This is a genomic window from Gottfriedia solisilvae (assembly GCF_002128405.1).
Lineage (GTDB): Bacteria > Bacillota > Bacilli > Bacillales > Bacillaceae_G > Gottfriedia > Gottfriedia solisilvae.
Map to the genome: position 1 here is coordinate 1 of NZ_NETJ01000008.1, position 57,671 is coordinate 57,671.

Genomic DNA, 57,671 nt, shown 5'->3' on the forward strand with positions numbered 1-57,671 from the left:
ACAGGAGCAACAGGAGCAACAGGAGCAACAGGAGCAACAGGGGCAACAGGAGCAACAGGTGACACAGGAGCAACAGGAGCAACAGGAGCAACAGGGGCAACAGGAGCAACAGGTGACACAGGAGCAACAGGAGCAACAGGAGCAACAGGGGCAACAGGAGCAACAGGAGCAACAGGAGCAACAGGAGCAACAGGGGCAACAGGAGCAACAGGAGCGACAGGAGCAACAGGAGCGACAGGGGCAACAGGTGACACAGGAGCAACAGGAGCAACAGGGGCAACAGGAGCAACAGGGGCAACAGGAGCAACAGGTACAATTGCAGCTAGTGCACATGTATTTAACGTTGCACTCCAAACAGTTACTACAGGTACTGCAGCAACATTTGATACTAATGGTGTAATTACAGGAACTGATATCACACATGTTGCAGGTTCAGCAGATATCAACCTTGCACAAAATCATATTTATCATGTTGTTTATAGCTTCGATGGTGAGGCAACTGATCCGAATGCAGTATCTATTCACTTTAATTTAGCAGGAACACCAATTCCGGGAAGTGGATTTACTGATCCAAGTTCTGCTGCATTAGTAGCAACGGCTTCTCCAGGATCTGGCGATTTTATCGTTAGTACAGTAGGACAAGTTGCACCTACGGCATTGAATTTGATTGTTGACAGTACTGGTTCAATTACTTTCCCAGCTCAAGATGCAAATCATCCTAATATTACCATTGTAATATTTGAATTAAGTTAGTTTAATTTGTAATAGTTTGACGGTTCTAATGATAGGTAGGTTTTAACTGGGTGGTGGTAACCCTTCATCATTATTAATTGTGATTTTGGGATATATCTATTATTAGATTGTTTTCACCTCATTTATCGATCAGTAATTAATTTACTGAAAAATAAATGAGGTTCTCTTTTTTTACTGACCACTTAAAGATGACATTTTTGTTTATTTAATTTGACATGAAAAAAAAGTAATCTAATCTTTTTGTACTGGCAAAATGATTTAGTCGTGAATATGTTAATTAATGTTATTTATCCAAACTTTATAAGAAGTACATTAGGGATGTGTTGTTTATTGAAAGGAATCATACTTGCCGGTGGAAATGGAACAAGATTATATCCGTTAACAAGAGTAATATCAAAACAGCTGTTACCTATTTATGATAAGCCTTTGATCTATTATCCACTTTCGATATTAATGCTTGCTGGTATTAAGGAAATTCTAATTATTTCTACACCACAAGATGTTCCTCGGTTTGAGGAATTATTAGGGGACGGCTCTAAACTTGGAATTACTTTATCATATATTGCACAAGAAAAACCTGAAGGTATTGCACAGGCATTTATTATAGGTGAAGAATTTATTGGGAATGAATCGGTTGCTTTAATTTTAGGTGACAATATATTTTATGGACATGATTTTACGAATATATTAGAGCGAGTAGCCACTTTAAAAGAAGGGGCGACAGTATTCGGATATAACGTTAAAGATCCACAAAGATTTGGCGTCATCGAGTTTGATGTTGATGGAAATGTCATTTCAATAGAAGAAAAACCTATTAATCCAAAGTCGACCTATGCAGTTACTGGATTATATTTTTATGATAATAGAGTAATTGATTTCGCTAAGCAAATTAAACCTTCTGATAGAGGTGAGTATGAGATTACTGACCTGAATGAAATGTATTTAAAAATCGGTCAATTAAAGGTAGAGATACTAGGTAGGGGGTTTGCTTGGTTAGATACAGGTACACATGAATCACTAATTCAAGCGTCTACTTTTATAGAGATGATTCAAAAAAGGCAAAGCTTAAGAATATCATGTATTGAAGAAATCGCATTTAGAAAAGGATATATATCAATTGAACAATTAGAAAAACTTGCGAAGCCTTTAGCTAATAGTGATTACGGAAAGTATTTATTAAGTGTAATATCAAATGTTAAAAAAAGTAAATAACGTTTATCTTTATTTTTGTTAGACAGTTATTTTGTGAAAAACCTGTTCTAAGTCTTTGTAAAGGTGGGGATCGATTGAACATTTTAATTACTGGTGGTGCGGGGTTCATCGGTTTAAATTTTGTAAACTTTATATTAAAAAATACTGATTACGAGATTACTATTATCGACGCATTAACTTACGCAAGTCACCCTGAAGAAATAAATAAATTAGGTAAAAACCCTAGAGTAAGGTTTATTCAGGCAAATATTATTAATATGGAAGAAATAAAGTTGGCTTTAGATCGAGTGTATGAGGTACTTGTGCACTTTGCTGCAGAATCTCATGTGGATCGTAGTATTAAGGACGGAGAAATATTTATTCAAACAAATATAATTGGTACGTTTAATATGATTCAAGTTGTCATGAATGGATTCGCAAAGAAAATGATTCATGTTTCTACGGATGAAGTTTATGGAACACTAGAAAAAAATGATACACCTTTTACAGAACACTCTCCTATTTCTCCAAATAATCCATATTCCGCATCAAAAGCAAGCTCCGATTTAATTGTGCGTTCATATTTTCAGACGTTTGGTTTACCACTCATAACAACTAGATGTAGTAACAATTTTGGACCATTTCAAAATAAGGAGAAATACATTCCAACCATCATTTATCATGCGCTACAAGAAAAGAAAATTCCCGTTTATGGGGATGGCTTGCAAATTAGAGATTGGTTATTTGTAGAAGACCACTGCAGAGCAATTGCAAATATTATTAAAAATGGAAAAAGTGGTGAAGTATATAATATTGGCGGTGGCAATGAGAAAACAAATATTGAGGTAGTTAAGCAAGTATTAGCAATTATGGGTAAACCAGAGAGTTTAATAGACTATGTAACAGACAGGGTTGGTCATGATCGTAGATATGCAATTGATTCTAGTAAACTTCAATCAGAATTAGGATGGATACAGCAGCATACTTTTCAAGAATCTTTAGAAGAAACGGTGAAATGGTATATTGAAAAGTTCGGTGACAAGAAAATATGAAAATATTAATCACTGGTGCTGACGGTCAGCTTGGTAAGGAAATTCAGAATCTTTTTGTTAAAGATGGAATTGAAATTATTCCATATGGAAAAAAGCAATTAGATATTACGAATAGGAAAGAAGTTAACGCAGTACTAAATCAACATCAACCGAATGTAATCATAAATGCTGCAGCTTTTACAAAAGTTGATTTATGTGAAGTAGAAATTGAAAAAGCATATCTTGTTAACGCAATTGGACCATTTAATCTAGCAGTTGAAGCTAAAAAAATGGATTGTCGTTTTTTCCATATAAGTACAGACTATGTTTTTAATGGTGAAAAAAATACTCCATATGAAGTGGATGATTTCACGTCTCCAAATACAATTTATGGTAAAAGTAAAAAACTTGGAGAAGAGCTAGTATTAGCGATCAATGAAGACAGTACCATAATACGGACATCTTGGTTATATGGACATAAAGCGAATAATTTTGTGAATACAATGGTAAATTTATCAAATAAATTAGATGAAATCAAAGTCGTTGATGATCAAATAGGGTGTCCAACATATACGAAAGATTTAGTCCTAATCCTTCAGTCTCTATTAAATGAGAAACCAGGTATATACCATGTGACGAATTTAGGGAAATGTAGTTGGTATGAATTTGCTTGTGAAATACTACAATTTTTAAATCGTAAATCAAAAATCATTCCAGTGACAACGAAAGAATATGGTGCTAAAACTCCAAGACCAATGTATTCAGTATTAAGTAATAAGAAACTTGTTGATTTACAAATTCATCAAAGGGATTGGAAAGAAGCATTACATGAGTTTTTAAGAAAGGAGTATGGAAATTAATGCAAATTGAAGGTGTTATAACGAAAAAACTTACTAAACATTGTGATGATAGAGGTTTTTTTGCAGAAGTTTTAAGAGATGATGATAAGTTACTGACAAATTTTGGCCAATTATCATGGTCAACTACTTATCCAGGTGTGATTAAAGCTTTTCATTACCATGAAGAACAAGATGATATTTGGTTTTTTCCATCTGGAAATGCACAAGTTGTTTTATATGACTTAAGAGAGAATTCATCTACAAAAGGCAAAACAAATGTTTTTTATATGGGAGAAAATAATCCGATGATTTTATTAATTCCTAAAGGGGTAGCACATGGATACCGGGTAATCGGTGATCAGTCTGCAACAATCATTTATTGTACAACAAAATCATATAATCCAAAAAAGCCCGATGAAAAAAGAATTCCTTGGAATGATGAAACAATCGGATTTAATTGGGAAACTCAAAATAGATAAGCGTATACTCCGAATCTATAATAAGTTTTTATTGTGGGGTCTTAAGCAAAGGATGAGTAGGTGTAATGAATGAAAACTAGCATTATTCTATTAACATATAATCAGCTAGATGTTTCAAAAAAATGCTTTGAAAGTCTTGAAAAATATACAAAAAAGGACCAAGTCGAGATTATTGTAGTAGACAATGGTTCTACCGATGGAACACGTGAATATTTAAAAAGTAATCCTTCGTTTATAACAATTTTAAATGAAAAAAATATGGGGTTTGCTGGCGGTTGTAATCAAGGAATTGAGGTTGCTACTGGAGATAACTTGTTGTTCTTAAATAATGATACAATTGTTACTGAAAATTGGTTGGATGCAATGTTAGATCTTTTATATAGCAATGATCGTATTGGTATGGTTGGTCCAGTTAGTAATTATGTAAGTGGATTACAAAGAATTGACGTGAATTATCAATCTGATGATGAAATAAATGAGTTTGCTTTACAATATTGTGAAACAGTCAAAGGGAAATCTAAGCAGGTTTTGCGACTAGTGGGTTTTTGTTTATTAGTCAAACGTGAGGTAATTGAAAAACTAAAAGGTTTTGATGAAAGATTTAAATTCGGTTCATTTGAAGATGATGATATCTGTTTAAGAACGGTTCTAGAAGGCTATGAATTGCATATTGCATTAGATTCATATGTACATCATTATGGACATGTAACATTTAAAGGGAATAGTGATATTAATATTACTCAGCTTTATATTGAAAATCGATATCGTTATATAGAAAAATGGGGCAACCATTTAATAGATACTGCCTATCCTAAATTAGAAATAATTGAAATGGTACCAAGTAATGTGAAGAAGTTATTGGAAATTGGATGCTCGGCAGGCGCAACAGGTTTAGAGATAAAAAATAGGTATTCATGTGAATTATATGGTACAGAAAAGACCCCTGCATTGGCGTCAATTGCTTCACAATTTTATGAAAAAGTTGATATTGTGAGTTGTGATGAGACGAATTTATCATATCCAAATGATTTTTTTGATTTAATTATTTTAGATCAAACGATTGAACATATTTACGACCCTTGGAATTATATAATTGAAATTAGTAAACTATTAAAACCATCAGGAAATATTATTTGTAGAGTTCCAAATGTCTCACATGGAGAAGTACTTTACCAGTTATTAAATGGTAGTTGGAATTACTTGAATGCAGGAATATTAAATAAAGAGCATGTAAGATTTTTTACGCCTAAAACAATGAATTTACTATTTCCTACTCATATGTTTGACATCATTTATAACAAGAATGAAAAAATAGATGTGAATATTAATATAAAATTATTTTTTGAAGAAGTGGTTCACTTGGCACATAAATTTGGTATAACACTAGACGAATTAATAACAAATTTGGAAATCTATCAAATGCTTGTACTTGTAAAGAAAAAATAATAAAAACGGCGGTTGAGAAATTCAACCGCCGTTTATTTATTTAATAAATTTGAGAAATACTGTCTATTCGATAATATGCTAGCATGTGTTGGATGGTAACTATAGGCCATTTCATTATGTTCATTCGCTAATTGATGTTTACCAATTCGATCATAGCATACTGCTAATTGTAAATGTGGCATCCAAGTTGAATATGAATATTGAACGTTTGAGAGTTGCTCTGCATTTTTATTTGAGGCTGCTTCTTCATACCAAAAAATTGCGGAATCATAGTTTGTATTTTCTAGAAAAAAATAACCAATCCTACAGCATGTTTCTGGTTGTGGTTTTTCATATTGAAGTGAGTGTAGTAACCAACTTTTTTCTAATTCAAATAAATTGAGGTGATGATAATTATCTGCTAAATAATAGCAAGCTAGTATATTATGTTCATTATACGGTTGTTTTTTTCTTAAAAACTTTAGAAAATATTGAATCGATTGATCATATTGATGATTATCACTTAATTCCTTTGCATAATAAAATAAATCTCTAGGTGAAAAGACAACATTCTCTTCAATCATTTTTTCAAATATTTTTATATGGTTATTAGGATTATTTGTGTATGGAAGATGGTTGATCGCTAGGTCAGAATCAACCACTTTACCTGTAACATTAATATGATGCTCACCGGATTCAACACTAAAAGAATAAGAACTATTTCTATTTACTATTCTAGTTAGTCTCTTTGGCGTACTTTCATTCAAATGAGTTTTCAGTTCCATTGAAATTCCATCTATATTTGAATTGATCGACTGCTTTAATTGTGCAAATTTTTCCCTGTCATTTTCGAACAAAATATCATTAGGATTTACGAAAAAAATATATTGTTTTGTAGCGAGTTCAAATAAATAGCTTAATGTATCTTTTTCATGCTGAGTTGCTTCAAAGGAATAAATATTTTTTGTATACATACTTGCTAGCTCTCTAGTTCTATCTGTGGATTTTAAATCAACAATTATCACTTCATCCACCAAGTCGGATACTGATTGTAGACATCTTTCAATAACTGCTTCATCATTTTTAACGATCATACATAAACTAACGGTAGTCAAAATATCACTCTTTTCTTAAGATATCGCTTCTAACTAAAAAATGTATTTATGATATTACAAGTTACATTGAGGGACACCGAAGTTGTATTATTTCTCATTAAATAATGAGTTAAAATACGCTTGATTATACTTGACCGAAGGGTTATTAGGAGCAAAGCTAGCAGCAATATCATTATGTTTTTTAGCAGTCTCTTGATCACCTAAACGACTGTAGGAAAGACATAATTGTAAATGTGGTAGCCAAGTATAACATGCAGTATTAATAAATGGGCTTTTTTGTTCAGGAATATCAACAAATGTAGCAATTTTATACCATGAGATTGCACGATGATAATCGTTTTGTTGAAGATAGATATAGCCTAATCTGCAACAATTTTCTCCTCGGGGGCCATCGTAAGTGAATGATTTTAGACAACTACGGGTTGCTAAATCCATATCTCCTAAATTCAAATAACAATCAGCCATTTTTCCGCAAGCTTGTATATTATCTTCAGACCAGCCTTTGCCTTCATCTAAAAATTTGTTATACCATTCAATTGCGGTTTCATACTTCCCATGATCTAAACATTCATTTGCGTAATAATATTTATCCCTTGGATTTAATGATTTACCTGAAGCAATTGCTTCTTCATAAATTTTTAAGTTTCGGGTAGATGAGTCTTTATCTTTATGATGGATGACGGCAGCATCTGAATGAATGATATTTCCATATACTTCAAGGTATTCATGTACGAAACCAATCCATTTAAAATTTCTTTTACGTTTAACGATTCGATTTCGAACAGAGCTAAATGTTGGATTTCCATCTTCATCAAAAGAAAGATGATATTTCATTGCAACAGCATCTACTTCTTCTGTTAAAGTTTTCTTTAGCTCAAGTAATTTTTCTGCATTCACTTCTGTGATCACATCATCTGCATCTAACCACATAATATAGTCCTTAGTTGCTTTAGAAAAGGCAAAGTTCCGAGCCGCGGAAAAATCATTGATCCAGTTAAAATCATAAACGCAATTTGTAAATTTTTTTGCCATTTCTTTCGTTTGATCAGTTGAACCTGTATCAATTATGACGATTTCATCTACAATAGTAGAAACGGATGAAAGACATCTTTCAAGAACATTTTCTTCATTTTTTACAATCATACAAAGACTGATAGTAATTGAATCTTTTTTCATTAATTCCACCTCAAATTTATGTTATTAAGGTTGTCAATAAAACGTTCATCCAAATATTGAAATTTTTTTATAAGAAAGTTGTTATTCAGTTTTGTATATGTTTAAATATGTAAAAGGAATATTGGAAATTTTATGATAAAGAGAGTAATCTTATAAAGTTTTTAAGCGAGTTAGGGATGGTGGAAGCCTAATAAAACAAATAAGATGAAGCGCACTTTGGAGAAGTAAATCCGAAATGATAGTAGGATTTACCGGGGATGGAACCTCGTTAACAAACTTAAAGTTGGTTCAATAATATTTGAACAATTAGAGTGGTACCGCGGAACTTAAACCCCGTCTCTTTTTTAGAGGCGGGGTTTTATTTATTTTAGAAGGGAATGAAGGAAGATGAACTATGAATTATTGTATAGTGAGCATTTAGAAAAAGCATTAAATGGCGCATTAAATAAAATTGAAATTAATGCACTGATTGAAAAACCACATTATGCAGATCAAGGCGATTTAGCATTCCCTTGTTTTCAGCTTGCAAAGTCATTAAGAAAGTCCCCTGTTAACATTGCACAAGAGATTGCACCTCTCATACAACATGAATTATTTGCAAAAGTTGAGGCGAATGGACCATATGTAAACTGCTTTTTAAATAAGAAAATTGTTAGTAAACAAATTATTGAAACTGTATTAAATAAAGGAAAAGATTACGGAAATCAAGTTAGTGATGAAGAAAAAACAATTGTGATTGATTGTTCTTCACCAAATATTGCCAAACCTTTTTCAATGGGACATATTCGTTCAACAATGATTGGAAACGCGATTGGAAACATTGCTCAAAAAAATGGTTATAACGCAATCAAAATTAATCACCTAGGAGATTGGGGAACACAGTTCGGGAAATTGATTGTTGCGTATAAACGTTGGGGAGTAGAAGACAAAGTAAAATTAAACCCTATCAAAGAATTGCTAACACTGTATATTAAATTTCACGAAGAAGTTGAGAAAGAACCACAGCTTGAAGAAGAAGCAAGAAGCTGGTTTAAGAAGTTAGAAGAGAAAAATGAAGAAGCGCAAGAACTATGGGAGTGGTTCCGTGAAGAATCACTAAAAGAATTTAAGATGGTGTATGATTTATTAGGTGTTAGCTTTGATAGCTTTAATGGCGAAGCTTTTTATAATGATAAAATGGATCGAATCATTACATTATTAGAAGAGAAAAAATTATTAGTTGAATCAGAAGGTGCTGAAGTTGTAGACCTTTCAGAAATAGAATTACCTCCTTGTTTAATAAGAAAATCCGATGGAGCTACTTTATATGCTACTCGCGATTTGGCAGCTGCACTTTACCGTAAAGAAACATATGATTTTGATAAAGCAGTGTATGTCGTAGGAGGAGAACAGGCTTTACATTTCACGCAAGTATTTACTGTTTTAAATAAGATGGGATATGAATGGTCTAAGAATATGGAACATGTACCATTTGGTTTAATTCTTCAAAACGGTAAAAAAATGTCAACTCGAAAAGGGAAAATTGTCTTACTTGAAAAAGTTATTGAAGAAGCAATCACATTAGCCAATCAGAATATAACTGACAAAAATCCTAATTTAAAAAATAAAGATGAAGTTGCAAAAATGGTAGGGGTAGGAGCGATTATCTTCCAGGATTTAAAAAATGATCGAATGAATAATTTCGAGTTTTCTCTAGAGCAAATGTTGAAATTTGAAGGAGAAACGGGGCCATATGTACAGTATTCTATTGTGAGAACTAATTCAATCTTAGAAAAAGCGAATGTCACAGATTTCCAAAATCAAGAAGGCTTACATGATGAGTATAGTTGGGAAATCATAAAAAATATTCAAGCCTTTCCAGACAAAGTAAAACGTAGCTTCGAACAAAATGAACCGTCAGTTATTGCGAAATATACTATTGATTTGGCTCAAGCGTTCAATAAATATTATGGTAATACACATATCCTTACTGAAGACGATCAATTAGTAAGTAGATTAGCTCTAATCAAATCTGTTTCGATTGTATTAGTAGAGGGACTTAGATTATTGGGTATTCGTGCACCAAAAGAAATGTAATCAAGAAGTATGAAAAGAACATTTTCTTTTCATACTTTTTTTTGTTTTTTTCCAAAGTTACTTTTGAAAATTAATCTTAAAGTTTACTAATAAATACTTTGTTTTTATTGAAAATGATTATCAATTACATTTATAATAATAAATGAATTGATTCCAACTAAGGAGATTGACAAATAAATGACAATTTTAAATACAATCAAAAATAGAAGAACAGTTAGAGATACAAAAAAGGACCCAATTTCTGAAGAGATTTTGATGGAACTTTTGGAAGTAGCATCTTATGCTCCTTTTCATAGTAAAGAAGAGCCTTGGCAATTTATCATGATTTCAGAAGAAAATGAAAAAGAATTTTATGCTTCAAAAATCGTAGATAGTTATGAAAGAATGGAGTTAACAGAAACATATACTGTTGAAAAAATAAAAAAATCTGTTGAGTTTTTTAAATCATATATTATTGATACGCCTATGCATTTGATTATAACAACAGATCATACAGAAAATGAAAAAAAGAATTTGGAAGCTATTGGTGCAACTTGTTCATTTGTTCAAAATTTACAATTAGCTGCTTGGGAAAAAAATATTGGAATGGTTTGGCGTACAAACCCATATATTTTTGATCAACAATTTTATAAAGAAATGGGTATCCCAGTAAACAGAAAAATATTGGGCGCACTTCATATCGGTTATATTAATACAATGCCAAAAGTGTCTAAAAAACGAAAAAATCCTAGGGAATGGACGACAAAACTAGGCCAAAACATTACACTTTCATAATAAAAAAGAGAGACTGAATCTTTTAATACGTTTTCGTAATTCAATAATAAAAGGGAGCAAATTAACACGGTATGTTAATTTGCTCCCTTTTTATATGTTTATCTTAATAAAAGAAACTCTTATTAAAATACTTTCGTAGTCCAGTTTTCACCATTCCATACGTCTGTTACTAGACCTTGGTAAAATTCTGGTTCGTGACAGATAATTAAAATGCTACCTTTATATTCTTTCAGTGCTCGTTTTAATTCTTCTTTTGCATCTACGTCTAAGTGGTTAGTCGGCTCATCTAGTACAAGTAAGTTTGATTCATTATTCATTAATTTACATAAACGAACTTTGGCTTTTTCTCCACCACTTAATACAGATACTTTACTTTCGATATGTTTTGTTGTTAAACCACATCTCGCAAGAGCAGCACGAACTTCGTATTGTGTAAATGAAGGGAATTCATCCCAAACTTCATCAATACATGTTTTATTGTTATCACTTTTTACTTCTTGTTCAAAGTATCCAATATGAAGGAATTCTCCGCGTTCAACTTCACCTGAAATTGGTTTAATATCACCAAGTAAGCTACGCATTAAAGTTGTTTTACCGATACCATTCGCACCAACTAAAGCGACTTTTTGACCGCGCTCCATTCGAAGGTTTAATGGTTGTGAAAGTGGTTCGTCATAACCAATAACAAGGTTTTTAGCTTCAAATATTAGTTTTCCAGAAGTACGAGCTGGTTTGAAGTCAAACTCTGGTTTTGGCTTTTCCCTTGCAAGCTCGATAATGTCCATTTTATCAAGTTTCTTTTGGCGAGACATTGCCATGTTACGAGTAGAAACACGAGCTTTATTTCGAGCAACAAAGTCTTTCAGCTCCGATATTTCTTGCTGTTGACGTTTGAATGCTGATTCTAATTGAGATTTTTTCATTTCATAAATGCCCATGAAATTATCGTAATCGCCAACATAACGATTTAATTCTTGATTTTCCATATGATAAATTAAATTAATTACACTATTTAAGAATGGAATATCATGTGAAATTAGGATAAATGCATTTTCATACTCATTTAAATAACGTTTTAACCACCCTATATGTTGTTCATCTAGATAGTTCGTAGGCTCATCAAGTAATAAAATATCAGGTTTTTCTAATAGAAGTTTGGCAAGAAGAACTTTAGTTCTTTGACCACCAGATAATTCATTTACATCTCGTTCAAGACCAATATCCTCTAAACCAAGACCACGAGCAATTTCTTCTACTTTTGCATCGATAATATAGAAATCATTATTTGTTAATGTATCTTGTAGAATTCCAACGTCTTCAAGCATCTTCTCCATTTCGTCAGGAGTAGCATCAGCCATTTTTACATAAAGTTCATTGATTTCGTTTTCCATATCAAACATATATTGAAATGCACTATTTAATACATCGCGAATCGTCATACCTTGTTGTAAAACAGCATGTTGATCTAAATAACCAACACGAACTTTTTTAGACCATTCAACTTTACCTTCATCAGGTTGAAGTTTTCCTGTTACAATATTCATGAAAGTTGATTTACCTTCACCATTAGCACCGATTAGACCGATATGTTCTCCCTTTAATAATCGGAAAGAAACATCATTAAATATTGCACGATCACCAAAGCCGTGGCTTAAGTTTTTTACAGTTAATATACTCATTAATCTACACCTTTTCTATTTTTTTCGTTATATTAAAATGTTCTTTTTAGAACGTAATTTAAACAGTCACTTACTAATTATAGTCTGCAACTAGGTAAGTGTTCAATGGTAAATTAATGTGCTGACAGAAAAGAAGGGATTGTATGATGAAGTAAGGAAAATTCAGTCATGACTTATTACAAAAGCGACTTTATGAAAACATGTGAAAAAAAGGAATACTTAAATCTTAATTGAATAACCATATGTTAGTTATTGAAAGTTTAGAGGTGGGAAAAAGTGAGGAAAATCACTTATATATTATTAGTAGTCATTTTTTTAGTAAGTTGCAAAAAAGATGAAACTCTAATTCTTATAAAAGAAAAAAAGAGTATTTTGGAAAATTATAAAATGACCAAATCTGAAATGAATACACTTAATATGCTTGGGGAGAGTAGTGAAAAATTAGCGATTTATAAATTGAAACTAGATGATTATACAGATATACAGTCATTGGAAGCAAAAATTAAAGTGTATTCTAAAGGTAAATTAGTGCATACAATAGGTGGTATTGCAATCACTATTCTAAAAGATAATGATAAAACTTACTATCTTACATTTAAACGTCAACTTCAGCATGAAACGAAAAATACATATGAATGGGACATCATTTTTGCAAATAGAAATGGGCATAGTATGGGTCAAACATTATATAAACAACCAGACCAAACTAAAATGTCATTTTTTGAACAAATTGAAGGGAAACATGAAATAGTAAAAGGAGAAGAAATGGCACTTGGAGCATTTGTGGAAGGAAATGATTCGATGGAATCAGTTAGTATTCTTCCTGATTTAAAAGATAATGAAAGACTATTTAAAAATAAATATGTATACTTATTATGTCTGGAAGCTAAATAAAGTAATTAAGGTAAGGATAGCGGAGAAGAAAAAACTCATTCTCCCAAATCCACTAAAATTACCCTTTGAGGAGGAATTTACATGTTTGGTAAAGTTGCAGCAGATATGCTTGGATTAAGTGATGTAGGTAGTGTCATCGAGCCAAAAAACTATGACAAGGTCGATTCTGATGATTACGTAATGCATGAAGATGATGAGAGGATCTATTTTTTAATTAAATCAAAAACAGATGAGTACTGTTTCACAAATAAAGCATTAATTCATTTAGACGGAACTAGTGCCATCAGTAAAAAACGTACACTTCATCGATATAATTATCATACTTATAAAATTTCTCAAGTTGTTCTAGAAACTGCGGGTACAATCGATTTGGATGTTGAAATTAAATTCAATATCGGTGGTAAAGAATTCTCGATTGATGTACATAAAAAACATATTGAAGAGTTAAAAGATTTATATAAAGCATTATTAATGATCGCTGAGATTTGTCATGAAAACGAAATTAAACTAGGCTTTGCTAAGGAAAGTATTGAATTAGCATCTACAACTCTAAGTCGTGTTTCAAGTAATGAAAATAGTGTTGTAAATAATTTTAAAGAAATTAACGAAGCGGCATTTGAGTGGTTAATGAAATCAAGAGAACAATACAAAGTCAAAGATTTTGGTTATGTTTTTGAGAAGTATATTAATAACTAAAAAAAAGAATCTACAAATAATGTTCCGTGTTCCTTTTGCTGGAAGAAAACAATAAAATTACACGTATAAAGACAACTAATTAGAACGGATAATTAGTTGTCTTTATTTATTGATATATAAACTTTTTCTAACGTACTAAATTAATTTGTAACTAAATAAAAAGGCGGCTTCATGTCAAATTGACTTTTAAGACATGAAGCGGCCTTTTTTATTGAATTAGTTTTCATCTGCTTATTAGGAAAACAAATTGCCATAACGATCTTTAATTTCCGCTTGCGGACATCTTTTTTTGAGCTCTCTTAAAAATAGCTTTTCATCCTTCGGGAGTGATAATAATGCGAATTCAAATTTTTTATAATCGATTTTCACACGTTTAAATGTCCAAGCTGGAGATGACATAGGATTTAATGAAAATCCAACTTTTTTGATTTCTTGAAAAGGAATCTTTATTTTTATAAAGCCAAAAATTGAAATAAATTCAGTATCCGAAAATTCATGGTATGAATGAAATAACGCCCAAACTAGTACGATAATGATTGGTGAAATGAGAATAAAAATAACGATGCTCATTATTTGACCTTCACCTTCAATGAAGCTTCCTATTGGAACGAGGAAAATAATTGGGATTAAACAAAGGATGAGTGCGGCTAAAAAAGGGTTTTTCTTTATCTGAAATTTCATTTTTACACCTTATTTCTAATCAAATATTTGTTTTAAATGATGCTTTAAGTGCTCTACATAATCCGTAAATAACCATTCAAATGTGACTTTCTCATTTTCACTGACGGTAAATTGTAAAGCCAATTTTTCGGTGGCTACGTTTTTCATTGTTTTTACAATTCGTTGGTTTAAGGTAATCCAAAGAGTTAACACTTCATCTATCGTATAGCAATGTTGATAGTCGTTACACTCGACCCAATGATTTTGTTTGTATAGTTCAAGTTCTATATCTTCATTTGAATAAAGTCTGTCAATAAATCTTTTATGGTTTATTGTAGCAGAGTCGCATAAATGTCCGAGAATTTCTTTTTTAGACCATTTTGAAGGATTTGGTTTATAGTCTGGATTAGGGAGAGCTAAAATATCTTGTGGAACGGTTTGAATAAGTCGTTCTAATTCACTAGTAATCATTCCAAGAATCAACTCCTAAATCTAATGATTTATGTAATGCATATGTATGAACATTTTTCATTATGTGTCCTTAGACAAGCAGTATATGAATAGTTTAATAATAGGACAATCTTGGAGGTGGAAGATGTTTGTTTTTCTACTGTATGTGGGATTACTAATAGGGTTATTAATCGTTTACAAAGAGGCAATTAAAAGGGATGTAAATAATTTAGGGTTTCAAATGATCGGATATTATGTAGTATCTTCATTACCATTTCGATTGTTTTGGCTACCAATTCCATTTGGATTCTTAATTTGTCTATACTTTTTATCAAGACCGTCGCTTCGATATAAGAAGCAAAAACAGCTTGCTAGTTTATTAGGATTTATTTTCTTTATCGTAGATGCTGTATTCTAAGTGAAATCTTCATTTAGAATACAGCTTTTTTAGTTTAATTATTTGGCTATAAACATTGTTGCTCTTAACAGAACCTATTGTTTAGCAATCTTCAATGCTTTCTCAGTGTTAGCGAAATGCAGTTTTGTAAAGCTTCTTAATGCTTCAAAGCCTTTTGCACGAATGAATTTTGCAGCTGCTTGGTCAACCTTTGCTCCTGCGCCTTTAGGTAATGTCATGCCAGCTTTTTCACTTAAGAGATCCATTTGTTGTAAAAAAGAATAACGTGCAAGAATAGAGGAAACAGCAACAGATAAATGAATACCTTCTGCTTTTGTTGCAAATTGAACCTTGTCTCGAATCACTTCTTTTGTCCCTTTTAAATATCCAAAATATAAGTTAGGTGGCGTAAATTGGTCTATCAATATAGCATCAAAATGCTTGCCTTCTAATTTACTAATCATATTTCTAATTGCTTGATTATGTAAAATAGCTTTTAGTTTATTCATATTGTAGCCTTTTTCTTGCATCTCATTGTATTTTTCATTGTGCAAAACTAAAAGACTATAAGTGACAACAGAAGTTATTTTTTTTGCAATTTTGCAAATCTCTTCATCATTTAGTTCTTTGGAATCCTTTACCCCAAGCTCCTTTAGTAACTCGAATTGGCTAGGCTCTACGAAGGAAGCTACAACTGTCATTGGTCCAAAAAAATCTCCTGTGCCAACTTCATCACTACCGATTACAGCTAGGCTTGAAAAGTTACTCGGTAAATTATGTTGATTCGAAGGCATTTTTTTAGCCGCTTTTGGAACTGCTGATTTGCCTTCCCATTTAGTTATTTCCGTCTCGCAATTTGAACCTTGGAACATAACTTTTCCAGATTTATAGGCTGTAATTGTGCAACCATTAGATTTTGCTAAAAAAACACCACCCTGTGGTACTTTTGGTTGAATACCATCTTTGTAATGATCTTGCATCTTTAATAGAGTTTCTCCTGAAACTGTAAGGACAGTGTTTGTCATATATTTCTCCTTTTTCTTCTAATATTGTCAAAACTTTCACTTGCACATCAGTTCATGTTATAGTTTAAGTTAGAATGTTTAACTGAATGGAGGTAAGAAGTTGTCCAATTCTTCATCAAAACAAAAACTTAATGTAACTATTTATGGGCAACAATATTTAATTACTGGTGACGAATCAACAGAACATATCCGTCATGTTGCCTCAATTGTAGATGAAAAAATGAAAGAAATAAATCATAAAAATCCATTTTTGGATACAAATAAATTAGCTGTATTAACAGCAGTTAATATAGTAAGTGATTATGTTAAATTAAGAGAAAGAGTGGAACAGCTCGAAACATTACTTAAAGAAGCTAAAAGTGAGAAGGAAAACAATGATTGATATTATTTTGATTGTATTATTAATACTCGGCTTATTTACAGGCTGGAGAAGAGGATTTATTAGTAGTCTAATTAGACTATTAGGTTTTTTATTATCTTTATACATAGCATATCATTATTACGAGCAGACTGCTATCACACTGAAAAAATTATTTCCTATTAATATAACTAGTAACCAAATTGTTAATTTTGAACAGTTCATATATGAAATTGTTGCGTTTGCTTTACTGTTTATTGGCACTCGTTTAGTGATATCTTTCTTAGGTTCATTATTAAATGGGGTATTCCAATTACCATTGTTAAAACAAGTAAATTCTCTATTGGGCGGTATTTTAGGCTTAATCGAAGTCTATTTATTTTCAGTACTAGCACTTTTTATTGCGCTCATTGTGCCGATTGAAGCGCTACATACTTTATTACACAATTCAAAGATAGCTTATTTTATCGTTCAAAATACACCATTTGTTTCTACACAACTAATGGAACTTTGGAATGGGATGTCAAATACGATGATCTATTAAATGAATGAAGATAGTAGTTTAGATTGGATTAAAAAATTAAGTAGGTGAATGTGATGCACAAAAAACAACTAATAAAGTTATTAGAACAAATTGCAACTTATTTAGAATTAAAAGGTGAAAATGCCTTTAAAATATCAGCTTTCCGTAAAGCGGCAAATGCTTTAGAAACAGATGAAAGAAGCTTAGAACAAATAGATGATTTTACAGCGATAAAAGGAATTGGAAAAGGAACATCAGCAGTTATTGAAGAGTACATAAAAACTGGAAAAAGCACAGTACTAGATGAGCTACAAGAATCACTTCCAAAAACATTATTACCATTATTAAAACTGCCAGGATTAGGTGGGAAAAAAGTAGCCAAGCTTTATCAAGAGTTGAAGATTGAAAGCATGGATCAATTAAAGGAAGCTTGTATCAATGGAAAGCTTCAAGGTCTTGCTGGCTTCGGGAAAAAAACAGAAAAAAATATTTTAGACTCAATTGAAGAGTTTGGAAAACAACCTGAAAGATTGCCACTAGCAGATGTACTACCAATCGCAGATAAAATTGAAGCATACTTATCAAAGATGAACGATGTAGACAAATTCTCTCGTGCTGGTAGCTTACGAAGAGTTCGTGAGACTGTGAAGGACTTGGATTTCATTATTGCTTCAAATCATCCAGAAAGCGTAAGAGAACAATTATTAACGATGCCGGAAATTGTTCGCGTTATAGCAGGGGGAGATACAAAAGTATCTCTTGTCTTAAAAGGAATTGAATATGAAATTTCAGTTGATTTTCGAATCATTCAACCAAAAGAGTTTGCTACAACATTACATCATTTTACTGGATCAAAGGATCATAATGTTGCAATGCGTCAATTAGCAAAAGAGCGCGATGAAAAAATAAGTGAGTATGGTGTTGAAGACGTAAACACTGGAGAAGTTCTGACATTCGAGAATGAAGAAGACTTCTACGCTCACTTTAATTTACCGTGTTTTCCACCAGAAATTAGAGAAGATGGTAAAGAGGTTGCAAATTTCACAACAGACTATCCTTTAATTAAATTAGAAGATATCAAATCAGATATTCATATGCACTCTACTTGGAGTGACGGTGGTTTTTCAATTGAGGAAATGGCTGAAGCTTGTAGAGCAAAAGGCTATAAATATATCGCAATTACGGACCATTCTCAATATTTAAAAGTTGCGAATGGATTAACACCGGAGCGCCTTTGGAAACAAAAGGAAGAGATTCAGCGTTTAAATGAAAAATACACTGATTTTACAATTCTTCATGGTGTTGAAATGGACATTTTACCTGACGGATCTTTAGATTACGAGGATGATGTATTGCGCTCAATGGATTTCGTCATCGCTTCTATTCACTCAAGTTTTAGTCAAGATGAAGAAACGATCATGATGCGATTAAAAAATGCGATGAGAAATCCGTATGTTAGTATGATTGGACATCCAACTGGTAGAAAAATTGGCAGAAGAGCTGGTTATAAGGTGAATGCTGAAGAATTAATTTCGGTAGCAAAAGAAACAGGCACTATTTTGGAATTAAATGCGAATCCAAATCGCTTAGATTTAAATAAAGACATGTTAATGATGGCCAAGGAAGCTGGCGTTAAAATCTCTATTAATACAGATGCACATAACATCGATATGCTAGATCATATGACAATTGGGGTAAGCGCGGCCAAAAAAGCTTGGTTGAAAAAAGATAATATAGTAAATACATTTGAATTACATGAACTATTGCGTTTAATCGAAGGAAAACGTAATCGTATGTAAGGAGGTTACCTTATGCAACGAACATTACGAGTATTAGAGTACGATAAAATAAAAGAACAATTATTAAAACACGCATCTTCATCACTTGGTAAGGAACGAATTCGTAATTTAATGCCTAGTACTGATTACGAGGAAGTTGTGGAATTACATGAATCTACGGATGAGGCAGTAAAAGTTATTAGATTACGTGGGAATGTACCACTTGGTGGATTATCTGATATAAGAATGCAAGTTAAAAGAGCGGAAATTGGTGGCACTTTATCACCTTCTGAATTAATTGCAATATCAGGTGTTACGTATGCTGGAAGACAAATGATTCGTTTTATAGAGGGTCTATTAGAAAATGAAGTAGAAATCCCTTATTTAGAATCGTTAAGTAATCAAATCATTCCACTTTTAGAACTTGATAAAAACATTAAAGCTGCGATTGGCGATAATGGAGAAGTGTTAGACGATGCAAGTGTCACACTACGTTTAATACGCCAACAAGTTCGAACTGCTGAAAGTCGTATTCGAGAAAAATTAGAAAGTTTAACTAGAGGGAATAACGCTCAAAAAATGTTATCAGATTCGATTGTGACAATTCGTAATGATCGTTTTGTTATTCCGGTTAAACAAGAATATAGACATGTTTATGGTGGAATCGTTCACGACCAGTCATCTTCTGGACAAACATTGTTTATTGAGCCACAAGCTGTTGTTACATTAAATAATAATCTTCAAGAAGCGAAAGTAAAAGAAGAGCAAGAGATTGAAAAAATCTTGATGCAGCTTACAGGTGAAGTTGCGGAAGCTTCAACAGACCTTTTACAAAATGTTGAAATTTTAGCAGAAATGGACTTTTTATTTGCAAAAGCGAATTACTCTCACCATATAAAGGCTAGTAAACCAATTTTAAATAATGACAGATATTTTAAATTGAAAAAAGCGCGTCATCCGCTAATCCCAAGAGATATTGTTGTAGCCAATGATATTGAACTAGGTAAGGATTTTACTACTATTGTTATAACAGGACCAAATACAGGTGGTAAGACGGTTACCTTAAAGACAATCGGTATTTGCGTATTAATGACACAGTCAGGTTTACAAATTCCAACTCTTGATGGTTCAGAGATTTGCGTATTTGAGCAGGTATTTGCTGATATTGGTGATGAACAGTCAATTGAGCAAAGCTTAAGTACATTCTCATCTCATATGGTAAATATTGTTGATATTTTAAAGCATGTTAATCATAATAGCTTAGTTTTATTTGATGAGCTTGGAGCCGGAACTGACCCTCAAGAAGGGGCTGCTTTAGCTATTTCAATTCTTGATGAAGTAAGTGATTATGAGGCAAGGGTTGTTGCAACTACACACTATCCTGAACTAAAAGCCTATAGTTATAATCGAGAACATGTAATGAATGCAAGTGTAGAATTTGATGTTGAAACTTTAAGTCCAACTTATCGATTATTAATTGGTGTTCCAGGTAGAAGTAATGCATTTGAAATTTCGAGAAGATTAGGGTTATCTAATCATGTAATTGATAAAGCTAGAAACCATGTAAGTGAAGAAAGTAATGAAGTTGAAAATATGATTGCATCATTAGAAACGAGTCGAAAAGGTGCAGAATCCGAGTGGAAAGAAGCCGAAGACTACCGTAAAGAATCGGAACGTATTTTCAAAGATTTACAAAAGCAAATGATGGATTTCTATGAGCATCGTGATGATTTATATCGTGAAGCACAGGAAGAAGCGAAAAAGAGAATAAGAACTGCTCAACAAGAAGCTGAAGATATTATTAAAGAGCTTAGAGAGCTTAAAAACCTTGAATTATCTTCAATTAAGGATCATGAGTTAATTCAAGCTAGAACTCGATTAGAAGGTGCAATTCCATATGCTCCTAAGAAATCTGTGCCACAAGTTACACCGAAAAAACAAAGAAAACTTCGTGAAGGTGACGAAGTAAAAGTAATCAGCTTTAATCAAAAAGGTACACTGCTAGATCAAATAAGTGAAGGTGAGTGGCAAGTTCAACTTGGAATCATTAAAATGAAAGTAAAAGAAAATGATATTGAGTTCGTCAGCTCGCCAAAGGTTGTTAAAGAACGTACAGTTACAGCTGTTAAAGGAAAAGATTTTCATGTGAATCTTGAACTGGATTTAAGAGGCGAACGCTATGAAGACGCACTAATCCGTGTAGAAAAGTATATTGATGATGCAATACTAGCTGGTTATCCACGAATTAATATTATTCATGGAAAAGGTACAGGTGCATTAAGACAAGGTGTACAAGACTATTTAAAAAATCATCGATCCGTAAAATCCTATCGTTATGGTGCTGCATCTGAAGGCGGTATTGGAGTAACTGTAGTAGACTTAAAATAAACACAAGATTTATTCAGATTTAAAAGGGGATCAAAGATGGAAAAGTTGGCGAGAATATTATTTGTTGTATGTGGGATATTTCTACTAGTTGGAATTTTATATCTAACGGTAATTAAATAAATAAACAATGAGGTTTCCTTAATGATGTTTTCTCAATGTATTATGTAGATGATTAATCAAATGGACTACATAATATAGTGAGTAAAGGCATTGTTGAGTTAGCCTCTTTTTATTAGGCTCTTTTTATTTTTGTGGATTTTTCTCAAAGCAGAGCCTTTAAGAAAAAGGAGAAGGGTGAAGGAAAGTTTGAAAAAAGCTACAATTTTTGTCATCATCTTTGCGATCACTTTCTTATTTATCAGAATGTTTCAAGATGAATCAAAGAAATATCCAAAAAATCAAATAGAATATACAGTGCAAAAAGATATATTATATACAGAACCTGCCCGACTTCCTCAAACCTTTGATTTATACAAGTCAATCAATCAGCGTGGTCCATCACCTGCATTGATTTTTGTTCATGGCGGTTCATGGAAGCATGGTAGTAAGGAATTAAATAAAAGATGGAAAACTGTTTTTGAAGAAATTGTAAAAGAAGGCTATAGTGCAATTAGTATTGATTATACACTCTATTCAACGAAGGATTATTCTTATAATGATCCTGTCCGTGACGTAGAAACAGCTATTAACTTTGTTTATAAAAATGCAAAAAAACTTGGGATTGATCGGTCACAAATTGGTTTAGCGGGAGCTTCAGCCGGTGGTCATTTGGCGTTATTAACAGGGCTCAAAGCTGATATACAACCAAAGCTTAACTATATAATTGCATGGTATCCTATATCTGATTTAACAACGATGAATCAATCACCTTCTTCAAGAAGTACAGAGATTGTTGAAAGATTTATGAATAGTACAGCGGGGCAAATGGCAGATGAGTATAATAGGATGAGTCCTATTCAATATGTGAAACATGCAAAAATACCAATCTTTATCGTTCACGGCACAGGTGATACACTTGTACCATTTAGTCAATCTGAGGAATTCGCGCGTAAAAATCCAAAGATGGTCACTTTAATCGCTTTAGAACATGGTAATCATGGATTCACAAATCTGTCTATTCAAGCATCTACAAATGATACTATTAACTATTTAAAAGCAAGATTGAAAGAAAAAAAATAAAGTAGGTACGTTTGATGATCAATTTTTCTGAAATAAAACATATAACTGATGAACATTGGAAACTGTTATTATTGGCCGATCCATCAAGAGATATGGTGGAAAGTTATATAAAAGAAGGTAAAGTTTATATAATAATGGAGAATCGAAAAATTTTAGGCATCATTGTATTAGTTGAAAACAGTCCGAATGAAATAGAAATTAAGAACATAGCAGTTGACCCAAAATATCAGGGAAAAGGGTATGGAAGGAAGTTCCTTCAGTTTGCTATTTCAAAATCAAAGATGCTTGGTTATGAGAGGCTTGTGATTTGTACAGGTAATTCCAGTATTCATCAATTATCGTTATATCAAAATTGTGGTTTCCAAATAGTTGATACGATTTTTGACTTTTTTGTGCAAAACTATGAAGAAGAAATATGGGAAAATGGCATACAATGTAGGGACTTAATCAAGCTTGAGCAGTACTTATATTAAGAAAAGGAGCTACCAAAATAAAATGGTTGCTCCTTTTTTCTGTGCTCTTACTTCGTTATTCTACTTCTTCAATAAATGGTTTCACATACATTACATAAGTATCTCGGTCTTGGTCAACTTCGTTTGAAGTTTGCTCATAAACTTTACCATTGATTGTAATATAAGTTGATTGTAGCCAAGAGAATAAATCTAGCTCATCTCCACTTTCATAAAAGTGAATTTCATCAAATGAATGAACATCTCTAATTTCAATACCTAAAGGTCTTTTTAAATGATAATATGGAGTATTTTCTAATTCAGATTCAATGACTTCGATTACATATCGATCGTCTTCATGGTAGGAACCCTTATTTTCATACACAAAACCATTTAGAATAAAGTAATCGCAATGTCTTCTTGTAAAGATTTGGACTTTTGATAAAAAAGGAAAGTGATAAATCGGTCGTGTAAAATCACCATCAAGTAAGCGATATTCGAGAACAAATAGATTGTTTGTTTTAAACATTGTTCAAACTCCTTCATACTTTGTATATACATAAGATATAACACAGTTTAGGATATAAGAGTATGAATTTATTTCTTGAACAGGAGAACAACATGTCAAAAACAAAAGAATTAATGAAAAAAGTAGGTATTGCGCTTACAGGTGGAATCGCCATTAGTACGTTAACAAGCTGCGGATCTCAACCATCATTTGAACCAACTGAAGAAGTTTATTATGAGTCTAGTGATTCGATTGGTGAAACTGAACAATCGACTGACTCTTATGAAGAGGAAGTTTATGATGATGAGGTCTATGAAGAGGATGTTTACGAAGAAGAAGTATATGATGAAGAGGTCTATGAAGAAGGCGTTTACGAAGATGAAATCTATGAAGATTATACTTATTCTACTGAAGAAGTACCTTATGACGAAAATTGCGTTGATTGGACATTAGACGAAGAAGAGAATGTATGGATGTGTAATGATCAGTCAAGTTCTTATTATGGTAATTTTTTCTTTATGGGTACGTACTTTGCGACTAAAAATATGTTATATAGTAATAATCAATTTAAGGAATACAAATCAACTGGCATTGTAAGTGGAACAGGAACTTCATCATCAACCAAAAAAAGTGGATTTGGAAGTGGCGTATCAGGTGGATTTGGAGGGTAATTTTTACTTTTGTTAAAAATTAAGATTTCGTTAAAATTAATCATATATTTTATATACTTTGAGCGTATAGATAGTTTAGTATAAGAGAGAATGATTTTATTTCACGAAGAGGAGATCCGTATGTCAAAAACATCATTATTAATGAAAAAAGTTAGTATTGCACTAACTGGAGGACTTGCAGCAAGTACGTTAGCCGGCTGTGGTTCTACACAAACTATGAATATACCTGATCGACCGCAAGATGAGAATTGCCGTGATTGGGAATTTGATGATGACGAAGGTGTTTGGGTTTGTGATGATAATGATAGTTCTTACTATCGCAGTTATTATCATGGTGGAACATTTTATAAGTCGAAAAAATTATTGCATGGTAGTAGTTCATATAAAAGCTATAAATCTTCTAGCAACTTTGCAGGTGGAGGATCTTCATCAAAAAGCGGTTTTGGTAAAGGCTCATCTGGAGGCTTTGGTGGTTAAGGATGGACAATGCAGATTTAACAAAGCATCAGCGTCTTCGTAATGAATTGTTTCAAAGATTACCAGATTTTTGGGCAGATTTACAAAGCTCCTATTATGCACTTCTTGATATATACAAGTTTACAAAAGAAGAAGTAGATGAGATTCATATGATTACTGAGCAAATTGGGAGCATTTATGATAAAACAGCTCGTTTAATGAGGCAGCTTCCTGATGATGTTTTTTATATGCTCGGTTATTCAAAAGAGGTCATTCCTTACTTACGCCATAAGGCTATTGTAAGTGAAGGGATTATCAGAAGGATTGATCTTGTTCAAACAGAAAATGGTTGGAAGCATTATGAATGTAATAGTGATACACCTACATTTATTATGGAAACTCATCATGTTAACGGTTTTGTAGCGGATTATTTTAAAGTAAAGGATCCGAACAGTGAAAGTGAATTACAGTTATCTCAAGTGATAAATCAATTGATAAACAATTCGATTAGAGGACTTGAAAATCCAATCATTGTTTTTACAGCGCATGGTGATCATGAGGAAGATTGGAAAACAGCAAAGTACATTCAATCGCTTTATAAGGGTGAAAGCCAACTAATCAGTTTAGATAGTTTACAAATTATTGAGAATGATGGTCTATATACTCCAAGTGGAGAAAGGATCCATATTCTTTACCGTCAAACATATCCTATTGAGCATATGGAACTTGATAAATCAGTAGATGGAACAATGATTGGTCTTGCGTTACTAGATCTTGTTGAGACTGGCAAGTTAATTATGTTTAATCCTATTTCTGCATTTTTACTTCAATCTAAAGCGGTTCAAGCACTTATATGGAATTTACATGTCGACAATTCTGATGTGTTTACTGAAGAAGAACATGGCATAATTGAAAAATATTTTTTACCAACTTATTTAGAGCCAGATTATTTTATTGAACATCATATCGCGTATGTAGAGAAACCCGCATTTGGTCGGGAAGGGGATACTATTAAAATAATTGATGGTGAAAAAAATCAACATAGTCAACACAACACTTATCGCAATCAAGTTATGGTCTACCAAGAATTTTCACCATTACCTAAGAAAAAGGTCATGACGCCTGAAGGACTATTAGAATTACATATATTAGTAGGTAGCTTTTTAATTAAAGAAAACTACGGAGCAATTGGGATACGAGCGGGAAATATCATCACAGGTAACGAAAGCTGTTTCTTACCAGTAGGGATGATAGATGAGGCCAAAGAGAAATAAATAATATCAATTGGGAGATGAGAAATTTAATGGAAAGTATAGTAAGTACATTACTTTATTTAGGGTCAGGACTTTTAATTTTATTTATCGGATTTTTAGCATTTACTTTTACTACTAAAATGAATGAACAAAAATTAATTTTAGAGGATGGAAATATTGCTGTTGCACTAAAATTAGCTGGTAAGCTAGTTGGTTTAGCAATCGTCATTATGTCAGCTGCAAAATACTCTGTTGATATTAGTGATTTCATTATTTGGAGCTTTATCGGAGTGATTGCACAAATGATTACATATTGGATTGCAGAATTTCTTTTGTTTCCAAAAATCTCTTTTGCTAAAAAAGTCGAAGAAGGAAATATTGCTGTGGCAATCTTATTATTTACATTAAGTGTAACTGTTGGTTTATTAATTTCAGGAAGTATTTCATATTAATTTACGATTAAAGGAAAAAACAACGAGACATTTTCGTAGTTTTTCCTTTTTTTTCTATCTGATAACAGATAAATTAAGTATAAGTAGGACTAGCCACCTCCTTTGTGGGAGGAACATGACTATCGCAATTTTTAGGGGGGCTTATGATGATAAATGGAGATAGAATATTATTAAGGGATATAAATAAAAACGATTGGTCTGATGTTCATCAGTATGCTTCCCAAGCAATTGTTTGTAAATATCAACCATGGGGACCAAATACAATAAAGGAATCTCAAACTTTTGTTAATGAGGCAGTAATTGATTTGAAAAAAAGTCCTAGAACAAGATTTGTATTTGCGATTATCGTGAAACAAACAGAAAAGTTGATTGGTGTCATCGAATTAAATATTAGAGATGAAATCAATAGAAAGAGCGAAGTGGGATATATTATTCATCCAGATTACTGGGGGCAAGGCTTTGCAACTGAAGCTGCTAAACTGATTGTTAATTATAGTTTTACTCAGCTAAACATGCATCGAATTTATGCAACATGTGATCCAAGAAATATCGAATCCTCAAAGGTATTAGAAAAAATAGGGATGACCTTAGAAGGGAGAATGAGACAAGACCTATTATTAAAAGATGGCTGGCGTGATTCACTGTTATACAGTATTTTAGAACACGAATGGCAATGAATTAAATACACTACTTCCATATTGAAGTAGTGTATTTTTTGTCTATACATTCGAATAACGTTTTGAAAGCTTTTCTTTATGGCTTTTGAATACTTCCTCTAATGGTATTTCATATTTATTTGCAATGATAATTAAGTTACCTAGCACATCACCTAATTCTTCTATTAACTCTTGTTTATTCTCCTCAAATGAATTAGTAGCTTCATCCGGTCGATCTCTACCAATCTCTAATGCTCGTATTGCCCGCGCAACTTCACCAGTTTCCTCGGCTAAAAATCCAATCCGAATAAATATATCTAAATCGGACCAACCTCTAGTTTTATAATAATCCTTTATCCATTCCTGAAATTCATTTACGTTCATAATTTCCCACCTTTTAAGTATTTTCATATTCATTTTAACAAAAGAAATGAAAATGAATATATTTCAAAATACCTAGTGCATATGCTAATGAGATAGAGGAATTTTCTATATTGTTTTAGAAAAAAGAACATAATAAATATTTCCTAATTCTTTCACTGTTTTTACATATTTTACCTTTTATTAAAAAAGGATTAAAGGTATGCTTAATATGTACAAAATTAATAGATAAATAGAAACAAAAAATGGAGTCGAGTGTAAGGGAGGAAAATGTATGACATTAGAAGTAAAACAGCTGTCTAAATCGTTTGGTGAGACAAATGCAGTTAATCAATTGTCATTAAATTTGCCAACAGGTAGAGTACTAGGTTTATTAGGGAGAAATGGTGCTGGTAAAACGACTACAATTAAAATGCTTTTAGGATTACTAACGCCAACAAGCGGTGAAATGACTTGGAATGGTACAACATTCCATTCTTCAAAAGTAAAAATTGGTTATTTACCAGAAGAAAGAGGTTTATATACAAAAAGTAAGGTAGTTGATCAACTTAGGTATTTTGGTAAATTAGAAGGGATGTCACAAAAAGAGGTTGATGAAGCGATCACTTATTGGTTAGAACGTTTAGAAATTCCACATTATCGTCATAAAAAAGCTGGAGAGCTTTCAAAAGGTAATCAGCAAAAAATTCAATTAATCGTTACATTACTACATAATCCTGAATTAATTATTTTAGATGAACCATTTAGTGGATTAGATCCTGTTAATGCTGAATTAATGGCCTCTATTATCACTGAAGAAATTAATAAAGGGAAGACAATTGTATTATCTAGTCATCGTATGGATCAGGTTGAAGCATTCTGTGAATACGTTTGTATTTTGAAAAATGGTGATGTCGTAGCAGAAGGTAACTTAAATAAATTAAAAGAAGAGTACGGGTATCGTAATTTAATAGTTGAGGATACCGAACCAATTAAATCGGTATTAAATACAAACCAAATTGATTTTGAGAGAAAACAGCAAGGAATCTACGTAAAAGTAAAAACTGAAGAAGAGGCATTTACGATTTTAAATTTAATTAAGTCTGAAACAGGTTCAATTCGTAAGTTTCAATTATTAGAGCCGACATTAAACGATATCTTTATTGAGAGGGCGAGATAAATGAAAAAATTTAAAACTGTCTTTTTCTTTCATTTACGTGAAGGGCTACTTGCAAAAGCAACACTCATTATGAGTGCGATTCTGTTTGTATTAGTCGTCGGAATGCTTGGTTTACAAAAATATATGGCATCCTCAGAACAAAATGAAGAAAAAGATAAAATTGTGATCATAAATGAGTCAACACAATATTCAATAGATGAAACAGTATTAAACCAGTCACTAAAAACAGCTACATTAAAACAAGTTAATTCATCAAAATTTGAAGAAGTGAAAAAGGAAGTTAATGATGAATCAAAAGACGGTTTAATTGTTATTTCTGAAAAAAATAATATTCCTGTTATCAACTATACATATAAGAATTTTGCTAATAATGAAGTTCTATCAATCATTAGTAGTACAATGCAGCAAAATTACTTAAATAAAACATCTCAAGATCTTAAACTATCTTTAGAAGCAGCTACAAAATTACTACAAAATGTTGAAGTAAATGAAGAAGTACTGAAAGACCCTATGGCTACATTTGGAATTGCGTACTTTTTCGGATTTTTATTATATCTATTTTTAATCGTATATGGTAATTCAATTGCTACTGGAATTGTTGCAGAAAAATCATCAAGAGTAATGGAAGTACTATTGCCTAAGGTAAATCCAGTGATGACTTTATATGGAAGAGTATTTGCTGTATTTTGCGTAGCATTTGTTCAATTAGTTGTAATAGGGTTAGGGTTCTTATTTGCGTATCTTGTAGGGTTCGTAAATCTAGATAATTTATCTCTGTTTGGAATGGAGATTGATTTAGACTCACTAAACATAACGACTATAATAGCGTTTATTGTTTATTTCCTACTAGGTTATTTAATTTATGGTTTACTGTATGCTGCAATTGGATCTGTTGTATCAAGAACAGAAGAACTTCAAACAGTCTTGATGCCAGTTACATTTTTACTGATTGGTGCATTCTTCATCAGTATTAATGCATTAGTGAATCCTAATGGTACTTTTGTACAAATCAGTTCATACATTCCATTCTTTGCACCACTTGTTGCATTTTCTCGATTTGTATCAGGTGAAATGAATTTTATTGAAGTCAGTGCAAGTATTTTAATCTTAATCATCACAGTCTTCATTTTAACGAAAATCGCGAGCCGTATTTATGTAAACGGAGTAATGTACTATAGCGACAAAGTAAAATGGAAAGACGTTGCTCGTCTCTTAAAAAGACAATAATGTAAATAGTTAATAGATTGATCAGGTACTCCTCATTTGGTGGCAAGCGTCCACAATCTAATGAGGAGTATTTTTTATAGAAACTTTTGGGTGGTGCTTATAGTACGGCGTTACCTATTCTTCAACTTCCACATAAAAACGACTGTCTAGAAAAAGACAGTCGTTTATGTTTATAATGTTGATTGATTTTGTGGAATCTTGGCAATTAAATCTGAATATGCATCTTGTATTTTTTGAGTGATTACACCACGTTTTCCAGTTCCTAAAGCATATGTTTTTTCATCAAGTAAAACTGAAACGATTGGCATGATTTCTGCTGTCGTTGAAGATGTAAATGCTTCATCAGCATTTAGGAATTCATCAATTGTAAATGCCGTTTCTTTAATTGGAATTCCTTCTTTTTTAGCAATATCTATGATGACTCTTCTAGTTATACCATTTAAGATTAAGTTGTTTGCCGGATGAGTATATAAAGTTCCGTCTTTTACGATAAATACATTTGTCGAAGAGCCTTCAGTGATGATTCCATCCCTATGCAATACTGCTTCTTTTGCTCCTTTTTCATGAGCTTTATTTTTAGCAAGGACACTACCTAATAAGTTTAAACTTTTAATATCGCAAAGTAACCATCTTATATCATCTGTTACATGCACTGTAATTCCTTGTTCCATTAGTTTTAATGGGCGCTTTTCTTCCTTAACGGTATAAGCAACTAATTGAGGTTTTAAATCAAGTTGGTCTCGGTATATATGATTTCTGTCCATTACACCTCTAGTAATCTGTATATATACATAACCAGTACTGTAATCACATGTGTTCATTAAATAGACTAAATCACTTTCAAGCTTCTTTAAATGCATTTTGAAAGGTATATTGATTTTTTCACAGCTTTCTTTCAAACGGATTAAATGAGCTTCTAATTCAAAATAGGCATGATCGTAAAAACGAACTACTTCATAAACTCCATCGCCAAACTGATAACCACGATCTAAAATATTTACATTTGCTGATTTTAAATCGACAATTCGGTTATTTAATAGCACTTTCGTTTTCATGTGGTTTGCACTCCTTTACAAATGAAAATCTTGTAATCTACAATTCAAATTATTTTTTTAAATAGTTAGATATTTTGTGTTACATTCAATATAACATATGTTCATAAAATAATTTGTAAAAAGGGGAGAGAAGGATGAAAATTTTAGTTTTAGGAGCAAGCGGCTTAGTAGGGAAGGCATTATTGGAGGAATTATCGTCTACTTTCGATGTTTATGGTACATATAATCGAACAAAATTAGGCATTAATGATGATCATCAGCTTCAATGGAATATTACAGATAGTAAGAGAATTTTAGATTGGATTGATGAAATTACTCCTCATATTATTATTTCATGCTTAAGAGGCGAATTTGACATTCAGTTAGAAGTACACAAGCAAATCATTCAAAAAATTAAATCCACAAAAACAAAGCTATTATTTTGTTCCACAACAAATGTGTTTGATGGAGACATTACAAAGCATCATGACGAAAACGACACGCCTTTAGCTACATCAGATTATGGTCAATTTAAAATTGAATGTGAAAAATTAATACAAAGCGAGTTAGGTCCGCAAGGTGTAATTCTTAGATTACCAATGGTTTGGGGAAAAAATTCACCTAGATTAAATGAAATCAAGGATAAAATTGCGAATCAACTTGAAGTAGAAGCATACGAAAATATTTATTTAAACCACGCATCAGATCAGAGAATCTCTAAACAAATCCGTTCTATTATTGAAAATGATTTGACTGGCATTTTTCATTTAGCTACCACTGATATAGAGTCACAGTATTCTTTTATTTGTAAACTTGTACAATCTCTTGATACAGAGGGAAAAGTGAAAGCGCTCAAAGTTGAAGAGGTAGAACAATACAATTTTGGATTGGTCATTAATCGTACAGATTTACCTATTCATTTTACATATGATAATCATCAACTGATTAGTGAAATCGTATAGGAGCCTGTTTTTGAATTGAATAAATTAATAATGTAGGGAGATAAAAGATTAAATTTTCTTAATATTTTGATTGTATAGGGATAATAAGTATCATATACTAATTTTAGTATGAACCTACTATAAAATACTGGTGGTGAATGGTATGGAGGAACTAAAAGCAAAACCTTGGGTGAGTCAATATCCAGAGCAGATACCTACTACATTAGAGAGTGATTTTGAACTTCTTCCTATATATTTAAAAAAGACAGCCACAGAATACCCAAATAAGAAAGCGCTTAACTTCCTTGGGAAAGAGATGACATTTAAAGAAATTTATGTGCAATCTCTTAGATTTGCAAATTATTTGAGAAATTTAGGAATTAAAAAAGGTGATCGTGTAGCAATAATGCTACCAAATAGTCCACAGGCGGTAATTGCATATTACGGAATTCTGTTCGCAGATGCCATTATTGTACAAACGAATCCACTTTATACTGAACGTGAACTTGAATATCAAATGAATGACAGTGGTGCTACCGCTATTATTTGCTTAGATTTATTGATTAATAGAGTCCATTCAGTCAAAAATAATACGAAACTTAAACATATCTTTGTTACCTCAGTTAGAGATTATTTACCAATCATAAAAAAAGTATTATATCCACTTTCAAAGCAACCAAAAGCACCTGAAATACCAAATGATCCATCAATCCATCAATTTAATTATATTATGAAAATATCTGCACCTGTTGAATTAGAGCTTACAAACAGTAGTGTAGATGATGTAGCAATTCTTCAATATACAGGTGGTACGACTGGTTTTCCAAAAGGTGTTATGTTGACGCATAAAAATTTAGCCTCAAACACGTTAATGTCAGAAAAGTGGTTATATAAGAGTCGTAAAGGGGAAGAAAAAATCCTTACTGTATTACCATTTTTCCACGTATACGGTATGACGGCTTGTATGAATTTATCAATTATGTGTGCATATGAAATGATTATTATACCGAGGTTCGACGCGTCACTCATGTTAGAAGCAATTAAGAAATATCGTCCAACATTGTTTCCGGGTGCACCTACAATGTATATTGCTTTATTAAATCATCCTGATCTATCAAAAACTGATATTTCATGTATCCATTCATGTTTAAGTGGGTCGGCAGCACTACCTGTAGAAGTTCAGGAACAATTTGAAAAAGTTACTGGTGGAAAGCTGGTAGAAGGTTATGGATTATCAGAAGCTTCTCCAGTTACTCATAGTAATTTTTTATGGGATAGACGAGTTTCAGGAAGTATTGGAGTTCCTTGGCCAAGTACTGATGCCAAGATCGTATCTATGGAAACAGGTGAAGAATTACCTGTTCGAGAAATTGGTGAGTTAATTGTTTCCGGTCCTCAAGTAATGAAGGGGTATTGGAATAGACCTGAGGAAACGGCTGCAACATTAAAAGACGGATGGTTATATACTGGCGATTTAGGCTATATGGATGAAGATGGATTCTTCTATATCGTTGATCGCAAAAAAGACATGATTATTGCAGGCGGATTTAATGTATATCCAAGAGATGTGGAAGAAGTTTTATACGAACATGAAGCAGTCCAAGAAACTGTTGTAATTGGCGTTCCAGACCCATACCGAGGTGAGACTGTTAAAGCATTTATTGTTTTAAAAGAAGGTAAGACAGTTACAGAAAGTGAGCTAGATGAATTTTCGCGAAAATACTTGGCTGCATATAAAGTTCCAAGACAATATGAGTTTAGAAAAGAACTTCCAAAGACTGCAATTGGAAAGATTTTAAGAAGACAATTAGTGGAAGAAGAAAAACAAAGAAATGCTAAAGAAAACACTGAAGAAAAACTTTCTTAAATGATGATAAAGGGATGTAGACCTTACATCCCTCTAACTGTTATCAAATACTTTGACTACATACTTTTTTATATAGCGGCTCTAATCTAAAATGATGGACGGTTGGGACAACACTTGCCCCGCGGTTAGAAAGAGAGACCTGTTTGTCTTTCATTAACGCAATCTTAGTTAAAACAGAATAGCCTTTCGAAGTTTCAAGAATTGTGAATCTAGACGAATTTGTCTGAGAAAAAATGGTAAACTATTTGTATGGGAATTTTTAGAATTTAGTAAAGAATTGAAGGTAACGAATGGGAAATCTTCAGTCAAATAAATGATAAAAATTATTAAAGGATAATTGACAATTTTCTGATAAGTTAGTATTATGAAAATATGAATGATTATTCATTCACTGTACAAAGGAGTAAACAAAATGAAAAGAGATAAACCAAAATTTAAACAAATAATAGATGCTGCAGTAGTGGTGATTGCTGAAAACGGTTACCATCAAGCACAAGTTTCTAAGATTGCGAAAAAAGCTGGAGTAGCTGACGGAACAATCTATTTATATTTTAAAAATAAAGAATCAATATTAATTACATTGTTTGAAGAAAAGATGGGTGTCTTTGCTGAAAAAATTCGAGAAGAAATTGCAGGTAATCGCGACGCGGTATCGAAGTTATTAACGTTGGTGAAAACACATTTTCGTGAAATGTCGAATGATTTAAATTTAGCCATCGTAATGCAATTAGAAGTTAGACAAACAAATCTTGATCTTCGAGTGAAAATTAATGAAGTACTTAAAGAGTATTTACACATCATTGATTCTATCTTAATGGAAGGTGTTAAAGAAGGCTTGTTTGATGAAAATTTAGATATTCGAATGGCTAGAAAGATGATTTTTGGAACGATAGATGAAGTTATGACTCATTGGGTAATGACTGGCCAAAATCAGGATTTGGAGGCAAATGCCGAGAAAGTTCACCAATTGTTAATAAGAGGATGCGGATATCAAAAAGAACGTTCTAGTACTTTAGGACAATAGGGAGGAAAAGTTGTGGGCTTACTTCAATGTTCAGTATCGAATGGTGTTGCATTTTTAACAATTCAAAATCCACCAGCAAATGCAATGTCTTCTGTGGTTTTTGCAGAAATGGTACAGCATCTAGAAGAATTAGAAAAAAATGATGATGTACGAGTACTAGTATTCCATGGTGAAGGCAGATTTTTTTCTGCAGGAGCTGATATTAAAGAATTTACCTCATTTAAAAGCGCCGACGATGCAGCAGCAGTTGCAAGAAAAGGTCAGCTAGTATTTGAGCGTGTTGAAAATTATTCTAAACCGATCATTGCCGCAATTCATGGTGCTGCTTTAGGTGGCGGACTTGAATTTGCAATGAGTTGTCATATTCGAGTAGTAGCGGAGAATGCAAAGCTAGGTTTACCTGAATTAAACTTAGGTATTATTCCAGGGTTTGCAGGTACACAACGATTACCAAGATATGTAGGTAGAGATAAAGCCTTATTAATGATGGCGACAGCAGAAACAATTTCTGGTGTAGAAGCTGGGAAATATGGTCTAGCTACAATTGTAGTCCCTGAAGAAAAATTATTAGAAGAAACAACTACATTAGCGTCAAAAATTGCACATAAAAGTAAACAATCAATTGAATATGTACTACAGCTACTATCTTCTACTAGAACGACTTCATATCATGAGGGCGTTGAAGAAGAATCTAGATTATTCGGAGATATTTTTACATCTGAAGGTGCCAAAGAAGGAATTAGTGCATTTTTAGAAAAAAGAAAACCTGTGTTTCATAAATAAGTAGTTTACTATTTAAAAAAATAGATGTAGTTAACATTTCCTAGGAGGGTTTAAAGATGAATATTTATGTACTATTAAAAAGAACATTTGACACTGAAGAAAAAATTACGATTTCAAATGGTGCTATTCAAGAAGATGGCGCTGAATTTATTATAAATCCATACGATGAGTATGCAGTAGAAGAAGCGATTCAAATCCGTGATACACATGGCGGTGAAGTAACAGTTGTTACGATTGGCAATGAAGACAGTGAAAAAGAACTTCGCACTGCTTTAGCAATGGGTGCTGATAAAGCTGTTTTAATTAATGTTGAAGATGATATTGAAAGCGCTGACCAATTTACAACATCTACACTTTTAGCTAAGTACTTAGAAGATAAAGATCCTTCTATTATTCTAGCGGGTAATGTTGCAATTGACGGTGGTACTGGTCAAGTAGGTCCTCGCGTCGCTGAATTATTAAATATTCCTTACGTGACAACAATCACTAAGCTTGAAATTAGCGGGACAACTGCAAAAATTGAGCGTGATGTTGAAGGAGATACTGAAATTATTGAAACATCTCTACCATTACTAATCACTGCTCAACAAGGTTTAAATGAACCTAGATACCCTTCATTACCTGGTATCATGAAAGCGAAAAAGAAACCTTTAGATGAACTAGAATTAGATGATTTAGATCTAGAAGAAGACGATGTTCAAGCGAAAACGAAAACAATCGAAATTTACCTACCTGCGAAAAAAGAAGCTGGTAAAGTATTATCAGGCGACTTACAAGACCAAGTAAAAGAATTAGTATCGTTATTACGTTCTGAAGCAAAAGTAATTTAATCTAAAAATGAATGTAACTAAATAATAGAGTAATAGAAAATTTTGGAGGGAAATAACATGTCACGTAAAGTATTAGTATTAGGCGAAGTTCGTGAAGGCTCATTACGTAATGTATCATTCGAGGCAATCAGTACGGCTAAGACAATTGCTGAAGGCGGAGAAGTAGTTGCTGTATTAGTTGGTCAATCAGTAAATGCGTTAGCTAGTGAAATGATTCAATTTGGTGCAGATCGTGCGGTTGTAGTTGAAGATGAAAAATTAGCTTCATATACATCTGATGGATTTTCTCAAGCATTACTTGCAGTAGTTGATCAAGAAAAACCGGACGGACTAGTATTAGGTCATACTGCTTTAGGTAAAGACTTATCTCCTAAGCTTGCAGCTCGCTTACAAAGTGGATTAATTTCTGACGTAACTGCGATCGAAGTAGCAGGTGGAAATATTGTATTCACTCGTCCAATTTACTCTGGTAAAGCTTTCGAGAAAAAAGTAATGGTAGATCCATTCATTTTTGCGACAATTCGTCCAAATAATATCGCTCCATTAGAAAAAGATGCTGCACGTAGTGGAGACGTTGCATCACTAACTGTAGAAATTAAAGACTTACGTTCAATCGTAAAAGACGTAGTACGTAAGGCAAGTGAAGGAGTAGATCTTTCAGAAGCTAAAATTATTGTTGCGGGTGGACGTGGAGTTAAAAGCGAAGACGGCTTTAATCCATTAAAAGAATTAGCAACAGTATTAGGCGCAGCTGTTGGTGCATCACGTGGTGCATGTGATGCTAATTACTGTGATTACTCACTTCAAATTGGTCAAACTGGTAAAGTTGTAACACCAGATTTATATATTGCATGTGGTATATCTGGTGCGATTCAACATTTAGCTGGTATGTCAAACTCTAAAGTTATTGTTGCGATTAACAAAGATCCTGAAGCGAATATCTTCAAAGTTGCAGACTATGGAATCGTAGGAGACTTGTTTGAAGTATTACCATTATTAACTGAAGAATTTAAAGCAGTATTAGTAAATTCTTAAGATATATTGCTTATTTGAGAAATAGGAAAGGACTTCATCTTTTAGATGAAGTCCTTATTGTTTTTTTGTATCTAGCAAGAGAAGACTTCGTTTTTTACATTCTAACAATGACTGAACCGCCACCACTTGTAATAACTTGGTTTTGTTTCTGCTCGATTGAACGAAGCAATTCATTATTGGCTTCAATTGCCTTAACAAGGTTCTGTATTTGATTTTCAAGATTTACGATTGATTGCATCATCTGGTGATTATCCATATGAGTATGATCATTTCTAGTAGGGTATTGTGGATAATGATTCCAAAAAGGGTGCATACATTCTTCTCCTCCTTTTACTAGACTCATGTACTATATAGTACGATTTTGTAAAGTAAGAGTTCGCCTATTTTCGATTAAATATGGTTGTTTCTTATACATTGTTGCGAATTACTTGGGCATTCGAAGAGCCTGCGGGGATTCGACTATCCTACATCTCCCAAATGACTCTGACGCCTTCCATTGAAATCAACTTCTTTCTATTTCAAGGCCAAGAAAGGACACACTTATAGAAAAAGCCAAAAAAAATAATCCTTGAATGATGAATTCAAGGATTACGATATATGTCATTATGAAATTGCTTTTTCTAATTTGGCTATTTCTTCGACTTCGTGGCGTTTTTCAATTTTTCTTTCAATCTTTTCAATTTCTTCTTTATTTCTAAGAAGAGATTGTTTATTTTCATTTACTAATTGATTAAACGATTTACGAAATGTTTTTCTCATGTTTGCCACTCCTATCTTAATAAATTTCTGAATATTTATTTATATTCAAAAACATCTTAACATAAAAAAATGAGCACAAACTCTTTGAATTATTACAATATTGTGTCCTCGAAAATGAGACGCTGCATAAATGTTAAGCTTTAGCCTTTGTATAATCTTTTTCGTAGACTTCTACTTCAATACCATCAGTATTTGTTTTATTTTCTACATACGAAAATCCATGTGACTTCCAAAATTCCTTAGCTTGATGATTATCTATTAAAACACCTAATCTTAAAGCGTCAATATTTTCTCGACTTTTTATTTGTTCTTCAAATAATACAAATGCATTCGTACCAAATCCATATCCTTGGTAATCACCGTGGATCATTAATAATCCAAGCCATGGAAAACCATCTCTAGGGTTAAGTATTAAAAAGTCGATTAGTCCGATATATGTATCATCAAGTTTAATAAAATAAGTTTCACTTTGATTCGTTGATTGAAAATATTCTTTAAAAAGCTCATCTTTAGTACGAGTAGGAGATCCATTTTCCATTAGATTATAATTTTGATTTGAATTGGTGATTTCGACAATTACCTCTATATATTCTTCTGTAATTTTTTCAAATGTAACCATTTATTTAATCCTTTCATTGGTATATCAATAATTTGTATGGAAATAGTAAGTTTGAGCAAATTAATAGATAGTGCTAATTCTCATATGATATACTTACTTTAAAATTATAACAAATTAAGTCAAACTACATAATGTACTTATGTAGAGAGGCGATAGGAGGAAATAAATATGGCAATTGTAAATGCTTCAAATGCAACATTCGCAGAAGAAACAAAAGAAGGTGTAGTATTAGTTGATTTTTGGGCAACTTGGTGTGGTCCTTGTAAAATGATCGCTCCAGTTTTAGAAGAATTAGCTTCTGAATATGGTGATAAAGTTAAAATCGTTAAAGTTGATGTTGATGAAAACCAAGAAACAGCAGCTAAATTTGAAGTTATGAGTATCCCTTCATTATTCGTTCTTAAAGATGGTGAAGTTGTAGAGAAAACTTTAGGCTTCAAACCAAAAGAAGCTTTAGAAGAATTAATTACGCCACATCTTGGTTAATATTAATTTGTAGGAAATGCACTCTTTTTATGAGTGCATTTCTTTTTTTTGCTCAAAAATATCTGTAAGCGTTTTATTAAAAACATTTAATAATTTTCTTGTTGCGAAACAAGTTTTGTCGGTATATATTTAATAAGCATAAATAGTTAACACGCATTAAATATTTATATAAATTAACTGTTAAAGGAGGTTAAATTTTGAATAATAAGAATGAGTACATCGAGCGAATACAGATTGGTTTTCAAACTGCCATTCATAAGATGCAACCAAAAATGACAGAGCAAATGAATAAACATAACATAACAGCTACTCAGTTTTTTGTATTAATGTATTTACGGAAAAACGAGAGTTGTAAAATTTCTGAAATTGCCGAGTATATGGGAGTGAAACCAAGCGCGGTGTCATTTATGATTGATCGGTTAGAACATAGTAATTTTGTTTATCGTGAACATGATAAAAAAGACAGAAGAGTAGTAAATATAATGCTTAGTGAAGAAGGTCAAAAAAAACTTGATCTTGTTATAAAAGAAAGAAAAGAAATTTTTGAGAGTTCATTATTAACGCTTTCAGATGAGGAGCTTTTACAGTTTGCATTAATTGCTGAAAAACTTGCCAAAGCGGTAACAACTGAAATCTAATTATAGGAATAATTACAAAGCACAATAACCGTATTTCTACTATTAATTAGTTAAAAAATATGGGGGAGAAAGGGGAAAAATAGTTTGAGTACAACTACAGCTATTAAAAAAGATGGCAATCGAAAGTTATTGCTAATAGGGCTAATTATAGCAATGTTTTTCTCGGCATTAGATGGTACGATAGTAGGTACTGCTATGCCAAAAATCGTAGGAGACCTTGGTGGATTAAGTATGATGACGTGGCTTACTACAGCATACTTATTAACATCTACGACAGTAGTACCAATTGCAGGTAAATTAGCTGACCTTTTAGGTCGTAGAGGCGTATATATTACTGGTTTAGTCATTTTTATGGCTGCTTCAGCACTTTGTGGTATTGCAAATAATATGACAGAATTAATCATTTACCGTGGGATTCAAGGAATCGGTGGCGGTGTCATGATGCCAATGGCGATGATCGTTATCGGGGATATGTTTACAGGAAAAGAACGTGCAAAATTCCAAGGGGTATTTGGTGGAATTTATGGTTTAGCATCTGTAATTGGTCCGCAAATTGGTGGATGGATTGTTGACTCATTAAATTGGAAATGGGTTTTCTATATTAATTTACCAGTAGGTATTATTGCAACAATCTTTATTGCTTTAGGTTTAAAAGGAAGAAAAAATACTGGTCCGATCAGCTTTGATATCGCTGGTATGATTACGATGATTATTGGGGTTGTAAGTCTACTTCTTGCATTAAGTTTAGGCGGAGTAGATTATGCTTGGGATTCTTGGCAGATTATTGGACTATTTGCTTTAGCAGTAATTGGTATTATTAGCTTTATTATCGTTGAAAATAGAGCTGAAGAACCGATTCTCCCAATGTATCTATTTAAAAACAGAACATTTGTTACATTAAACTTAATTGGTTTCTTTATGACGATTGCGATGTTCGGTGCTATTATGTTTGTACCATTCTTTATGCAAGGTATTGTTGGCGTAAGTGCAACGGAATCTGGTACAATCATGACGCCAATGATGGTGACGATGATTATCGCAAGTATTATTGGTGGTCAACTTGTATTTAAAGTTGGTATTAAACCACAAATTATGACGGGGATGTTTGTCATTGCATTAGGTCTATACCTACTAACAACTTTAGATATGGATTCAAGCAAAACGATTGCAACAATCTTTATGGGTGTAATGGGACTTGGAATTGGTCTAGTAATGCCAACAATCACATTAGCTTTACAAGAAGTATTTGACAAAAAAGAATTAGGTATCGTTACTTCTTCAAGCCAATTCTTCCGTTCAATAGGGGGAACATTTGGTGCAACTGTATTAGGTGCAGTTATGAATAGTAAATCAGGTACACTTTTAAATGATGAATTAGTACCATATTTAAATAAATTACCAGAACAAGCAGCACCATTAGTAAATAAATTTAAAGATATGATTGATTCTAATCCTCAATCGGTGTTTACAATGTTATTTAATGAGGATGCTAAGAAATTAATTCCGAATGATTTATTACAAGGTATGCTACCAGTTATTAAAACATCATTAATGGAATCTCTTCACAATGTATTCTTTGTTGGGTTAGGCTTTATTATTGTTGGAGCGATTTGTACACTTTTCATAAAACAAATTAAGCTTACTAATAGAAAAGCTGGCGATGATGAATTAAAAGAAGACGTAGAGGTTGAAATGGCTACTTCATAATAAAAAAGAAAAACCTATGGGAAATCATAGGTTTTTTCTTTTTAAACTGCCATTGATACTTTTTGCTTTTTCTTTTTAGCCTTGCGCTTTGTATTCCATAATATCCATGATAATGCTAGTCCTGTACCAGTTAAAATGAATAAACCAATTCCACTAATTAAACCAATAATTCCAGTATGTAAACTTTTCATGGAAAATGAAGACTGTTCACGTTCACCAAAGTTTGGTCCGCCATTTGGAAACAAAATTTGATTATTTTGGTTATCTTGGCTAGTTTGATTATTACTGTTCGTACTGCCATTTGCTTGCCCATTTTGATTTGTTGAATTAACACTACCATTCAACTGACCAGGGGTTTGCATCGAAAATTTTGGTTTTTCGTGTCCTTTGTTAAAATATAATACGATTCCTGTAACTGATTCAATTAACAAAAATACTGAAACAATTACCCCTATCCAAAAATGAACAATTCTTACTTTTTTCATATTTTTTTCTCCTCAAAGATTTAAAATTTATAAGAGTATAGTAAGAAGAGAAACTTAATTTTTGCTTAAAATAATAATTCAAATCATTAATATATATAAATCAATTATCTAATTTAATTATTTTCAGTTTATGACTTTGCAGATTATAATAAAGTGTACAACTCCACGAAAGGGGGTAAGACATTGGACAAACATTTAAAAGAAAAATTAGCGCTTTTACCTGATCAACCAGGTTGTTATTTAATGAAAGATGTTCAGGGTACTATCATTTATGTAGGGAAAGCAAAAATTCTAAAAAATAGGGTTAGATCATATTTTACAGGTTCTCATGATGGAAAAACGTATCGATTAGTTCAAGAAATTACCGATTTCGAATATATCGTTACATCTTCCAATATGGAAGCTCTAATTTTAGAGATGAATCTTATCAAAAAGTATGATCCGAAATATAACATCATGTTGAAGGATGATAAAACATATCCCTTCATTAAAATAACGGCTGAAAAGCATCCTCGTTTACTGATTACACGTAATGTAAAAAAAGATAAGGGAAAATATTTTGGCCCTTTTCCAAATGTAAATGCCGCGAATGAAACAAAAAAATTATTAGACCGTTTATATCCACTTCGAAAATGTTCTACATTACCGGATAAAGTTTGTTTGTATTATCATATTGGGCAATGTCTTGCACCTTGTGTTAAAGATGTAACTGATGAGCAAAATCAAGAAATTGTAAATGAAATTATTCGATTTTTAAATGGTGGAGAAGATCAAATTCGAAAAGAGCTCGAAGCGAAGATGTTGGCTGCATCAGAACAATTGGATTTTGAGCGGGCGAAAGAGTATCGAGATCAAATTGTTTCTATTGAAGCAACGATGGAAAAACAGAAGATGATGAGCAGTGATCTAGTTGATCGTGATGTATTTGGTTATGCCGTAGATAAAGGCTGGATGTGTGTACAAGTATTCTTTGTCCGTAGAGGAAAATTGATTGAAAGGGATGTATCGTATTTTCCAATTTATGACGAACCTGAAGAAGCATTTTTATCTTTTGTTGGCCAGTTTTATGAGAAAACACATAACATAAAGCCAAAAGAAATTTTTGTACCAGATAAAGTAGAAAATGATCTTTTAAAAGAGTTACTAAATGTTCCTGTTCTCCAACCTAAAAGAGGACAGAAAAAAGAATTAGTCGTTCTAGCAAATAAGAATGCAAAAATCGGCTTACAAGAAAAATTCAAGTTGATTGAAAGAGATGAAGAGAGAACGATTAAAGCAATCGAAAAGCTTGGAGAAATATTAAATATTGAAACTCCATATCGAATCGAAGCATTTGATAATTCTAATATTCAAGGTACCAATCCAGTTTCTGCCATGATTGTATTTATTGATGGCAAGCCTTCTAAAAAGGATTATAGAAAATATAAAATTAAAACAGTAGTTGGACCTGATGATTATGATTCAATGCGTGAAGTGGTTAGAAGGAGATATTCAAGAGCTCTGAAAGAAAACCTTCCTCTTCCGAATCTAATTATTGTTGATGGGGGAAAGGGTCACTTATCAGCAGTTGAAGATGTGTTACAAAATGAGTTAGGGTTGTATATTCCAACAGCTGGACTAGTAAAAGATGAAAAACATCGTACATCTGAATTATTAATAGGACAACCACCTCAAATTGTTCAATTAGGCAGACAGAGTCAAGAATTCTTTTTATTACAAAGAATTCAAGATGAAGTTCATCGTTTTGCAATTGAATTTTATCGTCAACTTCACAGTAAATCGATGGTTCAGTCCGCTTTAGATGGTATTACCGGAGTTGGTGGTACTAGAAAGAAAGCATTATTAAAACATTTCGGCTCTGTAAAAAAAATCAAAGAGGCAACAATAGAAGAACTGATCCAAGCAAAAATTCCAAAAAATGTAGCAGAAGAAATTTATCAACACTTTAGAAAGTAATCGGGCATTTTTCGTCTTATTTTTGAAAATAGCTTCAAGGAGCATAACGTCAATGATCACGATATGAGGACAAAAATTCCTTGACACTATTTTCAAAATAATTTATATTAAGTTAAAAATATAATATTTTCTCTCGTAATAGAGGTGCAAAACTTAAGAGTATGCTGTCATAGACGTGTGGCGTTGTTATGGACAGTTGAAAGGAAGTTTTGCCGAAATGAAATGAATCCACAATTCTTTTCGTTGGGACTGCATTTAATAGGTGTAGTACTGTCGCATACTAAATGCGGGGAGCTATTGAAGAGATGTTGATGATTTGTCTATTTTATTACAATTTTTGTAAATTAGGCGCGTGAACATTGCTTCACGCGCTTTTTTGTATTCTTTTTTATGAAAAATAGGTGAGGATGAGAAAAAATGGGAATTATTGTTCAAAAATTTGGAGGGACTTCAGTCGGTTCAATTGAGCGCATACAGCATGTTGCTGATACTGTAACAAAAGCGTATAAAGAAGGTAACAGTGTTGTTACTGTTGTTTCAGCAATGGGACATCATACTGATGAACTAGTTAATCTTGCACAGCAAATTAGTCCACAAAATAGTAAGCGTGAAATGGATATGCTTTTAACAACTGGTGAGCAAGTCTCAATATCTTTATTAGCAATGGCAATTCAGGCTAAAGGATTTAAGGCAATCTCATTAACTGGTTGGCAAGCGGGAATCCAAACAGAATCTATTCATGGAAATGCTCGTATTGAAACAATTCAAACTGATAGAATTCAAAGATTGATAAATGAAGGTTATATTGTAATTGTCGCTGGTTTCCAGGGCTTAAGTAATGAGGATGAAATTACTACTTTAGGTCGTGGTGGTTCTGATACTACAGCAGTAGCGTTAGCCGCAGCATTAGAAGCTGAACGATGTGACATTTATACGGATGTTTTAGGTGTTTATACAACAGATCCAAGAATTGAACCAGAAGCAACTAAATTGAGTCATGTATCATATGACGAAATGCTAGAACTTGCTGCTTTAGGTGCAGCTGTACTACACCCAAGGGCTGTAGAATTTGCAAAAAATTATGGATTAGTTATACAAGTAAGATCAAGTCAACATGATGAAATTGGTACGTTTATTGGGGAGGAAAATCAAATGGAACAACAATCAGTCGTAAGAGGAATCGCTTTTGAATCAAATGTCACAAGAATGACTTTAAATGGTTTACATAACCAAGTCGATCTTTTACCGAACATCTTTACTATACTGGCAACAGAGGGAATTGACGTAGACATTATTATTCAAAGTGTGACTTCAGATAATTTAGTCAATCTTTCATTCTCTATTAAATCAGAAAATATGTTAGAAACAATCACAATTCTTGAATCTAAAAAAGAATATTTAGGATATGTTTCATTTGATTTTGAAAGCGAGCTTGCGAAAGTTTCGATTGTTGGAAGTGGAATGGTTTCAAATCCTGGCGTTGCAGCAAATATGTTTAAATTTTTAGCAGAAGCTAGTATCCCAGTTAAAATGGTAAGTACGTCTGAAATTAAAGTATCTACAGTTATTCCAAAGTCGCAATTACAAAATGCGGTTCATGCTCTACACAAAGGGTATGAGCTAGATCGCGTTCAAGAAGAAGTAGTTGTAGAAGGATAATAATCAAAACCCCTTTAGTCACAAATTTTCTTTCAATAGGAACTTGGTGATTAAAGGGGTTTTTAACATTTTAGCGAAATATTACCATATAATAGAAGTAGTAATTGATAATGGAGGTTTTCATTTGATAAATGCAGGGATTGCTTATGGTGATATTGTCTTTCAATTAATATTATTAATCCTTCTCATTCTATTATTCGTTTTTATTAGTTTATTTCTCATGAATTACATTATTAAAGGTGTTAAGAAAAATAAACAACTAGATGAAATGAATCGTAAATTAGATGAGCTAATAAAGAAAAGTGAAAAAGAAAATATGAAATAAGCCTGATCAATTAGATGAACAGGCTTATTTTTATTTTTTTGTAACTGGATCTTTTAGATCCCATTTTACTTGGAATTTTACTTTATCAGAACGTTTACTTTGCTCTTCGTATGTTTCTGCAATTACATCAATTTGTTGTTGGATTTGCATTGCCAAAAAGCCTGCCTCTAATTGATAAGATACATCTTTTTTATGTTGATTTCTGTATGTAACTAGTTCAGAAGTTAAAACAAAATGAACTTCTTGTTTTTTTTCTTCTACAACCGTTAAAGTCCCCCAACCAGCAGATTCAAAAAATTCGATGATTTCTTCAAATGTTGCTAATGGATATTTTCTAGCAATCATTTTTCCCGCCCAATATAATATATCATGTTGCTCTTTACCTAATAATTCCGAAAGTAAATCATTTCGTAAGAGTTCGTAGCCAAAACCAGAAATATTCCCTGGTGTTTTTAAAATATCATTGCCGTTCATCATGGTCGAATAGCTCTCCCTTTCCTTAAAAAACATGTTTTTATTATATACAATAAACAATAATAAAAACAATAATTGAAAGCCTTAATATTTGTAGATTTACCAATATAATTGAGAAGTTTTTTCAGTAAAGAAAAATGTACGCGTTTTCTTGACCTGTAATATTAACAGGAGTAAAATGAACTTTAGATAAATCTCATAAAAATTTAGATTTTTATGGAAATTACATTATTTTCTATTTTTCTAGAATAATAGAAGCATGTAATTTTATTTTCATGTTCACAAACTAAAGGGGGCAGGGTTTTACATGAGCAACAAGAATGGCCAGGAGTTTTTCCTTAGAAAACTTCATTCATTGTTAGGAGTAATTCCAGTAGGAATATTCTTAATGCAGCACTTAGTTGTCAATCATTTTGCAACAAAGGGAGCAGAATCATTTAACAAAGCTGCTGAATTTATGGCGAATTTACCATTCCGCTATTTATTAGAAATTTTTATTATCTTATTACCGATCTTATACCATGCGATTTATGGACTATACATTGCTTTTACAGGCACTAGCAATGTGAAAAATTATGGTTATTTACGAAACTGGTTATACTTATTCCAACGTATTTCTGGAGTTATTACTTTAATCTTTATAACTTGGCATGTGTGGCAAACTCGTATTGCGGCTCAATTAGGTGCAGACGTAAATTATGATATGATGGCTGATATTTTTAGCTCAAAATTCATGATCGCGTTCTATATTGTAGGTGTTATTTCAACTATTTTCCACTTTGCTAATGGATTATGGTCATTCTTCATTTCTTGGGGAATTACTGTTACACCTAAATCGCAACGTATTTCGACATATGTTACTTTAGGAATTTTCGTTGCTCTATCAATCGTTGGATTACGTGCGATTTTTGCATTCATTGATCCGCAGCTAGCAAACATGTAAGGAGAGAGAGACATGAGTGGAAAAGTAATTATAGTTGGCGGTGGATTAGCTGGATTAATGGCTACTATTAAAGCCGCTGAAGCTGGTACAAAAGTTGATTTATTCTCATTAGTTCCTGTTAAACGTTCACATTCAGTATGTGCACAAGGTGGAATTAATGGTGCAGTTAATACAAAAGGTGAAGGTGACTCTCCATGGGAGCACTTTGATGATACAATTTATGGTGGAGATTTCTTAGCAAACCAACCACCAGTTCAAGCAATGGCAGAAGCAGCACCTGGAATTATCCACATGATGGACCGTATGGGTGTAATGTTTAACCGTACGCCAGAAGGACTGTTAGATTTCCGTCGTTTTGGTGGTACTCAGCATCACCGTACAGCATTTGCTGGTGCAACAACTGGCCAACAATTATTGTACGCATTAGATGAGCAAGTTCGTCGTTATGAATCAGAAGGTCTTGTTCAAAAGTTTGAAGGTTGGGAATTTTTAAGAGTAATCGTTGACGATGAAGGCGTTTGTCGTGGTATCGTAGGACAAAACTTATCATCAATGGAAATTGTAAGCTTCCCTGCTGACGCAGTTATTATGGCTACAGGTGGACCTGGAATTATCTTTGGTAAATCAACAAACTCAATTATCAATACAGGTTCAGCAGCAGCAGCTGTTTACCGTCAAGGTGCAACATACTCTAATGGTGAATTTATTCAAATCCACCCTACTGCCATCCCAGGAGATGACAAAAACCGCTTAATGAGTGAAAGTGCTCGTGGTGAAGGTGGACGAGTTTGGACATATAAAGATGGAAAGCCATGGTATTTCCTAGAAGAGAAATATCCTGCATATGGAAACCTTGTACCAAGGGATATTGCTACACGTGAAATTTTCTCTGTATGTGTTGACCAAAAACTTGGTATCAATGGAGAAAACATGGTGTACCTAGATCTTTCTCATAAGGATCCAAAAGAGTTAGATATTAAACTTGGTGGAATCATTGAGATTTATGAGAAATTTACTGGTGATGATCCGAAAAAGGTTCCAATGAAAATTTTCCCTGCAGTTCACTATTCAATGGGTGGATTATGGGTTGATTATGATCAAATGACTACTATTCCAGGATTATTTGCTGCAGGTGAGTGTGATTATTCAATGCACGGTGCAAACCGTTTAGGTGCTAACTCACTATTATCGGCAATTTACGGTGGGATGGTTGCTGGACCAAATGCAGTTAGATATGTAAATGGTTTAGCTAAATCTGCTGATGATGTTTCTTCTTCAGTATTTGATCGTAATGTTTCAGAAGAAAATGAAAAAATGAATCGTATCCTTTCTATGGATGGAACTGAGAATGCATACCTACTTCATAAAGAGCTTGGAGAATGGATGACTGACAATGTAACAGTAGTTCGATTCAATGATAGACTATTAAAAACTGATGATAAAATTCAAGAGCTTCTTGAGCGTTATCAAAATATTAATATTAATGATACTGCTAAATGGAGTAATCAAGGTGCTACGTTTACACGTCAACTTGAGAACATGCTTCACTTATCACGTGTTATTACATTAGGTGCTTACCACCGAAATGAAAGTCGTGGAGCACACTATAAACCAGAATTCCCAGAACGTAACGATGAAGAATTCTTAAAAACAACTATGGCAAAATTTGATGAAAAGTTAAAAACACCGATTTTCCATTATGAAGAAGTTGATACTTCATTAATCGAACCAAGAAAACGCGACTATTCTAAGAAGAAAGGGGATAAACAAAATGCATAATGGGACAATGACAGCTGAAAAGACGATTACATTTATTGTAAAACGTCAAGATTCACCAAATTCAACACCTTATGAAGAAACTTTTCACATCCCTTATCGTCCGAATATGAACGTAATCTCGGCTTTAATGGAAATTCGTAAAAACCCTAAAAATGCTAAAGGTCAAGATACTACAGCGATCACTTGGGATATGAACTGTCTTGAGGAAGTATGTGGTGCATGTTCTATGGTTATCAATGGCAAACCACGCCAGTCATGTACAGCGTTAGTTGACCAATTAGAGCAACCAATTCGTCTTGAGCCAATGAGCACGTTCCCAGTAGTACGTGACTTACAAGTTGACCGTAGCCGTATGTTTGACTCTTTAAAACGTGTTAAAGCTTGGATTCCAATTGATGGAACACATGATTTAGGACCAGGACCAAGAATGCCAGAAAAGAAACGTCAATGGGCATATGAGTTATCAAAATGTATGACTTGTGGTGTTTGTTTAGAAGCTTGTCCAAACGTTAATAGTAAATCTAACTTTATTGGACCAGCACCACTTTCACAAGTTCGTTTATTCAATGCTCATCCAACAGGTGAAATGAATAAAGAAGAACGTTTACATGCGATTATGGGCGATGGTGGACTTGCTAACTGTGGTAACTCACAAAACTGCGTTCAATCTTGTCCAAAAGGAATTCCTTTAACAACTTCAATTGCAGCATTAAACCGTGCTACAACAATCCAATCTTTCAAAGATTTCTTTGGTAGCGACGAAATTTAATAAAATAAAAGACATGTCCATTTGTGGGCATGTCTTTTTTTGATTATTTTTTCTTAAAGATTATTGATTATAGAATATAAAAATATGTAAACAGAAGTTGATACTAACTAAACTTTCCCACTCTTTTAGGAGATATTGGAAGACTAAAGATGTGCTTACAAGTAAGTTAGGTATGTTACATCCCTGACGTCTTGTCATAAGGCATGCATAGTCTCATCAAGATTCCTCAAGAGGATTAAGCTCACGTCCCACTATTTGTTGAGCATAATGGAGTTGTCATCAAACCTAGGTATACTAAAATAGTAACAGTGTATACGAAATCAACCTTACATAAAAACGATTACGACTTGATTCGTAAAGTAAAAGTTATTATCTTAGTAAAGAAATTTAATTAAAAATAATCGCATCCAAAGTTGTGCGAAAAAAATGAGTGAATATTCATTCTTTTTTCGAAGAAACATATGTATAATAGAATTAATATACTAGGGAGTGATCGTATGGGGAAAATGAGTTATATTTCAAACTTTGAAGATTGGCAGGCAAGTTTTTCTTTTAATATAACTATTAAGGTTCGTTTCAATGAAACAGATATGTTTGGGCATATGAATAATACTGTGCCTTTTACTTATTTTGAAGAAGCTCGTATTGAATACTTAAAACATTTAGGTTTTATGCAAGAATGGGTTTCTCTTGATAGTGAAGTAATTCCAGTTGTAGCAGATTTACAATGTGACTTTTTACAACAAGTGTATTTTGATGATAAAATCGATGTTTTTGTAAAAGTTAATAGTATTGGGAATTCATCAATTGATGTCCATTATATGGGAGTTAATGAAAAAGGAATGGTGTGCTTTACAGGGCGAAATTCACTCGTAAATCTTAATCGCGCAACTGGAAGAAGTGAAAAATGGAAAACTGAATGGAAAGATAAATTAGAAAATGAGTTAAATATTGTTCAAAAGGTTTAAACTAGGTAATAATGTCACATACTTTATAAAGGTTGAATAGAATAATATAACATTTTGACTATTCTCAAGATGAGTACTTGAAGAATTCAATAACTTTTTATATAATACTTTTATATGAATAATTGATAAGCTTTGATCAAGGACATGAGCGTTCAAAACGATAGTAAGAGAGGAATTCAAATGGTGCGAGAATTCTCTATACGTTGAATGACTTACCACCTTGTAGCTATAGTGGGGAACGTATGTCACATACAATTAACTGCTATCGGTGTAGACCGTTAAAACATTGAGAGTAATGTATACTTTTTTAGTGTACAACAAATTAGGGTGGAACCACGAGCACATTCGTCCCTACGAGTGTGCTCTTTTTTATTTGCAAAAATTTATTATTAAAAGGAGTGAACTAAATGATTTCAGTTAAATTACCAGATGGATCAATTCGCGAGGTGGAGCAAAACACAACAGTAGAAGATTTCGCTGGTTCAATCTCCATTAGCTTGAAGAAAAAAGCACTTGGTGGAAAAATAAATGGAAAATTAGTTGATTTAAATACACAAATTACAGAAGAATGTGAAGTACAAATCATCACTCAAGATGATCAAGAAGGATTAGAAATGATGCGTCATAGTTCAGCGCACATTTTAGCTCAAGCAGTTAAACGTCTATACAAAGACCAAAAAACTGCATTTGGTGTGGGACCAGTAACAACAGATGGTTTCTATTATGACATCGATCTTCCTGTTTCAATTAAAGTAGAAGACCTTCCGAAAATTGAAAAAGAAATGGAAAAAATTATTAAAGAAAATTTACCAATCACTCGTTCAGAAGTTAGTCGTGAAGAAGCGATTAAATTCTTCACTGAATTAGATGATGAGTTTAAGTTAGAATTAATCCGCGACTTACCAGAAGACGCTATCATTTCAATGTATACTCAAGGTGAATTCGTTGATTTATGTCGTGGACCACACGTACCATCAACAGGTCGTGTAAAAGCAATTAAATTATTATCAGTTGCAGGTGCATATTGGAGAGGCGATGCAAACAATAAAATGCTTCAACGTGTGTATGGTACTGCATTCCAAAGTAAAAAAGAATTAGAAGAGCACTTACATTTATTAGAAGAAGCTAAAAAGCGTGATCACCGTAAATTAGGCAAAGAGCTTGAGTTATTCATGTTCTCAGAAGAAGCGCCTGGTATGCCATTCTTCCTACCAAAAGGTACAATTATTCGTAATGAATTAGAGCAATATGAGCGTGGTCTTCAAACTCGTAAAGATTACCAAGAAGTTCGTACTCCGTTTATCATGAACCAACGTTTATGGGAGCAATCAGGTCACTGGCACCACTACCATGAAAACATGTACTTTACAGAAGTAGATGAAACAAATTTCGCATTAAAACCGATGAACTGCCCTGGTCACATGTTAATTTATAAAAATAAATTACATTCATATCGTGACTTACCAATCCGTATGTGTGAAAACGGTCAAGTACACCGTCATGAATTCTCTGGTGCATTAAATGGGATGATGCGTGTTCGTACATTTACTCAAGATGATGCACATATATTCTGTCGTCCAGACCAAATTGAAGGCGAAATTATTGAAGTAATTAACTTAATTAAGGAAATCTATGGCGTATTTGGATTTACTTATAAAGTAGAATTATCAACTCGTCCAGAAGATTCAATGGGATCTGAAGAATTATGGAACTCTGCTGAACAAGCATTAGAAAACGTTCTGAAATCAGAAAACCTTGATTTTAAATTAAATCCAGGTGATGGCGCATTCTATGGTCCAAAAATTGATTTCCACATTCAAGATGCATTAAAACGTAGCTGGCAATGTGCAACAATTCAATTAGACTTCCAAATGCCAGAAAAATTCGATTTAACTTATGTTAATGAAGATAATCAAAAAGAACGTCCAGTTGTTATCCACCGTGCAATCTATGGATCAATCGATCGTTTCTTAGGAATCTTAACTGAGCACTTTGCTGGGGCATTCCCATTATGGTTAGCACCAGTTCAAGTTGCAGTATTACCAATTTCAAGCGTGCACAATGATTATGCACAAAAACTTGCTGATCAATTAAAAGATGCAGGAATTCGCGTTGAGGCAGACTTACGCGGAGAGAAAATTGGTTACAAAATCCGTGAAGCACAGCTGCGTAAACTACCTTACATGTTAGTTGTTGGAGACCAAGAAGTTGAAAACAATGCTGTAGCGATTCGTAAGCGTGGCGAAGGCGATATTGGAACTCAATCATTTGACGCATTCTTAGAAATGGTTAAGCAACAAAAACAAGATAAAGTTTTATTCTAATATAAAAAGGTCCTCTATCGCTAGGTAGAGGATTTTTTATATTGAAATACTGAAATGTAATTCGCTCTCAATCCAAATTGAATTTTGCCATGAAATTATTTTCTGGGAAATATGGCGAAATTTGTAATCTTTAAGAATTTATATAGGATATTATATAAAATTGTAGAATTGAATGAAGATAGCTAATTCAAATTGGTTATTTAGATTACTAGAAATACATAGATATGATAGAGGTGATTTGGTTGGAAAATCAAAATGAGGAACTTCAAAAGAAGGTTGAAAAACTTGAATTTGAAGTGAGTGAGATGAAGAAAAAACTTGATTTTCTACTCACTAGAGAAACGGTTTTGAAACAGAATGATATTCAACAAAAAGAAAAAATCAGTATGACTCCAACGAAACCAGTTCAAAAAGTAGTGAAACAAAATACAACGACTCCTAAAGAAAAAATTGATTTTGAAGCACTTATTTTCCAAAAGTGGTTACCTAGATTTTTTATCTTTATTTTTATTATTGGAATTATGTGGGGATTTAAAGCAGCATCCGATTATGGTGTTTTAAATGAATACGCCAAAGTTGGCATAGGATTTGCCTTTGCAATTCTCTTGTTTTGGTATGGAAATCGACAAGTGCAAGCAAAGCGAGTTACGCTTGGGCAAACATTATTAGGTGGAATATTGCCAGTGTTGTTCTTAACAACTTTTGCAATGCATCATTTATATAATATGATTGGTTCAAATGTTGCATTTTTGCTACAGGTTTTATGGGTCGGAGTAGGCTTTTATTTCATGAATAAATATAAATCTGAAGCGATTGGCTTAATTAGTATCATTGGAGCCGTTTTGATCCCATTCTTAATAAAAAGCGCAGCGCCTAATTATTTATTTTTTGCGTTTTATGAAACATCAATATACTTGTTATTTATGTTTTATGCAGCATTTAAAAAATATAAATACTTATATTCGACTTCAGCTATATTATTGAACTTAGTTTATATAGTTGTTGGACTTTTAAATTTTAATCTTAAAGGTTTTGAATACTTTGCCTTTAGTATTATCATTCAACATTTCGGATTACTTATTATTTTATTAATCTCAAAGTTTTCTAAGAAAAAGCAAATTTTGATGCTTCATACCAGCTTTATCTTCACGATTGGTTGGGTTTTCAGTGGCTATGAAGATAACACAAGAACGATTATTCTCATCCTACTTTGTGTTTCATATTTATTCCTAAGTAATTTTTATAAAAAGCAATCAGACTTGTTCTTTGCATTTTCAACAAACTTTCTACTAGCTTTTTCATTCTTATGTTTAGATAGTGTGACTGTTCACTTACTTAACACTGTGTTAATCATACAAGCGATATTAACGTATTTGTTTTATATAAGATATAGAGACTTTTTTAAACTAATCATTGCTTCTTTAACAATCGTTCCGGTTGGTATAAGGATTGTATCAGAACCGATTTTTTCTTTAATTTCATTTACTTCTATGGATTGGATTGTTTTCATAATTGCTACAATCACGATTTCGATAATAGCTTATAAAAATGAGAAAGAGAAACATGCTATATTGGTGAGTAGTTCATTAGTGATTACACTATTATTAATTGCTTACATCACTCAAGCTGTACAAATTTTGACCACAGATTTATCTGATAATGTTATTAGTCTTACAATTAATCTAAGTTGGATCATTATTTCAATTATTGCGATGGTACTTGGCAGTTTGAAGAAGTTTAAAGTATGGACCTATATTGGGGTTGGTTTGTTATTACTAACTTTATGCAAGCTTGTTTTAGTTGATTTACCGAATATTACATTGTTAGTAAGGGCTGGACTATTTATATTACTCGGTTTAATTGGTTTGATTATTTCAAGAATATTTTTTAAAGGGAAATAGAGGACAGGTGAATAGGTATGATCATTACTCAAACTGAAAATCTATTATTAGTAAAATTTACTGCTGGAGCAATGTTAGATGTTTTAAACGGGGAACAGTCGTTAGAATATGAAAATATGACATTTAGTTTTGCTAAAGGATGGCCAATTAACGCGTACAAAAATCTGTTTCCGTATAAAATTTCTCGTTTTCAAAAACATCCGGAAGAGGAAGAATTTGAAGGGGTCATTATTCATAAAACAGACAAAATTATTATAGGGGATATGGGATTTAAAGGCGGGCCAGATGTACATGGAATAATGGAGATCGGTTATAGTATGGCACCTGATTATCAAGGAAAAGGCTATACCACTGAAATGGCTAAAGCATTTTGTCATTGGGGAATGCAAAGAGAAAATGTAGAAAAAATAATTGCAACATGTTCAATCTATAATTATGCTTCCATTAGAGTATTAGAGAAAATAGGAATGAAAAAAATGTATGAAGAATTAGAAAAATATTATTGGGAATTACCAATCGAATAATTTAGTACTAAAGGTGGGCTTTATCTGACAACTAGAAAATCATCAGTCGTATTTTTAGTTATCACGAAAGAAGATTTTGGCAGATTTGTATTATATGATATTCTCATCAGTAGTCTCGTTTTTGGTTGTATAAAAAAAACATTTTCAAGTGATTTGTTAGCTATATTAGGTAGTTTTATCGTTCCAACAGCGCTAAAGAAAACTGCCTTACTGATTAGAAGTTAGAGTGGATTCTCGAAAAGAAAACTACTTTTCAGACTGTCTGAATCTCTTAGTTTTAATACTTTTGTCTACAAACTTAAAAGGATGCTCAAAATGAGAGCATCCTTTTTATTTATCCTTCTAGACTCATTGATGGTCCAAAGAATTCAAAGTGAATATTAGTTTCTGGAACATTTAATTGTTTTAAGTTTGATACAACTGCTTTTAAAAATGGTACTGGGCCACATACATAATAATGTGCATCTACAGCTTGTATATTAGATGTTAACCATGCAGCATCAATATAGCCTTGCTTTTTAAAGTACGGATTTTTCAAATCTTCCTCTGATGGATTTTCATAAATAAATGATAAAGAATAGTCATTTATTTGTTTGGATAATGAAATTAATTCTTTTTCGAATGGTTGGAGCTTAGCATTTCTTGAAGCGCATATCATTTCTACTTTACGATTTGGTTGAGTATTAGCAATCTGTTTTGCCATACTTATTAAAGGTGTAATACCAACCCCGCCACTAATAAACACAACAGGTGATTCAAGATCAGTGTTTAAAGTGAAATCTCCAGCTGGTGCAGTTAATTCTAATGAATCGCCGATATTAATAAAGTTGTGAAGATAGTTTGAAAAAACGCCTTCTGGTTGTTGCTCTTCAGCTTCTCGTTTTACGGATATTCTATAGTACTCTTTGCCAGGTACATCAGACAAACTATATTGTCTGTTTAATAAATATTTTTGACCAGCCACTTTTGCTCGCACAGTAATATATTGACCTGGTAAAAACGTTGGTAAAACAGTGTGATCTTTAGGAAGTAAGTAGAAAGATGTTATTACATCGCTTTCTTTAACTTTATCAATGACCTTGAATTCTTTAAAGTCACTCCATCCACCTTCTTGTGAAGCTGAGTCATTATACATTTCTTTTTCGATATCAATAAATACTTGTGCAATAATACCATAGCTTTCAGCCCAAGCAGCAAGAATTTCATCGGTTGCAGCATCACCTAATACTTCTTTAATCGCGCCTAGTAAATGTTCACCAACGATTGGGTAGTGCTCAGGTTTTACTAACAGACTACGATGTTTTTGAGCAATTTGTTTTACGACCGGAAGAATTGTTTCTAACTTATCAATATTTTTAGCCGCTGCTAGTACTGTGTTAGCAAGCGCTGTTTGTTGTCTACCTTGTTGTTGATTTGTATGATTGAATATATTCAATAATTCAGGATGATTTGTAAATAGGTTTTTATAAAAAACTGATGTAATTTCAAGACCTTTCACTTCTAAAACTGGGATTGTTGATTTAATGATGTCAATAGTTTTTTGAGAAAGCATGTTATACCCCTTCTTTTCTTTAAAGTAGTATTTATAATACATCTTTATAGTAGACCCATCTACTTTTTAAAGCAATATGTAAAATACATCTTTTTAGCCTCAGTTTATAAAAGTTTAAAAAATGTTCACAATTATGCTATGATTAATCAAAATAAATGAGTGAGGGGAATTTATGCGGTTAACCAATTATT

Annotated in this window: 59 protein-coding genes, 1 riboswitch and 1 other annotated feature (1 of these 61 running past the window's edge); of the genes, 44 read left to right on the forward strand and 15 right to left on the reverse strand. The window is 32.7% G+C overall.

Features of this window, described 5'->3' with window-relative positions:
- From CAB05_RS22540 to CAB05_RS19815, 6 genes are all read left to right on the forward strand, one after another.
- Positions 1 to 753: collagen-like protein (locus CAB05_RS22540; RefSeq protein WP_235821569.1), on the forward strand; the 753-nt coding region annotated here is incomplete at its 5' end.
- Between the two features lie 330 nt (positions 754 to 1,083).
- Complete coding sequence (gene rfbA, locus CAB05_RS19795) at positions 1,084 to 1,965, forward strand: glucose-1-phosphate thymidylyltransferase RfbA (RefSeq protein WP_088003494.1); 882 nt, start codon at positions 1,084 to 1,086, stop codon at positions 1,963 to 1,965.
- A gap of 74 nt (positions 1,966 to 2,039) precedes the next feature.
- Positions 2,040 to 2,996, forward strand: coding sequence for a dTDP-glucose 4,6-dehydratase (gene rfbB, locus CAB05_RS19800; RefSeq protein WP_088003497.1), 957 nt, complete (start codon positions 2,040 to 2,042; stop codon positions 2,994 to 2,996).
- Positions 2,993 to 3,835 carry a dTDP-4-dehydrorhamnose reductase gene (gene rfbD / locus CAB05_RS19805; protein ID WP_088003500.1) on the forward strand — a complete coding sequence of 281 codons (843 nt, stop codon included), beginning with the start codon at positions 2,993 to 2,995 and terminating at the stop codon, positions 3,833 to 3,835. Before rfbB ends, rfbD begins: the two co-directional genes overlap by 4 nt.
- Positions 3,835 to 4,293 carry a dTDP-4-dehydrorhamnose 3,5-epimerase family protein gene (locus CAB05_RS19810; RefSeq protein WP_088003503.1) on the forward strand — a complete coding sequence of 153 codons (459 nt, stop codon included), beginning with the start codon at positions 3,835 to 3,837 and terminating at the stop codon, positions 4,291 to 4,293. Before rfbD ends, CAB05_RS19810 begins: the two co-directional genes overlap by 1 nt.
- 69 nt (positions 4,294 to 4,362) lie before the next feature.
- Positions 4,363 to 5,739 carry a bifunctional glycosyltransferase family 2 protein/class I SAM-dependent methyltransferase gene (locus tag CAB05_RS19815; protein ID WP_088003506.1) on the forward strand — a complete coding sequence of 459 codons (1,377 nt, stop codon included), beginning with the start codon at positions 4,363 to 4,365 and terminating at the stop codon, positions 5,737 to 5,739.
- Positions 5,740 to 5,771: 32 nt separating this feature from the next.
- On the opposite strand, the gene CAB05_RS19820 is transcribed toward CAB05_RS19815, so the two are convergent.
- Complete coding sequence (locus tag CAB05_RS19820; RefSeq protein WP_142283139.1) at positions 5,772 to 6,812, reverse strand: tetratricopeptide repeat-containing glycosyltransferase; 1,041 nt, start codon at positions 6,810 to 6,812, stop codon at positions 5,772 to 5,774.
- A gap of 108 nt (positions 6,813 to 6,920) precedes the next feature.
- Positions 6,921 to 8,009 carry a tetratricopeptide repeat-containing glycosyltransferase family 2 protein gene (locus CAB05_RS19825; RefSeq protein ID WP_235821570.1) on the reverse strand — a complete coding sequence of 363 codons (1,089 nt, stop codon included), beginning with the start codon at positions 8,007 to 8,009 and terminating at the stop codon, positions 6,921 to 6,923.
- Positions 8,010 to 8,132: 123 nt separating this feature from the next.
- Positions 8,133 to 8,353: a binding site (T-box leader), on the forward strand.
- Between the two features lie 43 nt (positions 8,354 to 8,396).
- Here CAB05_RS19825 and argS point away from each other — a divergent pair.
- Both argS and CAB05_RS19835 read left to right on the forward strand, forming a co-directional pair.
- The gene (gene argS / locus CAB05_RS19830; protein WP_088003511.1) at positions 8,397 to 10,085 is read left to right on the forward strand and encodes an arginine--tRNA ligase; all 1,689 of its coding nucleotides are present in this window, start codon (positions 8,397 to 8,399) and stop codon (positions 10,083 to 10,085) included.
- Positions 10,086 to 10,262: 177 nt separating this feature from the next.
- On the forward strand, positions 10,263 to 10,859 hold the full coding sequence (locus CAB05_RS19835) for a nitroreductase family protein (protein WP_088003515.1): 597 nt from the start codon (positions 10,263 to 10,265) through the stop codon (positions 10,857 to 10,859).
- Positions 10,860 to 10,981: 122 nt separating this feature from the next.
- Here the strand turns inward: CAB05_RS19835 and CAB05_RS19840 are convergent, their stop codons facing one another.
- Positions 10,982 to 12,538 (reverse strand): ABC-F family ATP-binding cassette domain-containing protein, encoded by a 1,557-nt coding sequence (locus CAB05_RS19840; RefSeq protein ID WP_088003518.1) that lies wholly within the window; start codon positions 12,536 to 12,538, stop codon positions 10,982 to 10,984.
- 276 nt (positions 12,539 to 12,814) lie between these two features.
- Here CAB05_RS19840 and CAB05_RS19845 point away from each other — a divergent pair, with 276 nt between their 5' ends.
- Together CAB05_RS19845 and CAB05_RS19850 are read left to right on the forward strand one after the other, a co-directional pair.
- Positions 12,815 to 13,432, forward strand: a complete 618-nt coding sequence (locus tag CAB05_RS19845; RefSeq protein WP_088003521.1) for a YgaN family protein — start codon at positions 12,815 to 12,817, stop codon at positions 13,430 to 13,432.
- 81 nt (positions 13,433 to 13,513) lie between these two features.
- Entirely contained in the window at positions 13,514 to 14,128 is a 615-nt protein-coding gene (locus CAB05_RS19850; RefSeq protein WP_088003525.1) for a PH domain-containing protein, read from the forward strand.
- Positions 14,129 to 14,362: 234 nt separating this feature from the next.
- On the opposite strand, the gene CAB05_RS19855 is transcribed toward CAB05_RS19850, so the two are convergent.
- Entirely contained in the window at positions 14,363 to 14,698 is a 336-nt protein-coding gene (locus tag CAB05_RS19855; protein WP_158093319.1) for a PH domain-containing protein, read from the reverse strand.
- Between the two features lie 126 nt (positions 14,699 to 14,824).
- A complete protein-coding gene (locus CAB05_RS19860; protein ID WP_088003531.1) occupies positions 14,825 to 15,259 on the reverse strand; it encodes a DinB family protein in 435 nt (144 codons plus the stop codon).
- Between the two features lie 124 nt (positions 15,260 to 15,383).
- Between CAB05_RS19860 and CAB05_RS19865 the strand changes: the two genes are divergently transcribed.
- A complete protein-coding gene (locus tag CAB05_RS19865; RefSeq protein WP_088003533.1) occupies positions 15,384 to 15,656 on the forward strand; it encodes a hypothetical protein in 273 nt (90 codons plus the stop codon).
- A gap of 74 nt (positions 15,657 to 15,730) precedes the next feature.
- On the opposite strand, the gene rnhC is transcribed toward CAB05_RS19865, so the two are convergent.
- Positions 15,731 to 16,660 carry a ribonuclease HIII gene (gene rnhC, locus CAB05_RS19870; RefSeq protein WP_088003535.1) on the reverse strand — a complete coding sequence of 310 codons (930 nt, stop codon included), beginning with the start codon at positions 16,658 to 16,660 and terminating at the stop codon, positions 15,731 to 15,733.
- 100 nt (positions 16,661 to 16,760) lie between these two features.
- Here rnhC and zapA point away from each other — a divergent pair, with 100 nt between their 5' ends.
- From zapA to CAB05_RS19900, 6 genes are all read left to right on the forward strand, one after another.
- A complete protein-coding gene (gene zapA, locus CAB05_RS19875; RefSeq protein ID WP_088003537.1) occupies positions 16,761 to 17,042 on the forward strand; it encodes a cell division protein ZapA in 282 nt (93 codons plus the stop codon).
- Positions 17,035 to 17,562: a CvpA family protein gene (locus tag CAB05_RS19880; protein ID WP_088003538.1), complete on the forward strand. Its 528-nt coding sequence runs from the start codon at positions 17,035 to 17,037 to the stop codon at positions 17,560 to 17,562. The genes zapA and CAB05_RS19880 overlap by 8 nt, the downstream gene beginning before the upstream one ends.
- A gap of 44 nt (positions 17,563 to 17,606) precedes the next feature.
- Positions 17,607 to 19,340, forward strand: a complete 1,734-nt coding sequence (gene polX, locus CAB05_RS19885) for a DNA polymerase/3'-5' exonuclease PolX (protein ID WP_174567306.1) — start codon at positions 17,607 to 17,609, stop codon at positions 19,338 to 19,340.
- A gap of 12 nt (positions 19,341 to 19,352) precedes the next feature.
- Complete coding sequence (locus tag CAB05_RS19890) at positions 19,353 to 21,707, forward strand: endonuclease MutS2 (RefSeq protein WP_088003542.1); 2,355 nt, start codon at positions 19,353 to 19,355, stop codon at positions 21,705 to 21,707.
- Positions 21,708 to 22,013: 306 nt separating this feature from the next.
- On the forward strand, positions 22,014 to 22,886 hold the full coding sequence (locus CAB05_RS19895) for an alpha/beta hydrolase (protein ID WP_142283141.1): 873 nt from the start codon (positions 22,014 to 22,016) through the stop codon (positions 22,884 to 22,886).
- A 14-nt stretch (positions 22,887 to 22,900) separates the two neighbouring features.
- The gene (locus CAB05_RS19900) at positions 22,901 to 23,359 is read left to right on the forward strand and encodes a GNAT family N-acetyltransferase (protein ID WP_088003546.1); all 459 of its coding nucleotides are present in this window, start codon (positions 22,901 to 22,903) and stop codon (positions 23,357 to 23,359) included.
- 55 nt (positions 23,360 to 23,414) lie between these two features.
- Here the strand turns inward: CAB05_RS19900 and CAB05_RS19905 are convergent, their stop codons facing one another.
- Positions 23,415 to 23,864, reverse strand: coding sequence for a hypothetical protein (locus CAB05_RS19905; protein ID WP_088003547.1), 450 nt, complete (start codon positions 23,862 to 23,864; stop codon positions 23,415 to 23,417).
- A gap of 92 nt (positions 23,865 to 23,956) precedes the next feature.
- On the opposite strand from CAB05_RS19905, the gene CAB05_RS19910 reads away from it, so the two are divergent.
- The 5 genes from CAB05_RS19910 (at position 23,957) to CAB05_RS19930 (ending at position 27,352) form a co-directional block, all read left to right on the forward strand.
- Positions 23,957 to 24,514 carry a hypothetical protein gene (locus CAB05_RS19910; protein ID WP_088003549.1) on the forward strand — a complete coding sequence of 186 codons (558 nt, stop codon included), beginning with the start codon at positions 23,957 to 23,959 and terminating at the stop codon, positions 24,512 to 24,514.
- A gap of 120 nt (positions 24,515 to 24,634) precedes the next feature.
- Complete coding sequence (locus tag CAB05_RS19915) at positions 24,635 to 24,991, forward strand: hypothetical protein (RefSeq protein ID WP_088003552.1); 357 nt, start codon at positions 24,635 to 24,637, stop codon at positions 24,989 to 24,991.
- 2 nt (positions 24,992 to 24,993) lie between these two features.
- The gene (locus CAB05_RS19920) at positions 24,994 to 26,244 is read left to right on the forward strand and encodes a glutathionylspermidine synthase family protein (protein ID WP_088003555.1); all 1,251 of its coding nucleotides are present in this window, start codon (positions 24,994 to 24,996) and stop codon (positions 26,242 to 26,244) included.
- 29 nt (positions 26,245 to 26,273) lie between these two features.
- Positions 26,274 to 26,675 (forward strand): DUF350 domain-containing protein, encoded by a 402-nt coding sequence (locus CAB05_RS19925; RefSeq protein ID WP_158093320.1) that lies wholly within the window; start codon positions 26,274 to 26,276, stop codon positions 26,673 to 26,675.
- 146 nt (positions 26,676 to 26,821) lie between these two features.
- Positions 26,822 to 27,352 carry a GNAT family N-acetyltransferase gene (locus CAB05_RS19930; protein WP_308464595.1) on the forward strand — a complete coding sequence of 177 codons (531 nt, stop codon included), beginning with the start codon at positions 26,822 to 26,824 and terminating at the stop codon, positions 27,350 to 27,352.
- A 42-nt stretch (positions 27,353 to 27,394) separates the two neighbouring features.
- On the opposite strand, the gene CAB05_RS19935 is transcribed toward CAB05_RS19930, so the two are convergent.
- Entirely contained in the window at positions 27,395 to 27,715 is a 321-nt protein-coding gene (locus CAB05_RS19935; RefSeq protein ID WP_088003564.1) for a MazG nucleotide pyrophosphohydrolase domain-containing protein, read from the reverse strand.
- Positions 27,716 to 27,986: 271 nt separating this feature from the next.
- Here CAB05_RS19935 and CAB05_RS19940 point away from each other — a divergent pair, with 271 nt between their 5' ends.
- The gene (locus CAB05_RS19940; RefSeq protein ID WP_088003567.1) at positions 27,987 to 28,871 is read left to right on the forward strand and encodes an ABC transporter ATP-binding protein; all 885 of its coding nucleotides are present in this window, start codon (positions 27,987 to 27,989) and stop codon (positions 28,869 to 28,871) included.
- The gene (locus tag CAB05_RS19945) at positions 28,872 to 30,098 is read left to right on the forward strand and encodes an ABC transporter permease (protein WP_088003570.1); all 1,227 of its coding nucleotides are present in this window, start codon (positions 28,872 to 28,874) and stop codon (positions 30,096 to 30,098) included. It abuts the gene before it with no gap.
- A gap of 170 nt (positions 30,099 to 30,268) precedes the next feature.
- Here CAB05_RS19945 and dat read toward each other — a convergent pair whose 3' ends face one another.
- Complete coding sequence (dat, locus tag CAB05_RS19950; protein WP_088003572.1) at positions 30,269 to 31,153, reverse strand: D-amino-acid transaminase; 885 nt, start codon at positions 31,151 to 31,153, stop codon at positions 30,269 to 30,271.
- A 134-nt stretch (positions 31,154 to 31,287) separates the two neighbouring features.
- On the opposite strand from dat, the gene CAB05_RS19955 reads away from it, so the two are divergent.
- The 6 genes from CAB05_RS19955 (at position 31,288) to CAB05_RS19980 (ending at position 37,612) form a co-directional block, all read left to right on the forward strand.
- Complete coding sequence (locus CAB05_RS19955) at positions 31,288 to 32,094, forward strand: sugar nucleotide-binding protein (RefSeq protein ID WP_088003575.1); 807 nt, start codon at positions 31,288 to 31,290, stop codon at positions 32,092 to 32,094.
- 142 nt (positions 32,095 to 32,236) lie between these two features.
- The gene (locus CAB05_RS19960; protein WP_088003577.1) at positions 32,237 to 33,940 is read left to right on the forward strand and encodes a long-chain-fatty-acid--CoA ligase; all 1,704 of its coding nucleotides are present in this window, start codon (positions 32,237 to 32,239) and stop codon (positions 33,938 to 33,940) included.
- A 412-nt stretch (positions 33,941 to 34,352) separates the two neighbouring features.
- Positions 34,353 to 34,964, forward strand: coding sequence for a fatty acid metabolism transcriptional regulator FadR (gene fadR, locus CAB05_RS19965; protein WP_088003578.1), 612 nt, complete (start codon positions 34,353 to 34,355; stop codon positions 34,962 to 34,964).
- 12 nt (positions 34,965 to 34,976) lie between these two features.
- Positions 34,977 to 35,747, forward strand: coding sequence for an enoyl-CoA hydratase (locus CAB05_RS19970; RefSeq protein ID WP_088003581.1), 771 nt, complete (start codon positions 34,977 to 34,979; stop codon positions 35,745 to 35,747).
- A gap of 56 nt (positions 35,748 to 35,803) precedes the next feature.
- Positions 35,804 to 36,577, forward strand: a complete 774-nt coding sequence (locus CAB05_RS19975; RefSeq protein WP_088003584.1) for an electron transfer flavoprotein subunit beta/FixA family protein — start codon at positions 35,804 to 35,806, stop codon at positions 36,575 to 36,577.
- 57 nt (positions 36,578 to 36,634) lie between these two features.
- Complete coding sequence (locus tag CAB05_RS19980; RefSeq protein WP_088003587.1) at positions 36,635 to 37,612, forward strand: electron transfer flavoprotein subunit alpha/FixB family protein; 978 nt, start codon at positions 36,635 to 36,637, stop codon at positions 37,610 to 37,612.
- 94 nt (positions 37,613 to 37,706) lie between these two features.
- Here the strand turns inward: CAB05_RS19980 and CAB05_RS19985 are convergent, their stop codons facing one another.
- The 3 genes from CAB05_RS19985 to CAB05_RS19995 all read right to left on the reverse strand — a co-directional run bounded on the left by CAB05_RS19985 (position 37,707) and on the right by CAB05_RS19995 (position 38,990).
- The gene (locus CAB05_RS19985; RefSeq protein WP_088003590.1) at positions 37,707 to 37,925 is read right to left on the reverse strand and encodes a hypothetical protein; all 219 of its coding nucleotides are present in this window, start codon (positions 37,923 to 37,925) and stop codon (positions 37,707 to 37,709) included.
- A 290-nt stretch (positions 37,926 to 38,215) separates the two neighbouring features.
- Entirely contained in the window at positions 38,216 to 38,371 is a 156-nt protein-coding gene (locus CAB05_RS19990; RefSeq protein WP_088003594.1) for an FbpB family small basic protein, read from the reverse strand.
- A 133-nt stretch (positions 38,372 to 38,504) separates the two neighbouring features.
- On the reverse strand, positions 38,505 to 38,990 hold the full coding sequence (locus CAB05_RS19995) for a GNAT family N-acetyltransferase (protein ID WP_088003597.1): 486 nt from the start codon (positions 38,988 to 38,990) through the stop codon (positions 38,505 to 38,507).
- A 168-nt stretch (positions 38,991 to 39,158) separates the two neighbouring features.
- Between CAB05_RS19995 and trxA the strand changes: the two genes are divergently transcribed.
- From trxA to CAB05_RS20010, 3 genes are all read left to right on the forward strand, one after another.
- On the forward strand, positions 39,159 to 39,476 hold the full coding sequence (gene trxA / locus CAB05_RS20000) for a thioredoxin (protein ID WP_088003600.1): 318 nt from the start codon (positions 39,159 to 39,161) through the stop codon (positions 39,474 to 39,476).
- Between the two features lie 197 nt (positions 39,477 to 39,673).
- Positions 39,674 to 40,114, forward strand: coding sequence for a MarR family winged helix-turn-helix transcriptional regulator (locus CAB05_RS20005; RefSeq protein ID WP_235821571.1), 441 nt, complete (start codon positions 39,674 to 39,676; stop codon positions 40,112 to 40,114).
- 153 nt (positions 40,115 to 40,267) lie between these two features.
- Positions 40,268 to 41,821, forward strand: a complete 1,554-nt coding sequence (locus CAB05_RS20010; RefSeq protein ID WP_088003703.1) for an MDR family MFS transporter — start codon at positions 40,268 to 40,270, stop codon at positions 41,819 to 41,821.
- A 41-nt stretch (positions 41,822 to 41,862) separates the two neighbouring features.
- Here CAB05_RS20010 and CAB05_RS20015 read toward each other — a convergent pair whose 3' ends face one another.
- Positions 41,863 to 42,306: a PepSY domain-containing protein gene (locus tag CAB05_RS20015; RefSeq protein WP_088003603.1), complete on the reverse strand. Its 444-nt coding sequence runs from the start codon at positions 42,304 to 42,306 to the stop codon at positions 41,863 to 41,865.
- Positions 42,307 to 42,489: 183 nt separating this feature from the next.
- Between CAB05_RS20015 and uvrC the strand changes: the two genes are divergently transcribed.
- The 3 genes from uvrC to CAB05_RS20030 all read left to right on the forward strand — a co-directional run bounded on the left by uvrC (position 42,490) and on the right by CAB05_RS20030 (position 46,246).
- On the forward strand, positions 42,490 to 44,262 hold the full coding sequence (uvrC, locus tag CAB05_RS20020; protein ID WP_088003605.1) for an excinuclease ABC subunit UvrC: 1,773 nt from the start codon (positions 42,490 to 42,492) through the stop codon (positions 44,260 to 44,262).
- A 131-nt stretch (positions 44,263 to 44,393) separates the two neighbouring features.
- Positions 44,394 to 44,567, forward strand: a riboswitch (Lysine riboswitch).
- A gap of 112 nt (positions 44,568 to 44,679) precedes the next feature.
- Positions 44,680 to 45,921, forward strand: a complete 1,242-nt coding sequence (locus CAB05_RS20025) for an aspartate kinase (RefSeq protein ID WP_088003608.1) — start codon at positions 44,680 to 44,682, stop codon at positions 45,919 to 45,921.
- Positions 45,922 to 46,045: 124 nt separating this feature from the next.
- A complete protein-coding gene (locus CAB05_RS20030; RefSeq protein WP_158093321.1) occupies positions 46,046 to 46,246 on the forward strand; it encodes a DUF4083 family protein in 201 nt (66 codons plus the stop codon).
- A 30-nt stretch (positions 46,247 to 46,276) separates the two neighbouring features.
- Here the strand turns inward: CAB05_RS20030 and CAB05_RS20035 are convergent, their stop codons facing one another.
- Positions 46,277 to 46,723, reverse strand: a complete 447-nt coding sequence (locus CAB05_RS20035; protein ID WP_235821572.1) for a YslB family protein — start codon at positions 46,721 to 46,723, stop codon at positions 46,277 to 46,279.
- Between the two features lie 304 nt (positions 46,724 to 47,027).
- Between CAB05_RS20035 and CAB05_RS20040 the strand changes: the two genes are divergently transcribed.
- From CAB05_RS20040 to CAB05_RS20070, 7 genes are all read left to right on the forward strand, one after another.
- Positions 47,028 to 47,663, forward strand: coding sequence for a succinate dehydrogenase cytochrome b558 subunit (locus CAB05_RS20040; RefSeq protein ID WP_088003615.1), 636 nt, complete (start codon positions 47,028 to 47,030; stop codon positions 47,661 to 47,663).
- A gap of 12 nt (positions 47,664 to 47,675) precedes the next feature.
- Positions 47,676 to 49,442, forward strand: coding sequence for a succinate dehydrogenase flavoprotein subunit (gene sdhA / locus CAB05_RS20045; RefSeq protein WP_088003618.1), 1,767 nt, complete (start codon positions 47,676 to 47,678; stop codon positions 49,440 to 49,442).
- A gap of 7 nt (positions 49,443 to 49,449) precedes the next feature.
- A complete protein-coding gene (gene sdhB / locus CAB05_RS20050) occupies positions 49,450 to 50,211 on the forward strand; it encodes a succinate dehydrogenase iron-sulfur subunit (RefSeq protein WP_088003709.1) in 762 nt (253 codons plus the stop codon).
- Between the two features lie 497 nt (positions 50,212 to 50,708).
- Positions 50,709 to 51,179: an acyl-CoA thioesterase gene (locus CAB05_RS20055; protein ID WP_088003621.1), complete on the forward strand. Its 471-nt coding sequence runs from the start codon at positions 50,709 to 50,711 to the stop codon at positions 51,177 to 51,179.
- 407 nt (positions 51,180 to 51,586) lie between these two features.
- On the forward strand, positions 51,587 to 53,503 hold the full coding sequence (gene thrS / locus CAB05_RS20060) for a threonine--tRNA ligase (protein WP_088003624.1): 1,917 nt from the start codon (positions 51,587 to 51,589) through the stop codon (positions 53,501 to 53,503).
- A 242-nt stretch (positions 53,504 to 53,745) separates the two neighbouring features.
- Positions 53,746 to 55,404 carry a DUF2339 domain-containing protein gene (locus CAB05_RS20065; RefSeq protein ID WP_158093322.1) on the forward strand — a complete coding sequence of 553 codons (1,659 nt, stop codon included), beginning with the start codon at positions 53,746 to 53,748 and terminating at the stop codon, positions 55,402 to 55,404.
- A gap of 17 nt (positions 55,405 to 55,421) precedes the next feature.
- Positions 55,422 to 55,928: a GNAT family N-acetyltransferase gene (locus CAB05_RS20070; protein WP_088003630.1), complete on the forward strand. Its 507-nt coding sequence runs from the start codon at positions 55,422 to 55,424 to the stop codon at positions 55,926 to 55,928.
- Positions 55,929 to 56,262: 334 nt separating this feature from the next.
- On the opposite strand, the gene hmpA is transcribed toward CAB05_RS20070, so the two are convergent.
- Positions 56,263 to 57,480 carry an NO-inducible flavohemoprotein gene (gene hmpA / locus CAB05_RS20075; protein ID WP_088003633.1) on the reverse strand — a complete coding sequence of 406 codons (1,218 nt, stop codon included), beginning with the start codon at positions 57,478 to 57,480 and terminating at the stop codon, positions 56,263 to 56,265.
- A gap of 172 nt (positions 57,481 to 57,652) precedes the next feature.
- On the opposite strand from hmpA, the gene CAB05_RS20080 reads away from it, so the two are divergent.
- On the forward strand, positions 57,653 to 57,671 hold the start of the coding sequence (locus CAB05_RS20080; protein WP_088003635.1) for an RrF2 family transcriptional regulator. The gene runs 422 nt beyond the window's last position; the window shows 19 of its 441 coding nt (coding positions 1–19); its start codon is at positions 57,653 to 57,655; its stop codon lies beyond the right edge, outside the window.

Coding starts and splice junctions, on each gene's coding strand:
- CAB05_RS19990 (WP_088003594.1), bottom strand. CDS start 38,371: ATGAGAAAAACATTTCGTAAATCGTTTAATCAATTAGTAAATGAAAAT.
- CAB05_RS19980 (WP_088003587.1), top strand. CDS start 36,635: ATGTCACGTAAAGTATTAGTATTAGGCGAAGTTCGTGAAGGCTCATTA.
- CAB05_RS19820 (WP_142283139.1), bottom strand. CDS start 6,812: ATGATCGTTAAAAATGATGAAGCAGTTATTGAAAGATGTCTACAATCA.
- CAB05_RS19975 (WP_088003584.1), top strand. CDS start 35,804: ATGAATATTTATGTACTATTAAAAAGAACATTTGACACTGAAGAAAAA.
- CAB05_RS19890 (WP_088003542.1), top strand. CDS start 19,353: ATGCAACGAACATTACGAGTATTAGAGTACGATAAAATAAAAGAACAA.
- CAB05_RS19945 (WP_088003570.1), top strand. CDS start 28,872: ATGAAAAAATTTAAAACTGTCTTTTTCTTTCATTTACGTGAAGGGCTA.
- CAB05_RS19840 (WP_088003518.1), bottom strand. CDS start 12,538: ATGAGTATATTAACTGTAAAAAACTTAAGCCACGGCTTTGGTGATCGT.
- CAB05_RS19900 (WP_088003546.1), top strand. CDS start 22,901: ATGATCAATTTTTCTGAAATAAAACATATAACTGATGAACATTGGAAA.
- CAB05_RS19865 (WP_088003533.1), top strand. CDS start 15,384: ATGTTTGTTTTTCTACTGTATGTGGGATTACTAATAGGGTTATTAATC.
- CAB05_RS20015 (WP_088003603.1), bottom strand. CDS start 42,306: ATGAAAAAAGTAAGAATTGTTCATTTTTGGATAGGGGTAATTGTTTCA.
- sdhB (WP_088003709.1), top strand. CDS start 49,450: ATGACAGCTGAAAAGACGATTACATTTATTGTAAAACGTCAAGATTCA.
- CAB05_RS20040 (WP_088003615.1), top strand. CDS start 47,028: ATGAGCAACAAGAATGGCCAGGAGTTTTTCCTTAGAAAACTTCATTCA.
- CAB05_RS19860 (WP_088003531.1), bottom strand. CDS start 15,259: ATGATTACTAGTGAATTAGAACGACTTATTCAAACCGTTCCACAAGAT.
- CAB05_RS19825 (WP_235821570.1), bottom strand. CDS start 8,009: ATGAAAAAAGATTCAATTACTATCAGTCTTTGTATGATTGTAAAAAAT.
- CAB05_RS19835 (WP_088003515.1), top strand. CDS start 10,263: ATGACAATTTTAAATACAATCAAAAATAGAAGAACAGTTAGAGATACA.
- thrS (WP_088003624.1), top strand. CDS start 51,587: ATGATTTCAGTTAAATTACCAGATGGATCAATTCGCGAGGTGGAGCAA.
- CAB05_RS19815 (WP_088003506.1), top strand. CDS start 4,363: ATGAAAACTAGCATTATTCTATTAACATATAATCAGCTAGATGTTTCA.
- CAB05_RS19855 (WP_158093319.1), bottom strand. CDS start 14,698: ATGAGCATCGTTATTTTTATTCTCATTTCACCAATCATTATCGTACTA.
- CAB05_RS20010 (WP_088003703.1), top strand. CDS start 40,268: ATGTTTTTCTCGGCATTAGATGGTACGATAGTAGGTACTGCTATGCCA.
- CAB05_RS19850 (WP_088003525.1), top strand. CDS start 13,514: ATGTTTGGTAAAGTTGCAGCAGATATGCTTGGATTAAGTGATGTAGGT.
- fadR (WP_088003578.1), top strand. CDS start 34,353: ATGAAAAGAGATAAACCAAAATTTAAACAAATAATAGATGCTGCAGTA.
- CAB05_RS19930 (WP_308464595.1), top strand. CDS start 26,822: ATGATAAATGGAGATAGAATATTATTAAGGGATATAAATAAAAACGAT.
- CAB05_RS19920 (WP_088003555.1), top strand. CDS start 24,994: ATGGACAATGCAGATTTAACAAAGCATCAGCGTCTTCGTAATGAATTG.
- argS (WP_088003511.1), top strand. CDS start 8,397: ATGAACTATGAATTATTGTATAGTGAGCATTTAGAAAAAGCATTAAAT.
- CAB05_RS19940 (WP_088003567.1), top strand. CDS start 27,987: ATGACATTAGAAGTAAAACAGCTGTCTAAATCGTTTGGTGAGACAAAT.
- CAB05_RS19910 (WP_088003549.1), top strand. CDS start 23,957: ATGTCAAAAACAAAAGAATTAATGAAAAAAGTAGGTATTGCGCTTACA.
- CAB05_RS19985 (WP_088003590.1), bottom strand. CDS start 37,925: ATGCACCCTTTTTGGAATCATTATCCACAATACCCTACTAGAAATGAT.
- dat (WP_088003572.1), bottom strand. CDS start 31,153: ATGAAAACGAAAGTGCTATTAAATAACCGAATTGTCGATTTAAAATCA.
- CAB05_RS20035 (WP_235821572.1), bottom strand. CDS start 46,723: ATGATGAACGGCAATGATATTTTAAAAACACCAGGGAATATTTCTGGT.
- rnhC (WP_088003535.1), bottom strand. CDS start 16,660: ATGACAAACACTGTCCTTACAGTTTCAGGAGAAACTCTATTAAAGATG.
- CAB05_RS19935 (WP_088003564.1), bottom strand. CDS start 27,715: ATGAACGTAAATGAATTTCAGGAATGGATAAAGGATTATTATAAAACT.
- rfbD (WP_088003500.1), top strand. CDS start 2,993: ATGAAAATATTAATCACTGGTGCTGACGGTCAGCTTGGTAAGGAAATT.
- CAB05_RS20025 (WP_088003608.1), top strand. CDS start 44,680: ATGGGAATTATTGTTCAAAAATTTGGAGGGACTTCAGTCGGTTCAATT.
- sdhA (WP_088003618.1), top strand. CDS start 47,676: ATGAGTGGAAAAGTAATTATAGTTGGCGGTGGATTAGCTGGATTAATG.
- CAB05_RS19955 (WP_088003575.1), top strand. CDS start 31,288: ATGAAAATTTTAGTTTTAGGAGCAAGCGGCTTAGTAGGGAAGGCATTA.
- CAB05_RS20070 (WP_088003630.1), top strand. CDS start 55,422: ATGATCATTACTCAAACTGAAAATCTATTATTAGTAAAATTTACTGCT.
- trxA (WP_088003600.1), top strand. CDS start 39,159: ATGGCAATTGTAAATGCTTCAAATGCAACATTCGCAGAAGAAACAAAA.
- CAB05_RS19960 (WP_088003577.1), top strand. CDS start 32,237: ATGGAGGAACTAAAAGCAAAACCTTGGGTGAGTCAATATCCAGAGCAG.
- CAB05_RS19880 (WP_088003538.1), top strand. CDS start 17,035: ATGATTGATATTATTTTGATTGTATTATTAATACTCGGCTTATTTACA.
- CAB05_RS20055 (WP_088003621.1), top strand. CDS start 50,709: ATGGGGAAAATGAGTTATATTTCAAACTTTGAAGATTGGCAGGCAAGT.
- CAB05_RS19995 (WP_088003597.1), bottom strand. CDS start 38,990: ATGGTTACATTTGAAAAAATTACAGAAGAATATATAGAGGTAATTGTC.
- CAB05_RS19925 (WP_158093320.1), top strand. CDS start 26,274: ATGGAAAGTATAGTAAGTACATTACTTTATTTAGGGTCAGGACTTTTA.
- hmpA (WP_088003633.1), bottom strand. CDS start 57,480: ATGCTTTCTCAAAAAACTATTGACATCATTAAATCAACAATCCCAGTT.
- CAB05_RS19915 (WP_088003552.1), top strand. CDS start 24,635: ATGTCAAAAACATCATTATTAATGAAAAAAGTTAGTATTGCACTAACT.
- CAB05_RS19905 (WP_088003547.1), bottom strand. CDS start 23,864: ATGTTTAAAACAAACAATCTATTTGTTCTCGAATATCGCTTACTTGAT.
- CAB05_RS19810 (WP_088003503.1), top strand. CDS start 3,835: ATGCAAATTGAAGGTGTTATAACGAAAAAACTTACTAAACATTGTGAT.